The sequence below is a fragment of the Sphingomonas sp. Leaf28 genome (assembly GCF_001421685.1).
GTDB classification, from domain to species: Bacteria; Pseudomonadota; Alphaproteobacteria; order Sphingomonadales; family Sphingomonadaceae; genus Sphingomonas; species Sphingomonas aurantiaca.
The window spans coordinates 115,344-171,103 of record NZ_LMKX01000009.1 but is presented as its reverse complement, the minus strand read 5'-3'; the positions used below and the strand labels follow the sequence as shown (position 1 = coordinate 171,103).

Genomic DNA, 55,760 nt, shown 5'->3' with positions numbered 1-55,760 from the left:
GGCATCCACGCCTATCACCACGCCGTCGTCGCGCGCGTCGCGCAGGGGCCTGGCGTGACGGCGGTGCGGATCGCGACCGGCGCGCACTGGCAGGAGATCGACCGGCCCGAGGATATCGCGCTGTGGGAACGCGATCACCGGCCATGACCAGCGCCCCTCCCAGAGGCAAGGTCGCGTTCCTGTTTCTCGGCGAGACGCTGCTGATCCCGCATCTCTATCCGATCGTCGAGGCGCTCGCCGCCACCTCAGACGTGCCGATCGACCTGTGGGTGAGCACCTCGGTCCATGAGAGCCTCCTGACCCGGTGGACGGCCCCCTTTTCCAGCGTGCGTATCCGCCGCGTGCCGGGCTTCCGCCGCGTCGCCGACGACGGCACGGGGCGCAATCCCGTGCTGCCGGCCAAGATCCCGATGCTGGTACGGTTGCTCCCCTATCTCCGCAGCGCACGCGTCGTGGTGTGCGCCGAACAGACGAGCCTGTGGCTTCCGAGGCTGTTTCCGATGCGCGCCAAGTTCGTCAAGACCTCCCACGGCGTCGGCTCGATGAGCGCGCGCGACGACCCGCGCCGGCGCGCGGCGGCGTTGACGCTGGTGCCGAGCCAGCGGGAACGCCAGACTTATCTCGATCGCGGATTCGCCCCCGACCGGTTCGTCGCGACCGGCTATGTGAAGGCGGATTTCACGCATTGGACGCACGCCGCGCCGCCGTTCGCGGATACGCGGCCGGTGGTGCTGTACACGCCGCACTGGCAACAGCATCGCTCGTCCTGGTGGCGCTGGGGGGCGGAGGTCGTGCGGCGGATCGTCGCGGACGGGCGCTACAATCTGATCTTCGCGCCGCATCAGCGCCTGGTCGAGAAGGCGCCCGAGGTAGCGGACCTGATGCGCGAGATCGGCGGCTTGCCGCACGTGCACTGCGACATTGACGGCTTCGCGATGGTCGACGGGAGTTATACCGGCGTCGCGGACGTCTATCTCGGCGACACGTCGAGCCAGGTGATCGAGTTCCTGATGCGGCCGCGGCCTTGCGTGTTTCTCAACGCAGGCGGGGCGGCGTGGAAGGGCGATCCGAACTACGCGATGTGGGCGTGCGGCGAGGTGGTCGATGACGTCGCGGACGTCGTGGGAGCTCTCGATCGCGCCGCGTTGCTGCACGCGGAGTATGCGGCGGTTCAGGCGGCGTTCGCCGGTGAGTCACTCGGCGCGGTGGAGGGCGGCGCGGCGCGGGCAGCGGCGGAAATCGTTCGCGTGTTGGAAACCACGCCCTCTCGATAGACCGCCACCACCCCGGCGAAGGCCGGGGCCCAGTTGGAACGTCCTGAGTAACGGCGCGTCGTCCATCGTTAGCAACGTTCCCCAACTGGACCCCGGCATTCGCCGGGGTGGTGCCCTGGGGAAACCCCGTTCTACCCCTCCCCTCTCGCTTTCACGACCAGATCGGCTAACGGGTGCCGCATGGTAGATTCTACAGCCCCCACGCCAGCGCTCCGCACCGTCCGGGCGAACGACACGCTGCTCTGGGGCATGACCAATGCCGAGCGGATCCGTCGGATCGGCGTCTCGCAGGGGTTGGCAACCGACGATGCGGGCGACACGGGCCCCGTCATCCTCGCCAACCTCGCTTATGCGTTCGACCCGGTATGGATCGCGCATCTGAAGACCCGGCCCGGCACGGTCGTCACGCGCACCGGCGTCCCCGTTCTCGCGCATGTCCGCGACGCCGACGAGCGCGCGCGGATGACCGCGGCGATGCTCGGCGAGGCGCCGCTGGTGAGCGGCCTCACGGTGATCGCAGCCGAGGCCGAGGAGGGCATCCTCAACGAGGCGCTGCGCAAGCGCGAGCGGCCGTTCGCCGAACTGCTCACCCCCGCCGCGGTGCCCGCGATCGAGCGCGCGAGCTATGTCGGTGCCTATAAGGGCGTCACCGACCTGCTGACCAAATATCTGTGGCCCGAATGGGCGCTGGCGATCACGCGCGTCTGCGCGCGCGCCGGGATCACGCCGAACCAGGTGACCGCGCTCGGGTCGGTGCTGTGCATCGTCGCGACCGTGGCGTTCTGGTATGGCTGGTTCTGGACAGGGCTCGCGACGGGACTGTTCTTCATGGTGCTCGACACCGTCGACGGGAAGCTCGCGCGGTGCACGATCACCTCGTCCAAGCTCGGCAATGCGTGGGATCACGGCGTCGACCTGGTCCATCCGCCGTTCTGGTGGTGGGCGTGGGCGGCGGGATGCGCGCCGTACGGTCGGCCGCTCGAGGACGGCGTGTTCTGGGCGGTGATCGGGACGATGCTGTTCGGCTATGTCGCGCAACGGCTGATCGAGGGGGCGTTCATCGTCCGGTTCGGGATGCACATCCATGTGTGGGAGCGGTTCGACAGCTGGTTCCGGCTGATCACCGCGCGGCGCAACCCGAACATGGTGATCCTGTTCGCGGGGTTGCTGGTGATGCGGCCCGACTGGGGGATCATCGGCGTGGCGGCGTGGACCGCGATCTCGCTCGTGGTGCATATGGTGCGGCTGGTGCAGGCGATGCTGCGGAAAGCCAAGGGCGAGACGCTGGTGAGTTGGCTGGCTTGAGCTAACCCCCGTCCGTTCGTCCTGAGTAGCTGTCGAGTAGTCGCCGAAGGCGGCGTATCGAGACGGCGTATCGAAGGACAGGCTGGCGGGCGGAACCCATGCTTCGATACGAGCCCTCGACATGCTCCTTACGGAGCTACTCGGTCTCTACTCAGCACGAACGGAAAGGGGGATAGGCCGGCCGATCCACCACAGGCAGTAGATCGCCAGCGCATACAGGAACCGGCTGTAGTCACGCTTCCCCGCGCGGTGATCCGCGAACACCTTGTCGACCGCGCCCGCGCGCCACATCCCCTGCTCGCGCACACCGCTCTCGCGCCAGAGCTGTTCGGCATAGGCGCCGAAATCGCCCGCGAACCACGCGGCGAGCGGCATCTGGAAGCCCTGCTTGCGCCGATCGAGGATCCCCCCGGGCAGCCACGGCGCGATCGCCTGACGGATCACGTATTTACCGATCTTGCCGTGCAGCTTCATGTCCGCGGGCATCGACAGCGCGAGGTCGACCATCCCCTGCCCCAGCATCGGCACGCGCACCTCGAGCGAATGCGCCATGCTGGCACGGTCGACCTTGGTCAGCATCGCGCCGGGCAGGTTGAGCGCGAGATCCGCCAGCCCGAACTGCTCGAGCGTGTCGGTCGAGATCGCGGCGGGATCGGGGAAATATTCCGCGACCAGCGCGGCGATCCCGCCCTCTTCCTCGGCGAGGAAGTCGGCCGAGAAGATCTCGCGGCGGAAGGCTTCGTTGGTGATCTGCGTCTTGGCGAAGAACCGCGCGACGCCGTTCGGGAGTGCGGCGCTGCCCGTCGTCTTGCGCCAGCGCTGCAACACCGCATTCGCATGCCGCGACGGCAAGGTCGGCACCGCATCGAGCGCGCGCGCAAGTTTGCGCAAAGGTGCGGGCAACGCCCCGATCCGGCGTTCGGTCGCATGCCGCTTGTAGCCGAAGAACAGCTCGTCACCGCCATCGCCCGACAGCGCGACCTTCACCTCCTGCGCGGCGATCTGGCTGACATACCAGGTCGGCACCGCGGACGGATCGGCGAACGGCTCGTCATAGCAATGCTGGACTTCGGGCAGCATCGCCTGCGCCTCCGCCAGTTCGAGCGTCCGCGTGACATGGTTGCAGCCAAGATGCCGCGCGATCGCCTCGGCATGCGGCGATTCGTCGAAGCGCGGATCGGGAAAGCCGATCGTGAACGTGCGCACCGGGCGATCCGACACCTGCGCCATCGCCGCGACCACCGCGGAGGAATCGACGCCGCCCGACAGGAACGCGCCGACATCGACGTCCGCAACCATTTGCTTGCCGATCGTGTCGAGCCATTGATCGCGGAACTGCTCGATCCACTGCGCCTCGGACCGCGGCTCGGCCGGATGATAGGCGGCCGTCCAATAGGCGCGCATCGTCGGCGTGCCGCTCGCCTCGACGGTCATCACATGCCCCGGCGGCAGCGTGCGGACCTGCGCGTAGATCGAGCGCGGCGTGCGAACATGGCCGAAGCTGAAATAATCGTGGAGCGCGCGGGCGTCGACGTCGAACGCCATCCCCGGGAGCAAGGTCAGCGTCTTGAGTTCGGAACCGAACGCGAACCCGGCGGCCTGATCGGTATAATAAAGCGGCTTGATCCCGACGGGATCGCGCGCCAGCGTGAGCCGACGCGCATGCGTATCCCAAACCGCGACCGCGAACATGCCGTCGAGCTTCGCCCAGACGTCGTCGCCCCAGCGTTCGTACCCGGCGAGGATGACCTCGGTATCGCCCGCGCTCTCGAACACCCGCCCCAGCGCCTGCAGCTCGCGCCGCAGTTCGCGGAAATTGTAGATTTCACCGTTGAAGACAAGCGCATAGCGGCCGTCGGGCGAGTGGAACGGCTGGTGCCCGCCTTCGATGTCGATGATGCTCAGCCGGCGCATCCCGAAGCCGAAGTCGCCATCGGTCATCACGCCCTGATCGTCGGGACCGCGGTGCAGGATCGCGTCGCACTGCGCGGTGATCAGGGGCGCGGTGACGAGGCGGGGCGAAACGGCACCGCCACCCCGCGCATAAAGGCCGGCAATTCCGCAGATGACGAACGATCCCTCGCATGACGGCGGCGCTGCCGCCCGATCGCGCGCGGTCTAGGAGCCGCCTGCCCTTTTGTCACCTCCGCGCACCCCGCCCGCCCTGCGCAACCTTGCCGCACTCGCTGTCGCGCTCTAGGGGCCGGTCGCAGATGGTTCAGGACCCCGCTCCTTCTCCGGCTCCGGCGGATGCACCGGCACGCGCGGGCACGACCGGGATTTTCCGGGCGGCGGCGCGCAACCTCGGCTGGCTGCTCGCCAGTCGCAGCGTGCTGGCGGTCCTGTCGCTCTTCTACCTTGGCTTTGCGACGCGCACGCTGGGCGTGGTCGATTTCGGCCGGTTCGCGCTGATCAGCGGCGCGGCGCAGGCGCTGGCGACCTTCGTCGGCTTCCAGACCTGGCAGATCATCGTCCAATATGGCGTCGAGCCGATTCAGCATGGCGACACGCCCCGGCTCGCGCGATTGCTCCGGCTCTCGGCCGTGCTCGACCTGTGCAGCGCGCTGGTTGGGGCAGCGCTCAGCGTCGTCATCCTGTGGGTATGGAGCGACCGCTTCGGCATCCCGCCCGACCTGATGCGCGACACGCTGATGTTCACCGTGGTCCAGCTCGTCACGATCCGCTCGACCCCGCTCGGCATCCTGCGCCTGCGCGACAAATTCTCGCTGTCCGCGCTGGCCGACAGCATGACGCCGATCATGCGGTTCGTCGGCGCGGGCGCGGCGATGCTGTTTGCGCCGACCATCCGCGGCTTCATGCTGGCGTGGGCGATCGCCGAGATCGTGACCGCGGCGACCTATTGGATCATGGTCGCACGCAGCGGCGACCTCGGCCTGCTCGCGCGTGGCCGCGGCGCGTGGCGACAGCTGCGCGACGAAAATCCCGGCATCGTCCGCTTCTCGCTCAGCACCAACGCCAGCGCGACGCTCGGGCTGTCGAGCAAGCAGATCCCGTTGCTGCTGGTCGGTGCATTGATCGGCCCCGCGGCGGCGGGCGCGTTCCGGCTTGCGACGCAGCTGGCGCAGGCGCTCGCCAAATTATCGCAGATGCTGTCGCGCGCCGCCTTCCCCGAGATCGTCCGCGCGGTCCGTACCGCCGAACCCTCGCGGCTGCGGCGCATCCTGATGCGCACCATGCTGGCCAGCACCGCGGCGGCGCTGGTGATCCTGGCGATCGTCGCTTTGGTCGGCGAGCCGATCTTGAAGCTGGTCGGCGGCAAATCGTTCGGCGGCGCGTATCCGGTCCTGTTGTGGCTGGCCGCTGCCGGCTGTTTCGACCTCGCCACCGTCAGCCTCGATACCGTGATGACCGCGCTCCACCGCGCTGGCACGGTGTTCGCGATTCGCGCGGTCGGCGTGGTCCTGCTGTTCGTCACTGCGTTCATGCTCATGCCCACCTATGATTCGACCGGCGTCGCGGTGGCGGTCGCGGTCGGGTCGGTGGCGGTCGCGATCCTGCTGGGATTTGCCGCCGCGCGCATAACGCGCGTACCCCGCGAGACCTGACCCGGCCGCGACACCGCGAGCGTGGGGGCTGCGATAAACGCCTCGTTCACGTCGCAAATGTCATCTGCGCGCCGCTCTATCGCCACTATTTTCGGGTCTTGGTCTGCCGATGAACTACGGATTCCTTATCGCGCTCGGCGCTGTGGCGGCCATCGCGCCGACCCATGCCCGCGCTGCCGAGACGTGCGAGGGCACACCGGGGAACGGTGCCGCAAAGCTGATCCTGGAGGCAACGACGCTGCGCAATAGCCAGGGCGAGGTCGCTTTCGCGATCTATCCCGATGACAAGTCCCGGTTTTTGGCAAAGGGCGCCAAGGTGGGGCGTGCGCGCGTCTCGGCGGCCAAACCGCGCGCCTGCTTCTGGCTGAAGCCCGGACACTATGCGGTCGCGCAATATCACGACGAGAATGGCGACCATAAGTTCAACCGGACGCTGTTCGTGCCCAAGGAGGGCTTCGGCTTCTCGAACGACGCGCCGACCTCGGTCGGGCTGCCGTCGTTCGACGCGGTCCGCACCGCCCTGCCCGCGTCCGGCGCAGTCATACGGATGAAGATGCGGTATCGCGGCTAATGTTCGCCCGGACCGCGATCGACGCGGAACGGAAATCTTATTGACACAAAATTGTAGCGGTTCTTTACCGTGACGGGTATCTCTATAACGTGGCTGATGCTGTTTCGAACTTTGATGCCTTTGGCAGGCAATCGCTTACCCCTCCCGCGGCACCCGCGTGGTTGCCCGAGGGCATGTTCGATTCGGCGGCAACCGAACGGGCCAGCGTGAACCCGCGCGAGGCCGCCGCGAAGATCCGCACCGGAATCATCTGCAACCCCAAGAGCCACCGCAACCGCAGCAGCGTCGAGGCGACCAAGCCGTTCCTGTCGGGCACGGTGCTCGCCGTCACCCCGCGGACGCAGGACGAGCTGGCCGAGGTGCTCACCGACTTTGCGCGGCACGGCATCGAACTGCTCGTGATCGACGGCGGCGACGGCACGATCCGCGACGTGATGACCGCCGCCGCGCGCGTCTGGACGGGGGCTGCTCCCCGCGTGGCGATCGTCCCCTCGGGCAAGACCAACGCGCTCGCGCTCGATCTCGGCATCCCCGACAGCTGGACGCTCGACCAAGCGCTGACCGCGGCCCGCCACGGCCGGGTCAAGTTGCGCAGCCCGGTCGAGGTGATCCGCAAGGACAGCGGCGCGAAGCTCTGTGGCTTCCTGTTCGGGGCAGGCGCGTTCGTCGACGCCACCGCGCTCGCCCAGCGCACGCACCGCGCAGGCGCCTTCAACGGCGTCGCGGTCGGGCTCGCTTTGTGCTGGGCGATCCTGCAGACGCTGTTCGGCGGCGCGAACAGCGCGTGGCGCGCGGGCAACCGCATGCGGATCCGCTTCCAGTCCCGCGGCGACGAGGGCGTGCATGCCGCCGGCAAGAATGCCGAAACCGATCGCGCCCGCTACATCCTCCTTGCCTCGACGCTGAAGCGCATGCCGATCGGGATCCGTCCCTTCGGCGTGCCGCGGGGCGGGCTGAAGACTCTGCTGGTCGATGCGCCACCGCGCTGGCTTGCCGCCGCGACGCCGTTGATCGTGGCTGGCTCGCCCGCCGCATGGCTCGATCGCGCCGGCTATCACCGGATCGATTCGCCAAGCTTCGACCTGTCGATCGACTCGGGCTTCATCCTCGACGGCGAAGTCTATGCCGGCGGGGACCTGATCGTCCGCGAAGCGCGCGCGCTCAGCTTCGTCGTCCCGTGATCACGCTTGGCGACGTTGTCCGCCGCCAGTTGCACGTTCCCACCATCGCCGCAGTCCGAGACGTCGCCTCGGTGCTGGCGGCGGGGTCGGCCGACACGCTGGCGGTGCTGTTCTATGGCTCGAACCTGCGCACGGGCCTCATCGAGGGCGTGCTCGATTTCTACGTCCTTACCGCAGGCCCACCCGAGCGGGGCATGTGGCCGACCGTCAGCTACCGCGAATTCACACACAACGGCGAGACGGTGCGCGCGAAGATCGCGACGATGCGGCTGGCGACCTTCGCCAAGGCCGCGGCCGCGCGGACGCTCGACACCACGATCTGGACCCGGTTCGTGCAGCCCTCCGCACTCGTCTGGGTCCGCGACTCCGCCATCGCGACCCAGGTGGCGGCGGCGATCGGTGATGCGGCGCGGTCCGCCGCGCGGTTCGCCGCAGCGCTCGGCCCCGCGAGCGGTACCGCCGACACCTATTGGCGCGCGCTGTTCCGCCAGACCTACGCCGCCGAACTCCGCGTCGAACGCAAGGGGCGCGAGGGGCAGATCCTCGGCTTCGATCCGGCACGCTACGACGAACTCCTGCCGCTCGCCTGGACCGCCGACGGCATCGCGTTTCGCGACGAGGCCGGCGTGCTGCGACCCTATCTGCCGCCAGCCAGGCGCGCCGCGCTGCAGCAGGCCTGGGCGCGCCGACGTCGCGCCGGCAAACCGCTCAATATCGCCCGCCTGGTGCGCGCCGCCTTCACCTTCGAGGGCGCCGCACGCTACGGCCTATGGAAGGTCGAACGGCACACCGGCGTCGCCGTGCCGCTGACCCCGTGGCGTGAGAAGCATCCCATCCTCGCGGCGCCCGGCGTGTTCTGGCGCGTCTGGCGCGCGCGGTCGCAGACAGGCACCACGACGCCATGACCAAGCCCATCAACGCGCTGATCCTCGCCGGCTCGCGCGGCGGCGTCGATCCGGTCGCGGCCTATGCCGGCGTCGCGCACAAGGCGCTGATCCTGCTCGACGGCCAGACGCTGCTCGCCCGTGTCGCGCAGGCACTGCGCGATGCAGGCGCGACGCACATCGCGGTCTCGGTGTCCGAAGACACCGTCCGCGCGGCGGCGAGCGCGCTCGGCCTCACCGTCCTGACCGCCGCGTCGGGCCCCAGCCGCAGCGTGCGCGACGGTATCGAGGCACTCGGCACGCCGCTGGTGGTCACGACGGCGGATCATGCGCTGCTCCAGCCCGAATGGATCACGCGCTTTCTCGCCGACGCGCCCGCGGACGCCGACGTCGCGGCGCTGCTCGCACGCCAGGACGTGATCGAATCTGCGGCTCCCGGCACGCGCCGCACCTATCTCCGCTTCGCCGACGGCGCCTGGTCGGGGTGCAACCTGTTCCACTTCGCCACGCCGCGCGCCGTCGCAGCGCTCGATCTGTGGGCGCAGGTCGAGGCAGATCGTAAGCGCCCGTGGCGGATCGTCCGCCGGCTCGGGCTCGGCACGCTACTCCGCTACATGTCGGGACGCCTGACGCTGGTGGCCGCGATCGCGCATCTGGGGCGCCTCGCCGGGTTGAACGCGGCGGCGGTCTCGACCCCGTTCGGTCTGGCGGCGGTCGATGTCGACAAACCCGCCGACCTGGACCTCGTCCGGGACCTGATCGCGCGTCGCTGACGCCAGTCCGGCCCGCAGATCGGGCCGCTGGCCCTGCCATCATTCGCGGAGAAATTGCCTCGGGCTGCCGCTGCCCCCTGTCCCCAAACCGCCACTTGGTGCAAAGCGCGGGCATGCAGACGCACGCGCCCCAACTCGCCCCGCCCCCCAGCGGAACGACCTCGATCGGCATCTACGGCAGCGCCGGACGCATGGGCCGCGCGATCGTCGACGCGATCGAAGCCGCGGGCGCCTCGCTCGCGGGCGGCGTCGATGCCGGCGACGATCCGACCCCGCTCGCCCGCAGCGCCGACGTTCTCGTCGATTTCTCGACGGCCTCCGCAATCGAGGCGCATCTTGCCGCCGCGCGCGCCGCTGGTACCGCTATCGTCATCGGCACGACCGGCCTGTCACCACAACACCAGTCGATGATCGACGCCGCCGCCGCCGACATCGCCATCCTCCAGACCGGCAACACCTCGCTCGGCGTCACCTTGCTCGGCATCCTGGTCCGCGAGGCCGCGGCGCGGCTCGGCGCGGACTGGGACGTCGAGATCGTCGAGATGCACCACCGGCACAAGGTCGACGCGCCGTCCGGCACCGCGCTGCTGCTCGGCGACGCCGCCGCCAAGGGCCGTGGATCGTCGCTCGCCGAACTGCGCGTCGACAGCCGCGCAGGCCTGCACGGCGCCCGGACCGAGGGCACGATCGGCTTCGCGTCGCTACGCGGCGGGTCGGTGATCGGCGACCACAGCGTGATCTTCGCCGGCGAAGGCGAGCGGATCGAACTCAACCACCGCGGCGACGATCGCTCGATCTTCGCGCGCGGGGCGGTCCGCGCGGCGATCTGGCTCGCCGGCCAACCCGCCGGGCGCTACCGGATGGGCGACGTGCTCGGGCTGTGAAAAAGGCGGACGTCATCGCGTTCTACGCGCGTCTGGCCGAGGCCGATCCGCACCCGGAGACCGAGCTCGAATTCGTCAATCCGTACACGCTCGTCGTGGCGGTCGCCTTGTCCGCGCAGGCGACCGACATCGGCGTCAACAAGGCCACGCGCGCGCTCTTCCGCGAGGTTGATACGCCCGCCAAGATGGTCGCGCTCGGCCTCGACGAACTCAAGCGCCACATCAAGACGATCGGCCTGTTCAACACCAAGGCGAAGAACGTCATCGCGCTCTCGCAGATGCTGATCGACGACTATGGCGGCGAGGTCCCGAACGATCGCGACGCGCTCGAACGCCTGCCCGGCGTCGGGCGCAAGACCGCCAACGTCGTCCTGAACGTCGCGTTCGGCGCGGAGACCTTCGCGGTCGACACGCACATCTTCCGCGTCGGCAACCGCACCGGCCTCGCGCGCGGCAAGACCCCGCTCGCGGTCGAACTGAAACTCGACAAGGCGACGCCGCACCCCTTCCGCCTCCACGCGCATCACTGGCTAATCCTGCATGGCCGCTATGTCTGCAAGGCACGGACGCCCGAATGCTGGCGGTGCATCGTCAGCGATCTCTGCGCCTTCAAACCCAAGACGCCCCCGCCAAAGGGGAAAGCCGTCCCAGGCGTCCCGCAGACGAAGTGACGCCCCCGCATCAAAACGGCTAGCGCCCCGCCCCGGCCTTTGCTAGGCGCATGTCACCGGCACCCGTAGCTCAGCTGGATAGAGCGCTGCCCTCCGAAGGCAGAGGCCACTGGTTCGAATCCAGTCGGGTGCACCAAACATCATTTATTTTCCTGTATTTTCAGTGCCTTAGCGGAATCTTTGGCTAACCTTTCCGCAAGGTTAGCCAAAAGCTTTTCGGCAGCGGTGTCGGAAAGCGTGCGCTGGTCGGCCGCTGCCGTGTACCGGGAGACCTCGCTGTCGGTCGTGTGACCGGTCCACGCCTTGATCTCTTGATTGGAGCAGCCCGCCTCCGCGAAGCGCCGCGCGGCGGCCTTGCGCAGCCCGTGTGCCGAGCAATTCGGCAAGCCGGCCTCGTCGCACCACTGGCGAAATTTGTTGCCGAAGCCCTTTACCGAGAATTGCTTGCCGAACTCGGTGACGACGAAGAACGCGCCGACCGTCGGCGTCGCGAGAATCGATTCCGCCAGGCCAGGCATAATCGGCAGCGACACGAAGACCTTCGTCTTTTCCTGCGTCAGTTCGAGCCGGGTGTCGCGGACGCTGGCGGGCCCCATCTTCCGGGCATCGCCGCCGCGCTGGCCCGTCCAGATCATCAGATCGAACGCCAGGCGCGCGACCGTACCGATCGCGTGACGCCGTTCGTAGGCGGCAATCTCTTCCTCGGTCCAGCTATGGAACCCGCCCCCGCTGACCTTGAAGGGTCGTGTGACGATGACCGGGTTCGATCCGGCCATGCCGATGCGCATGGCGAACTTCATCAGCGCCGACAGCCGCTTGCGCAGCATGTTCGCTGACGTCCGATGCGGCAGCAGTTCCGCGAGCATCGCCTCGACGTGGCGGGGCTGCAACTCGCGCACCATGATCTCGCCGTATCGCCGCCCCTTGCGGCTGCGTGCCCGCCAGCGCTCCAGCGTGCCGCGATAGACGACGCGCGTGCGCTCGCCTGGATCGAGGAAGTCGGGGGAACGGTAGTAACGGGAGAGCAGGTCGTCGAACGTGCCGACGGCGGCGCGGTTGGCGCCGGCTTCGATCTCCGGGGCGCTGACGCCGTCGTTGCACGCGCGCAGTTCCGCCAGAAACGCGTCGGTCCCCGGCTCGTTCTTGAAATAATAGGTGACGAAGCCCGTGCGGCGATACCGGTAATGGGCCTTCCCATGCCGGTCGCGGAACGTGCTGACATGCTTCGGTAGCCAACGCCGCTTCACGCGAACATCTCGTCCAGGCTGTTCGCACCGGCAGGCATGACCCCTGCCCCGGTCGTGACGACAATGCGGCCGGGCTCGATCTCGACACGTACGGGGATGCCGACCTTCGCAGCCACGCGAAGAATCCGCGTAAGGTCCGCCTGGCGCACAAGCGCTCTCGCACTCATCGCCGCGCGACCTGGTTATCGGCCAGCACCGCACGCAGCTTTGCGGCATGCTCCAGCATTTTCGTGCCGCGTGTTTCGAGCGTCTTGGCGGTGACGAACAGGTCGAGGTTCGACACACCACGGTCGGCGTTGAGCTTGTGGTTCAGGCTTCGGACGCAGACGCCGAGGGCATCCGCCAGCGCCTTCTTTCCCCCGAGAATTTCGTAGGCGGTCTGAAGACCCATCATCCGCGGCATTTCGATCGGCAAGCCGCGCTGTTCCCGCTTTTGGGAACGGTTGCTCGGTTGTGATCGCGGCGCAGACTGGTCAGCTTCGGAGGCAGCGGCGCTGATCATCATACTAAACCTCCTGCTGCGGGTCGATCGAGCGGGCGCGCCAGCGTCCGCTCTTGTAGAAAGCGTTTCGCCAAGAGCGGTGTGCTGCTCGGTGCAACCTCGCCGAGCGCTAGGCGGCAGATGCGCTGCCACTGCGGCGCAATCGATGCGACGATGACGCCGAGCGCAATCGCGCCCCCGCTGATGAACAGTCCGATGCCGAAGCCGTGGAGGATGTGCTGCACCATCAGCCGCGCCGATCCGCCATGCCGGCGGCCAGCATGACGATCGCGACCGGAACCCAGATCACGGCCAACGCAATCGCGACGACGACCTTCGCCAGGCGGCGCTGGCGCATACGGCGCTCGAGGCGCGCGCGGCTCGGGGCAGCGGCGGCGATCACTGGAACACCACGGAAGCAGGGGTGACGACGCATCGCGAACAGGTTGCAGGCGCGTGCCAGGCGCACGCGCGGCGCGACCAGCGCGACCTGGTTGTAATCCATCCGCACCAGTCCGCCGAGATTGGCGCCGCGCAGCGCGCCGCCCATCGGCTTTCGCACATGGATCAGCGTGCCGGCCGGCAGCACGACCTTGTCGGCCACGACAATATCGTATTCGAGCGTGACGTCGCCGGGGACGGCGTGTGCGGAGTTTGGCGTGTCGTTCTGGTCGTTCATCTTGTCAGTCCTTGGGTTCGGTTCGCGGCGGGGCGGCGTTGGTGGTGCGGGGCCTAAAGACCGAGCGCCGTGCGGTGCGCGGCCATCAGGTCGACGCCGCCCACGACCTCGATCATGCCGAGCACATCGATCTCGACCTCGACGACGTCGTTCCACGTCAGCTTGAAATAGCTGAGCTGGCTTTTGACCTTGAACTCGGTGTCCTCGCTGGGCTTCCATTCGCCCATGTCGATCTCTTCGTGGCGGCCACGGGTGACGATCTCGACCACGTCGACCGCACCGGTGTCGTCGTTCTGGAACGAGCCGACAAAGCGCTGCTGGACGCCCGAGATATTGAGCATACCATGCTGGCGCAGGATCTGGCGCATGGGGCCGCCATAGGTCGCCTCCATTTCCAGCGCCTCCCCGCCCATGTCGACCTTGACCGCGCGGCCCATGCCGCCCGCGCGATAGTCCTCGAACTTGCGGACGAGTTTGGGCGGCGTGATCGAAACGGTTTCGCCGACAAAGGCCTCGCCGTCGTTGAACATCATCGTCTGTTTGAGCTTGCTGGGGAACGCCATCGCGTCAGCCTTTCGTTCGGGGGATCAGGGGGAGCGGGTCAGTTGCCGCCCGCGAGGCTGGCGAAGTCGGCGAAGAACTCGTCGGAGATCTCCTGCTCGAGCCCGAGCGCCTCCAGGGGCGGCACGAAGGTGTAGCGGTAGCCGATCAGCAGCTTGCCGGCCTTCAGCTGCTCGACGGGGTTCTTGGCCCCGTCGAACACGGCGACGGCACCGAGGATGCGGCCGGCGCGCGTCTCGGTCCGGAACTTCTCGTTGATCTGCTCGACGATATCCTTGGCCAGGCTGGGCAGCAGCGGCTTGTCCATCGCCCACACCAGCCCGAGGCCGACGACGCCGATCAGCGTCTTGCGGGCCGTGCGCGCCGGTGAGGCGGTGCCGGGGTTCGGCATCACTTTTTCTCCTTCTTGGTGGGGAGCAAGCCGATCAGGCGGTCGCGGACGATACCGGGCAGCTCGCCGGCCGCGGTCGCGCAGCCGGCGACGAAAGCGGGCGCGGTCTTGAAGGCGACCATCCCGAACATGAAGCCGAGCGCCTGCAGGACGAAGGGGTGGAACGGGTAGACCGCGCCGGCCGCCCGCTGGACGAAATAGCTAACGACGACGCCGACCCAAAGCTGGGTCGCGCGCTGCGCCCAGGTCAGATCCGGATCATACAGCATGCTGACGATCGACCCGAGCGCGGGCGGGACGAGCGACCCGAGAAAGGCGATCAGCCCTTCGGCCAGGTCATGAAGGAGCTTGTGCATCGTCAGTCCCACAGGTTGACGACATCGGTGCGCACGGCGACGGCCGGCGCGGCGATGGCGGGGAGGTTTATGGACAGGCCTTTGGGCAGGATCGGACCGAGCGCCGCGATGCCCGGATTGGCAGCAAGCACCGCCGGCAGATCGGCAGGACCGAGCCCGCGTTCGCGCCAGATCAGTGCATCGAGCGTGTCGCCGTCGCGCGCGCGAACGGTGTCGAGCGTCGTCATCAGATCAGCTCGACACAGGTGCGCGTCACCGCGAGCATGTCGCGAATGGCGTGCAGGGAATCGCGGCGCAGCTCGGCGACGCTGGGGTCGAGATCCTCCGCCTTCCGCTGCCCGGCGCCGGTCAGATCCACGTCGCGATACCGCTCGACGACTTCGGCCTTGGCGGCGGTGAACACGGCACGGCGATAGAGCAGCACCAGCGTGCTGATGCCGTCGATCGTCGGCGCGGGCACACCATTCAACCGAACGATCCCCGCCGCGCGTTGTCCGGCCGACCAGTCCGCAAGGTCCCGCCCGACCGTCAGGATACCCGCGATCAGCGCCTCGCGCGCCCGCGCTGCCGTAACCGCGTCGCGGATTCGGTGCTGCTCGCGGAACATGGCTGGGTCGATGTCGGGGAAGAAACCGTCGTTGACGATTAGCGCCGGGGCTGGCGTATCCTCGTCAGGCAGGACGGTCGCGATGATGGTCATGGGGACGGTCCTCAATTTCACGGGGGTGGGGATCAGGTCGAGCGACGGCCCTGCGGCCCGAAGGCCTCCCGTCTCGCGTGATCCGTCCCCGAGCGCCGGGGGCGAGCTTGGTTCAGCCGGCGATGTCGCCGGCCTCAGATTTCGTGGCGGCGATCTTCGCCTTTTCGAGACCGCGCAGCATCGCCTTCACGCCGACCCGGTCATGCAGATCCTGCGCGCGCGTCAGCATTGCCGTCGCGCGCTCAATCGTCGGTACGATCGCGTCACCGGTGGACGCGCCCGCCGCGCGGATCAGCTCGGCGCCGATCGCCTTGAACAGCTTGGCGCGCGGCTGGTCGTGCATATCGATGCCGTCGGTCAGCAGTTCGACGACTTCCAGAACGTCGATCGGGAAAGCTTCGCCCCTTACCTGCGTCTTGAGCGCGGCGTCGGCGATGACCTCAAGCACCAGAGTGGCGGCGTCGCGCTCGTACCGCTTGGGCATCGAGATCGAGAAGCGCAGCACGAAGCCTGCGAGTGTCAGCGCGCGCGACCAGTCGCCGACGTCCATGCACCAGACCATGATGGTCGGCAGCACGTCATCCGCGCCGGTCGGCTCCAGCGCGCCGGGCTCGGCTCCGCGGCCGGCATCGAGCAGTCCGTCGCACCATGCGCGATAGTCGGGCAGCATCTCGCGCTTGGCCGCGACCTTGCGGTCGATCGATTTGATCTGTTTCAGCCGCTGCATGTCATGCCGCAGCCGCATGGATATCGTGGCCGCGGCGCGCGCGGCCGGCGTGTTGCCGGCGGGCACAAGCGGTTGGTCCGCCGCGGCCGGTTTGGCGACCGCGGCGGTACGGATGTGCCCGCCCCCGGAGGCAGGAGCAGACGCCGCTTTCATGGCTAGGATTTGTTCCTGGCGTCGAGCGAAGCTCATGGCGTGTCCTGTGGGGGCGGGAACGGGGGGAAAGGGTTAGCCGCCGGCCGGCGCGGGCGCGGCGGGCGACTTGCCCATGACGATGTTCTCGATCAGCGCGGCCTTGCCCATGTCCTCGACGACATAGGCATGGTTTACGCTCTCGTAGTTCTCGATCTGGTCGCGCTTGGCGTTGTCCTCGATCTTGCGCCGCTCGGTGCCGATCTGTTCGTAGACCGACAGGTTCGCGAGCGTGGTGATGAGGATGGCGCTCTTCGGAAATTTCGGCACGCGCACCGCGGTGAGCCCACCGATCTTCTTGTCCGAGAGCAGCACGTCGCGCGCCAGCTGTTCGGTCGCGCGGTCGCCCGATGCGTTGACGATCGAGAAATACTTGTCGTTGACCAGCTCGCGGCCGACGATCGCGACCAGATCGGTATCCTCACGGTAATTCTCGTGCAGCAGCTCGATGCCGGCGAACACCAGCGCGTCGATGTTGACGTAGTCGACCTCGGTGCCGACCTCGCCCGCGCCGACATAGATCGCGCCGGCTGCGGTCACGACGCCGTCCGCATCGCGCGTCTCCGCCTTCAGCTCGCCGCCCGCGGCGTGGCGCTCGGGCGCATCCTCGCGGATATGCTGGAGCCACCCCTTGTTGAGGTCCTGGAGGAGCGGATAGGCGACCGGATCGGTATCCCGCGCCACGAACAGCCCGTTGAAGCCGATCGTGATGATGTCGACCGCCTTGGCGCTGACGATCGCGTCGCGCAGCAGCGTCTGGAAATTGGGCTGATGCGCCCACGCGTCGAGCGTTTCGTAGCGGATGAGCGTATCGAAGTCGGTCTTCTCGCACCGGTAGCGCGTCTCGTCGAGATCGCCGGGATAGCGGGGGCTGCGATCCTTGCTGCGCGTGTCGGTGCGGCTGGCGATCGTGCCCTTCACGCCGACGCCGACCTTGTCGCCCTCCTGCGCCACGACCGGGATGATGTTGATCTTTGACAGGAAGTCGCTCGATCCTTTCAGCTTTGCGCGGAGCGTCTGCGCGATCGCGGGCAGCACCTCGAACGAGCGGCTTGGGTCGGCGACGTTGTTCAGCTTGCCGATCTGCTGGGTATAGGCGTCGTACTTGTTGCGGGTAGCGTTGAGCATCGGGGCGGTTCCTGTGGAGCGGGCGGTCTGGCGGGGCGGTCGGGGCGCGGCGGATCAGCAGTCGGTGACGGCGCCGTCCCCTGCCCCCGATGCCGGCGCGCGCGAGAAGCCCGGCTGCTCGGTCGCCGCGAGCTTCGTCTTCAGCGTCGCGAACTCGCGTTGCAGCGACGCATGGGCCTCGGTGACCGGCTTCAGCGCCGCGGCCAGTGAGCCGCTGAACGCCGTCCGCATGTCGCTCGCAAACGCGGCGGGGTCGAAATTGTCGTTGGCAGGCGTAGGCGTAACCGGCTCGGCCGGTTTGAACTTGGCAGCAACCGCCGCGAACAGGCGGTCCACAATGCCGTCGACCTTCTCATGTTCGGCCTGCTTCGCTTCGAACTCTATAGCGACGGCGTCGGTGCCCGAGGCAAAGACGCTGCCAGGCGCGCGGTGCGAGAATTGCAGGCGCTCAGTGCCGATCGATGCGGGCGTGTCGGTGAAGGCCAGGCCGATGATGCCGAACTTTCCGCTGCCAGCATAATTGGGGGTCAGCTCGACCGAGGGGAACGGCTTCTGGTCGGCCCGGGCGAGCGCGACCAGCTGGTCGTTGCCCTCGACGGTCGCGTAGAGCGCGCGGCGCTTCTCACTCTTGCCCGCGATGATGATGTCGTCGGTCTTGGCTTCGAGCGCGACGACGTCGCCATAGCCGTTGAAGGGCGGCTCGGGACTGTATCCCGAGACATGCTCGAGGTTGATCCGCGGCGAATAGGTCGCAGGCGCGAAGGTCGCGACGCATTCGTCGATCATCTCGGGCGTGACCTTGCGCCCATCGCTGATGGTCTCGCCTTCGACGAAGGCGCGGAACGGCTTGCTCTTAGTGCCCATGGTGGCAAATCCTCGGTTCGATTGCGACGCGCCGGGCGCCGGTTGATGGATCGAACAGGGACTAAGACAGCCGCAGTCTCAAGCGGCCGGTCTTGTAGAATGGCTTTCTACAAGAGACGAGAGCGTTAGCCGGCAATCACACGGTGGTTATGCATCGGAGACAGCAAGGCTTGGTGCGAAATTTTGATTTTCGCACCAGGAATGTCCGGGATGGGAGGGAAACGGCCCGGCCGCTTCGAAGCGGAGAGGCGCGTTTTCGGCCGTTCGTTCACCGATCCCCAAGTCAGCTATGCATCATTCGCGGTGTTTCGACTTCACTCAGCGCTATCTAGAAAACTGCCCTTCATTTGTACCGCCATGGAACGATAGGTATCGTAGCGGGTAGCGCGGGCTTGAATGTGTCGCGACTTTAACGGCAGATGAGCCCTCTGAAAAAGGGAGTGTGCTAGCTGTGATAATCTGCGGGGTAGATATAAAAGCTAAGGACGCAATCCTTGCGATCGTTAAATCAGACACCGACGATAATATCGAGCATCTGAACTGCACTACAAAGAGGATCACGCTTAATGATCACGAAGACGTCGCGTCTCTTCACGCTTTTATGAAAGCAATCAACGCCTTCGCTAACGAGAATAGGGTTGAAGGTTTTGTTATAAAGACCCGGCAGGCCACTGGCCAACTAGCCGCAGGTGGCATTACTTTCAAAATTGAAACGCTATTCCAGCTTTCTAACGTCGAAGTGAGTTTTGTAAGCCCCCCAACACTGTCAGCGTTTCAGAAAAAGAGCAACGTCGCGACACCGCCTCAGTCCATTAAAAAATTTCAGGCGGATGCTTATCGCGCAGCCGCTTGGAAAGTGGCAAAGATCTGAGTTAAACTAATGCCTATAGACAAGAGCGTGTTAACGCCAAGCGTGGCTGCAGTGGTCGATCAGTTGGAAGCTAAGATCCACTTTGATAGTATCAACGTCAAAGGCGGCAATGGCTTTGTGCTGATTGGAACCAACATAATTCTCGGCCGAAGGGTTGTCGTTAAGTTTTACTATTGGGGGGACGGCGTTCACGCTGAGCCCACAATGCTAAGCAATCTCGCGCATCCACATGTCCTTGCGGTACATGATGCTGCGCCAATTGACACAGACGATGCCTATTTCATCACGCCCTTCTGTGAAAACGGAGATCTTGACGACGTATTGTCCGCTGAGCGGCCCGGCATAAAACGAGTCGTTGATATCATGTTGGACATTGCTAGCGGCGTAAGCTTTATTCATAGTGAAGGCTACATTCATCGGGATCTAAAGCCTTCCAATTTATTTTCCGATGCAGATGGTCGCTTTGTTATTGGTGATTTTGGCTCGGTCGTGAGAGTTGGCGAGAATGGTTACGCCGATACAGGCTCGCGTCACTCGTTGCTCTATCGCACCCCCGAAGAAGTAAATTCGAGCCGCGCTTATCAGCGAGGTGACATTTATCAACTTGGCCTCGTGCTCTATCAGCTTTTAGGTGGGCACCTACCCTACAACGAGACTGAATGGCTGTCGGAAAAAGAGAAGCTCGAATATTTGGGCCTGAAAGCCCCGGACAATCAACTTTTTGCTACATCTATCATTGAGGGCAAAATCAAAAATGGCAAACTAATTCAATTGAAAAGCCTTCCCCCTTGGTGTCCAGCCGCGTTGACATCCGTCGTAAGGAAGTGCTGCCATATTAGCCGCGACGATCGATTTGAATCGGTCGCCGCTCTCATAGCTAAACTCAATAATCTTAGAAAATCGCTTCCCGATTGGCGGCTTGAACCTGATCCCGTGCTTTACCGTGCCAAGGCAAAGTACCGTGTGATCAAAAAGCAGGAACTTTATCAAGTCGAGAAGATGGTATCCGGTGCATTTGCTTGGCGAAGAGAGCGGGCATTGATAACAGACTCACTGGCCGAAGCTGTTAGAATGGCAGAATCATTATAATATCTGTCAAAGAATTATTAATTATTGCACGCGGCCGATCTTCGTAAATTATTTGGTGGACCGCCGTCGTTAAACTTTCGCTTCAACACTCCGCTTAACCAAAGTCAGGTCCTGAAAAATCCGTTAAGCATTAGTGAACTGCCCGATTGTAGGCGGAAGCGGAAGGCAGCTTTCCGGCCTTGATTGCAACGCTGCTTCGACGGACGGTATCCTCAATGCGGCGCTCTTGTAGAAAGATATTCTACAAGAGCCGGGGGAAGCGGTCGGCTAAAGGGCGCGGCTAGGCTCGCCGACGATGTCGATCCTTGCCGACCCTCTCACCCTGCCCCTCGAAGAACGGGTGCGCCCGGCGCGCAGCCTGTACTGGCGCGGCTGGAGCCTCGCGCAGATCGCCGAAGAACTCGCGGTCAAATACGACACCGTCAAAAGCTGGGCGCGGCGTCATGCCTGGGACGATGCGCCGTCGATCCGCAAGCTTGAGGACTGCCTTGAAACGCGCCTGATGGTGCTGATCTGCAAGGAGAAGAAGACCGGCGCCGATTATACCGAGCTGGACGCGCTGCGTCGTCAGGTCGAGAGCCTCGCCAAGGTCCGCCGCTACGAGGCGCCCGGCGGGCATTCCGGCGATCTGAACGACAAGGTCGCCAACCGTAACGCGGGCGAAAAGAAGAAGGCAAAGAAGAACCACTTCACCGCCAACCAGGCGGCCGAGCTGAAGGCGATCTTCCTTGACCAGCTCTATGGCTATCAGGAGGCGTGGTTCGCGGCGCTGACGTTTCGCACGCGGATGATCCTAAAATCACGGCAGATCGGCGCGACCTATTATTTCGCGTTCGAGGCGCTGATCGACGCGATCGAGACCGGCCGAAACCAGATCTTCCTGTCGGCGTCGAAGGCGCAGGCGCACCAGTTCCGCAGCTACATCGTCAGCTTCGCCAAGCTGGTCGGCGTGTCGCTTGCCGGCGACCCGATGCCGATCACCAGCGAGCTGCGCCCGGCCGAGGAGGCCGCGGCCGAGCTGCATTTCCTCGGGACCAACTTTCGCACCGCGCAGGGGCGGCACGGCAACTTCTATTTCGACGAATTCTTCTGGGTCCACAGCTTCGAGGAGCTGAACAAGGTCGCCTCGGGCATGGCGACGCACAAGAAATGGCGAAAGGCCTATTTCTCGACGCCGTCGACGATCGCGCATCCAGCCTATCCGTACTGGACCGGCGAGCGCCGCAACAAGCGCCGTCGCAAGGAAAACCGAGTCGAGATCGACGTCAGCCACGGCGCGCTGAAGGATGGCGCGCAAGGTCCTGACCGCGTCTGGCGGCATATCGTCAACATCCGTGATGCGGAGGAGGCCGGGTGCGACCTGTTCGATATCGAGGAGCTGGAGGACGAATACGCGCCCGACGAATTCGCAAACCTGTTCCTGTGCGATTTCGTCGACGACAGCCTGTCCGCGTTCCGGTTCAACGACCTGGTCAAATGCGGCGTCGATACCGTCGAGGAGTGGACCGATTACAATCCGGACGCCGAGCACCCGTTCGGCAACGGCATCGTCTGGGCGAGCTATGATCCGCAGAACAGCGTCGACGGTGACAATGCCGCGCTGGTGATCGCCGCGCCGCCTGCTGAGCAGGGCGCGCCGTTCCGGCTGCTGGAAAAACATCAGCTGCGCGGCCTCGATTTCGAGGAGCAGGCGACCTTCATCAAGGGCGTGCTGTCGCGGTACAACTGCACGTTCCTCGCGATCGACGCGACCGGCGTCGGCGCTGGCGTCTACCAGCTGCTCGCCAAACCCGAGGCCGGGCTGCGCGGCGTCACCAAGGTCGAATATTCGCTCGAGGTGAAGGCGCAGATGATCATGAAGGCGCAGCACGTCATTGCGCGCGGCCGCATGCTGTTCGATGCCGGCTGGCTCGACGTCGTGTCCTCGTTCGTCTCGATCAAGAAGACGCTGACCACCTCGGGCCGCAACGTCACCTTCAAGGCGGGGCGCGGTGGTGACGAGGGTCACGCCGATCTCGCCTGGGCGACGATGCAGCTGCTCAACAACGAACCGCTCGACGGCAAGGAAAGGCCGAAGGCCACCATGGAGATCCTGTAATGGGCAAGGGACGCGCGCGCCGCATGGGCCGCCACGAGATCGGCCGCGCTGGTGCGATCGGCATGGCGCAAACTCCGTCAACCTCCGTCGAGGCGTTCACCTTCGGCGATCCCGAACCAGTCAACAGCCGGCGCGAGGTGCTCGATCTGCTCCAGTGCTGGCATAATGGCCGCTGGTACGAACCGCCGATCAGCGTCGAGGGGCTGGCGCGATCGTTCCGCGCGAGCCCGCATCACAGCTCGGCAATCCTGCTGAAGCGCAACCTGCTGGTGCGGTCGTTCGTGCCGACCGCCTGGCTGTCGCGCGCGACGTTCGAGAAACTGGTGCAGGATTATCTGATCTTCGGCTTCGGCTTTGTCGAGCAGCGCCGCAGCGTGCTGGGCGATCTGCTCCGCCTCGACCATGCGCTCGCCAAGTTCACGCGCCGCGGCGTCGAGGAAGGCCGCTATTTCTTCGCACCAGGCGGCGCGATCGAGACCGAGTTTCGCCCGAACAGCGTCATTCAGATCATGCAGCCCGACATCAACCAGGAGCTGTACGGCGTGCCCGAATATCTCTCGGCATTGCAGTCCGCGCTGCTGAACGAGGCGGCGACGCTGTTCCGCCGCAAATATTACCTCAACGGCAGCCATGCGGGCTTCATCCTGCACGCGACCGGAGAATTCTCCGACGGCGACGTGCAGGCGATCCGCACCGCGCTGAAGCAGTCGAAAGGGCCGGGCAATTTCAAGAACCTGTTCGTGCATCAGCCGGGCGGCAAGGATGGCGGGATCAAGATCCTGCCGATCGCGCAGGTCGGCGCTAATGACGAGTTCACCGGCATCAAGAACGCGACGCGCGACGACGTGCTGGCGGCGCACCGCGTGCCGCCCGCGCTGCTCGGGATCGTGCCGGCGCAAGGCTCCAGCCTCGGCAAACCTAGCGAGGCGGTCGATATGTTCTTCGAGCTCGAGATCGAACCGATCCAGGCGCGGCTGCTCGACATGAACGCGCAGATCGGCGTCGAGGCGGTCGCCTTCGCACCAAGGCAGGCCCACGCGGCCAGAGATTAATTCGGTTTTCAGTCTGAGATTTAAAAGGCGCTATTTGCAGTTTTTTACCATCTTCGGTTAGAGAAGGCGAAGATCGATGGTCCACACCGCTACCCGGCTATCGGGTTTATTGGAGCGTGGGCAATATGAAATTTGCAGATCTACTACGAAAAAATCGCAAGGATGTTGCACTTATCATCGGAAACGGCATTCACCAGTTTTCTGATAGCAAAAATAACTCTTGGGACTCGTTACTAGCCACCCTATCAAATCGAAATGGCCTCTCATTTGATAAAGTTCCCAAGGGCGCTTCTGCGACGGAATTCTTTGACGTTCTCGCCTTGAAATCAACCGGTTCAAATGATTCCCTAGCTCGGGCATTTTGCGACCTCATGGGTAGCTGGAAGGCACTAAGCCATCACAAAAAAATTGTGTCATGGGCAATTCGCAACAGAGTCCCAATACTTACGACAAATTTTGATGAGGTTCTAGGCAACGCTGCGGGTATCAAATTGATGCGACCCAAGGGAAAAGGATTTACCGACTACTATCCTTGGGATTCACGTTTCGCCCTTGAACTCAACGAAGACCCGACAAAGGGTTTCGGCATATGGCATATCAATGGAATGGCCCGCTACGCCCGTAGCATTCGCCTCGGCCTCACTCATTACATGGGTTCAGCGCAACGCGTGAGGGGCTGGCTCCATATCGGAGATGGCAGACTATTTGCCACGAAGGATGACGTAAACTGGCCCGGCTCTCGTACTTGGCTCCATATAATATTCAACAAGCCGCTTATCATATTCGGCTTGGGCCTCGGAGAGAATGAAGTATTTTTGCGATGGCTGCTTATCGAGCGAGCCCGGTATTTTGCGAAATTTCCAGACCGGCGGCAATCCGCGTGGTTTATTCAGCGCGACAAACCCGATGACGATACCGCGGCCGGTCGGCGTTTCTTTCTCGAAGGTGTCGGCATTGAATGCATTGATGTCACAACGCATTCGGACATCTACGAGAGTCCGGCATGGGATGACTGACCCATCGCGATGACTGCGATGTCGGAACGTACATGATGGGCGCGGGAGCGAGGTCAGAGCCTTCGGACATCGCTTCACCATTGGAACATAGCAAGAACACTTTATAAGGCTTGGTGTTGGATCAGACGAGGATTCGCCAGCATGCAAACCGAAGATCAATATGTTGAAACGCGCCCCGCATTCGGGGCCTGGCTGCTCAAGCAGCGCGATCGGGGCGACTGGGTGGAGGGTATTGCCGACGCCGCGCGCGCCGATCGCACCTTCCCGCGCGACGGCGATACAGAAGCGGTGCGAAAGCGACTGCGCGAGATGGGGGCGGATGGCGATGCGTTCGCCGCACTCGAGGACGCTGAACTCGACTGGATGAGTTACTGATGGGCGCGCGGCTTCACCTCGCGCTGTCGCCGGCAGATCCCCGCGTCGCGCTTCGCGAGGCGGCGGCGCGGCGTGGTGATAGCTTGGCGGCTCTGTCACGGATGATTGACCGGCCACCTGGCTATCTGGCGCGCTTCGTCAATGAAGGCCGCCCGGCCGCGCTGAGCGAAGACCAGCACAGGCGACTCAGCGACCATCTCGACGCGGGCGAGCTGGGCCTGGGCATCCGCGACATATGGGTGCGTCATGGGTAATCGCTGCCGCGTGTGCACCTCGAACGATCGCGAGGCATTGATTGAACAGGTCGCGGGCGACCTCTGGGAAAGCCGGCGTCCTGGCACGCTCGACGATTACCCGTGGGAGAAGGCCGGAGGATATTGGCGGCGCATCTATCTCGAGCTGGGAGAGACGGCCGTGGATTCGCTTACGGGCGCCCTGCCCGGCCACACCTGATGTCTGGCCGGGCGCCGCGATCGACGCGCGAGCATCTGATCTTCAAGGCGCTGTGCGTACTCGACGACGCGATCGACTCGTGCTCGCCTATACCGGTGAAGCCGAATGTCGGACTGCGACTGGCGCTCGCGCTGCTGTTCGTGTTCAGCGACGGGGATCGCCAGATGTTCGACGAGTTCTGGCGCACCGTCATCGCAGACGACCGCGCGCTCATCCGCGATGACAAAGGCGACGCTCGTACGAGCTATGCGAGGACGTACCTCACCGCCATCTGCCACAACGTCGGCATGCCGCTGAGCGTAGACCTCATGATCGAGCTGCGGCGGGCGCGGGGCTTGGAGACGTACGCCACCGAGCGACGGCGGTTCGACCACGCCCTCGCATCGCAGCAGGACCGGCCGGACACCCTGCCCGACCAGGTCCAAACCCGCGACCCCATTTAACGCGCTGATCCCCCCGCCTCGCCCGCGGTCTTTTCGTGTCGCAAAAGGTGCGGTCGAAAACGAGTTGAGAAAAGGCCTCGATCCTAGACGGGCTAGCTAACTAAGAGGGTTTCGCAACGGTGCAGTTGGGTGCAGTTTCACGGGGGTCTTAATCAGGCTCGCTATCGTGCAAACAGCGCAAGCCCCCCGCCTCGCCTGCACGCTTTTTCGGTGGCCTTTGATGCAATGAGCAGCGTCGATGCACCAGCCTCGAAAGCCCTTTCTGGTGAGCCTTGGTCGCGCTGCAACAACATGCCGATTGATACGGGATGACCGGATTTTTCGTTCGGTGTTTCGAGGCGGGACAAACGGAATGAGACAGATTATTCATTTGGGATGTTCAGGCAAAATACGACATTCATCATCGGTGCGGGTGCTAGTTGCGAAGTTGGTTTGCCATCCGGTGACGCACTGAAGGGACAGATTCTCACCCTTTTGCAGCCGTCGCGTGAAAACGCCTACGGCTTTGCCGATAATACGATGATCGAGATCGCTAAGAAAATAGGCGGCCCCAACCCTTGGGAGTATCAACATAAATTAGCGCCAGTTCGAGATGCGGCCGACCACATCAGGAGAGGTTTGCCTTTAGCTCTATCTATAGATAATTTCTTACACAGCCATCAGGGCGATGTGGAAGTCGAAAGTCTAGGAAAACTGGCCATCGCCATTTGCATACTGAGGGCGGAGGCGCAGTCTTACCTTTTTAAAAGGGGTATTAATGTAGCTGAATTTGAAAGCGGCAATAAAATAAAGCGGCCATCCGTTGATAACGAGGCATTGGCGAGGAGCTGGTATCCCGCATTTGCTAGGCAACTAATGTCTGGCATTCACCGTAGAGAAATTTCCAAGGCGTTTGAAAATTTGAGATTCATAGTATTCAATTATGATAGATGCCTTGAGCAATACATTTGGATGGCGCTTCAAGAATATTTTGACATCGACGAGGACGAGGCTTCGCACGTACTAGAGGACGTTAGCTTCATACATCCGTATGGCGACCTCGGCCCGTTGCCCTGGGGGAGTGCCGAAGATCCTGTGGCGCTGGGATCGGCAGCGACATTTGAATTATCCCGCGTGGCTGCCCGGATCCGGACATTTACCGAAAGCGTGGGCAGCGATTTAGGTGGCACTGTAAAAGACGCTGTTGAGTGGGCTGAGACACTAGTTATACTTGGGTTCGGCTATCTCGATCAAAATATCCAGCTACTTTCACGACGTTTAGACACTGGCGGGACCAGGGTCTTTAGCACGGCTTACGGCGTCTCTCAGCCGGATCAGCTTGTAATGAAAGATGCAATGATAGCCTTAGGTGGCGTGACAGCGAACGCGGCTATGATTGAGCCTGGTTCATGCCGAGACCTATTCGAAAACTACCGGCTACACATCAGTCTGCGCTAGATCTTAACCCGTTACGAAAGGTGGGGGGCTGAATTTCATCAAAGCAGGCCAGCTCGGCCGCTGCTCTCGAGGCCACTGAAAATCTCCACGTTCGCTTTGCTGCTTAGCCCCAAAGGCGGATCGACGTTCTCGACCACTATGAACTGACCGTTCGCCGACGCTGATCCGAGGTGAGCGAAGAAATGCTCCTTCAAACTGGAAGAGGCGATCGCGGCGTCCTCCGCCGCCCTTCTCTCCCCAGCGATGGGGTCGCGGTATGTCAGCAGCGGCGAGTCGAGAACGACGAATCCTGGGTGCGGAAGACTGCGTTCCCGGCAGAAAAGCAGCAGTGCAACCTTGAAAGCCGCATGGGTAATGGCACGTACGCCTTTGCCGTTATGGCTCCGCAGTTTGCCATCGATCCGCAGATCGTAACTCACCTCGTCGAAGGCGACGTGACACGGTCCCGGGAACCGCCACGCTTTCAGGACCTCGCTGACGGTCTGGGCAAAATCATGAGCCGTCGGCCCGTCTACGCCGATGCGGGGCTTGTCCGCCTTGGCCGCCGGTCGCCGGGCCGCAACGTCGTCCCGCCGCTCTCGCAGCGACCGCAGTTGCTCCAAAAGCGACAGGCCCCGCCGGACCTGATCCCGGACTTCCATGATGTCCTGCACTGCCCGTCGCGCATCGGTCGCCGACGGCGTCCGCAGCCCTAACTCCTGCTCGACGTCGGCAAGTTCAGTCCCGAGATCTGGCAGTCGCCCCCTTAGGCGACCGCGCTCCATCTCGATCTGCTGGACCGTAGTCCGCAGGTCTTCGCGCTGACGGGCGATCTTCGCTGCTTCAGCATCGGCCGCCGCCCGGACTCGCTCCACATCGCCGATTTCGTCCTGATGGCGCTGTGCGTTCGGCTCCGCACCGCAAAGGGGACAATCACGCCCGCCCCCAAGCGCGATTAGGAAGCCGGCCTCGTCCAGCGCTTCCAGACGCTCAATATCCGACCGATAGACCGCGTCGAGCTGTTCGAACCGGGCAAGGCTGAGGTCGAGGTCATCCAGTCGGGAGGCGGCAATGGAAACCTGACGACCCAATTCGCGCTTTCGGACCAAAAGATCGCCGATTGATGCCTGCGCCGCGTCGAGATCTGCCTGAGCAGCCGCGAAAGTGGCGTCGAGACGAATAGCCTGTTCCGCCAAACCATCGACATCGGGGATCTCACCGGCGACCTCGGTCTCTACCGCGACGATCATGTCGTCGAGCATCTCAAGCTGAGCCGCGTTCGCGGACTTGAACGTGCGACCGTCAGCTACCTCCACGATCGCACTGTCATCGATGCCCGTGAGAAGCAGCTTGAATGTGCTGCGCTCCTTAGTGCGGGACGTCGGCACGCCGCTCTCGACGGGCGAATGCTCGGCTTGAATCGTCGTCTCGTCCACAATGCAGAAGCGGGCAACGTCGCGGAAGCTTAGAGAGTTTTTCTTGCCGTTAGCATCAACCGCCACCCTCAGCCCCTGAAGGCCCAAATGAGACAGCAAGAATTGAGATACGTTTCCGTCGCCACCTGCATCATGCCGCGCCCCCAGGATCCTCCTATCGGCGCCTTCCGGTGCGGACGTGACCAGACCCTGATCCAACATGAAGTTCCCACTCGCCAGCGCGCGCGATAGCGTGACGTCGCTGGGCGGGATGCTTAGGCCGAGCCATGCCCGATCATAAGGACGCCGCTCTACGATCTCCGGCAACCCCTTGGAACCGCCTAGGAGATAGTCGATCGTTTTGACTGCAAACGACTTGCCCGTGTTCGAGGCACCGTAGACCAGGTTCAGTCCCTCGTCGAAATTGACTCGGGCCGCAGCTTCGTTCGGACCCGTAAAAACAAGGTGCCGGAGTACGATCCTCATGCTCCTGCCCCCGATGGACCCTCGGCCCCGTCCCTAAATTCGATAGCCCACCTGTTAAGCCTATTCTCAATGCGTCCCGCCATCTCCTCGGCGGTCAGGTCCGCAAACTCGGCGATGAGCCAAGCCGCGCACTTCTTAAGCGCCATCGCATACGTCGTACGCATCAGGCCAACGAAGGCAGGGGCCTCTTCTGCCGCGCGGAAAGCGATCCCATCCCCGTCCGCCACCGCGTCCACCAAGTGCAGCCGCCGCATCAACGTGACGCTTTCCTCCACGAGCCGGCGCCGCACTAAAAGCTCACCGGTCCGCTCCGGTAACGACGGATGAAGGCTGTCCGGGCCGCCCGCGTCAGCGGTGTGCACCACGAGATGGTCAAACCAAGTAAGCCGCCTCAGGTCCAACGCCCGCGGATACGCCGCCTCGAGCACGACCACCGCCCTCGTGCCCGTCTCCAGCGGGCTGTTGAACAATGTCACGCCACTGGGCCGCTTGCTCACCGCTTCCACACAAACCTACCGTCATTTGCAAAATGATGACAGAAGCCCTGACGTACCGGCACCCGCGCGTGGTTCGCCAACAGTCCGGCAGGCTTCACGGCCGCCGCCTGATTCATCACCGCCTCAACGCGCGCCAGCGAGTCCGAGTACACCCCTCGATACGGCCCAATCACGCCGTGGTAGACCTCATCATGCAACGCTTCGAGATCCTCCTCCAACGTGTTGTCTCGGTAGAACCGATCAAACGCATCAGCCTCGAAGAAGCGCTTCCGCTGATCGAGAAGATGTGGACCGTGCTCGGCATCCGCTGCAACCGCCGCGTGGTCAGCGAACACGCTACCCGCCCGCTCACCGTAAGCGTCGATCAATTGCGATAGGTAGGCCTGCTCGCGAACGTCTACATCGCTCGGAACTGTCCCGCGAGGCGGCGCACCAGGATCCGCACCGAACCACTTCGCCAAGACCGGTTTCGCGTTCTTGTCCCCGAGAATCCCGTCCACGGTGACGCGTGTCACTTTAGAGAAATCAAACGCATCGATTGTTGCCTGGAGCTTCGGCGTCAACAGGATCGTCTGTCCTCGTGCAATCTTCTTCGCGCAGGCGGTATCCCAACGCGAGATCAGTTCAGCCTTCAATTGCGTTGGATTGAATACAAGCTTTTCCAGCTCGCGACCCATCCCGCGAGGAACGACGAAGTGGTATGCGGCCGGGAGCGAGAACTCCCCCTCGTTCACAAAATGAAGGATTTTACCGAGTTCGACCAAAGCCTCGCCGGTCTGCAGGCTTCGGCCATACTGCTTGCATTGGTAGTTTTCCCAAGCGCCTTCGTGCCGCCTGCCGGTGCGAAACCCCACAACGTCGCGGCCCAGGTCCCCCGCACCCGCGAAGCGCTCGACCTCCACAAAGTCGGAAGTCTTTAAGGCGATCCAATCCCGAACAAAGCGTTCGAGACTCTCATCGTCCAATGCCAATACCTCGCGGTGATACCTCATCGAGCTGTCATAGCCACGCTGCGATCGCCAAGACAAGCGACCTCCGCGCGCGGACGAACACGTAGCTCCGTCTCGCATGATCGACCGTAGGCGCCCGATCGCACGCCATCCTGGTCGACCAAAAGCGATTGAGCCAACCAGCACATCTGTCTTAATGAACAAGTGTAATATCTCACCGTCTGAGCGCCCTAAAACGGCGGGACCGCGCCCACCTAATTTTGCCAGTTCACTGGACGTCGTATTTCGCGCACCGCCGCGCTTCCACGCACGGCACGCTGATGTGCATACGGACCCGAATTCGCGCATCCCTCCCTGGATGCACGTGACGGCGTAAGCCGGCACACTCACCGCGGTCGCTGGATGCTGAAGTAGTTGGGCTCGGTCCCTTGAGGGCTTGGTGGTTCTTCAAACCTGCGCACGCCAACGGCGTTCCTGTCATATTTAACCTTGTAGGGTCGGGTTCTGACCACCCGGTGAAATCGCGTTACAGAGGTCCACGCGCCGCCCGAGCGACGCCAGAGCTTTGGCGAGAGGCGACTCGTTGCCGGCACGGAACTCGGCTAGGTCTTCGGCGGAAACCGTCGACAGCATCGCAGCCGTCTGCTCTTCCTCGGATCTCCTCCGAGCAACCTCGTCGTCGGGCATAGGCCCTTTCCCCATCATGCGGCGAACCATGTCGGCCGCCTCTTTGGGCAAACCGAACCAGTAGGCGTTCGTCACCTGCTTCACCTGGGGACCGAAGGCGTCCGGGTCCTCGATCGGCTCAAACCGCCGGATCCAGTTCAGGAAGCCGTGATCCTTCAGCCGCGCAAGCGCGCTGACGATCGCGCCGCGCGAACGCCGCAGCCGTTCGGCCAGCGTCGCAATGGCTGGCTCAAGGCGTCCGGTCTTGAAGTCGATCATGCGCATCAGCTCGCGCAGCACGTCAACGCCGATCGCGCCGAGCGGCCCGTTACGCTTGCCGGCGATCTTGTGCTTGCGGTCGTACACCTCGGCCGCGCGCATTCGTGCATTGCGCTCTGCCTTGTTAAACGGGCGCCAATAACGCTTCTCGCGCTCGCCCGCGCGATAGCTACTGCGACGCACTGGCTGACCCGTCCGATGCCCCCTCTTCGCCTTGCCGCCAGCGATCTGAAACAGCGAACGCGCGCTCACGAGCGGTTAGCCAGTTTGTCGGAGAGCCGCAGGATTCCGCGACCGGCGCGTTGCCGGTTAGCCAAGCCAACGCATTGAGTCGAAACGATTAACGGAGACCAGTCGGGTGCACCAAGGCTTTCCGCCATTTCCTAGCATAGTCGAAATTCCTTGGTCCGGTGATGTCCCGGCGACGTCGGCATTTCGGCCTTCGTAAAGTCTCATATCGCGGGCGCTGATAGGCCACTTCACACCGGCGCACAGACGCGCCACGAGCCGACTACCGACCAGCGAACCGGGCAGGAGCGGCCATCCTACCCTCCAGTCGCTGCGCGCAGGAAAGCATCGGATCGCTCCAGTATCTGCGCACGTGCGGCAGAGTCGTAGATTTGGTGATCCAGCCCATCGAACGTGATCAGTTCGGCGGATTTCCCCGCAGATTTCAGCCTGTCGTTCATCAGTTTCGACTGGCTGTACGCGACGTTACTGTCCAGCGTTCCATGGAACAGAAGCACCGGCGCAGCGATCTGCCCAGCATTTTTTGCAGGGGACGCACCCGCTTCGAGCGTGCCGATATAGTCTTTGTTCACGCGGTAATTCGCATAGTCGCGTAACTGGTCGGCCAGGCTCGCCGGGTCGGTAACCGGTGCGATCGCGACGATGGCTTTGAACAATTGCGGATCGAGCACGCCTGCCTCCAACGCGGCGTACCCCCCATAGGACCAGCCAACGATCGCCAGCTTGCCAGGGTCGGCGATGCCCTGCTTCACGAGCCAACGCCCGGCGTCGCTCGTGTCGCCAACCGCCGTACGCCAGGCGCGAAATCCATTCTTCATCAGGTAGGCGTCGCCATATCCCGACGAGCCGCGGTAATTGGGTTGGATGACCGCATAGCCACGCGCTGCATAGAATTGCGCGAGCCAGTCGAAACCCCATTCGTCCCGCGCGCTAGGGCCGCCATGCGGCATGACAATCGCGCGAAGCCCCTGTGTCGCCCCGGTCGTCGGCATCGTCAGATACGCCGGAATCATCGTGCCGTCCTGCGCGGGGTATGTGATGGCCTGGACGCTGGCGAGTTTGCGTCCGTCAAGCTGAGGACGATCCTGCATCAAGACCTTCAGCGTCTTCGTAGCCTTGTCGAAGAGATAGTAGCGGCCGGGATCGGTATCCGCGGCGGCGTGAACCAGAAGTTGCTTCCCGTCGCTGCTGGCATCGACAATATCGATGATCGGCAGCGCAGGCAGCGCCCGGTGCAGCGACGCAAGATCGGCTTTTACTGCAGGGTCGAAATAGACCGCGGTTCGCTTGTCGGTGACGTAGGTTGCGCCAACGATATGCCGGTCTCGGCCAATGCGGATCAATCCATCGATGTCGACATCAGGGCGCGCAAGAACCAGAACCTCGGTGTCGCTGCCGTCCAGCGCGCGGGTGAACAGCGCCTGCCGCCCGTCCTTCTTCCGCAGGCCATAGACGATGTTGGCGACCGGATCGATTCCGTACGGATTGAACCCCTCCTCCTTGATGCTGTCGTAGACGCCCATCTCCAGCCAGTCGTTCGATCCGGCCTTGCGATAGCGATAGCTGATCCGTCCATCGACCTGCCCGGTACCGGCTACCAACTGGTAGCCGGCAATGCGGATCGTCCCGCGCCCGTCCGAGATATAGTCGACGGCATTGGGTCGGGGCGCCTCGACGGTGCGATGCTGCCCCGTACGGGTGTCGACCCGATCAACCCCGGTGCCCGAGCGGGTCGTGCCGATGTTGGTGTCGATCGTGTCCGTGCGACTATACTCGCGGTCCATCAGCACCTGCCCGTCCTCGCCCGGCAGCCAGTCGCGCACCGCACCGCCATAGAAGGTCGCGGTACGTTGGTTGACCTGCCGGCCGGTCAACATCTTCTGGTTCCCGCCGGCTTCGTCCGTCGCGACGATTCGGGAATAGCTCATCGGCCGGGTGTACCCCGGCGCGTTGAACGAGCCCCAGATCGTGCAAACGAGTCGCGAGCCAGACACGAACCGACACCAGGACAGACGGTCCGGTGCGCCACTTACGGCAAGCGCGCCCTTCGGATCCGCCCCGTCGCCGATCGCGACCGTGTACAAGGTAGAGGATAGACCGCTACCCGGCGCGACGAATGCGATCCGCTTCCCGTCGGGCGAGAGGCTGATGTCTTCGATAGCAGGACGCGCGCCAAACGCCCGCGCATCGTCTGCCACGCTTTGCGCGTTCGCGGCCACCGATGTCAGCAACGCGATCGTCGTTATGCCCCGTTTCATCCTGCCATCCCCCATCGGCGCCAAATTGGTCGAGTCTTGACTGCCGCACCAAACTGTATCGCTGGGCCGACTTTACGCAACTGGCCCTTTCGCCTCGACCACTGCTGCCGAGACAGACGCGAGCGGTTCAACGACAGCCCGCCGCGTCGCTTGAAGCGCCGATTTTTTGCAAACGACTGTGTCTTTTTATTGTAATGAATCGCACGGCCGCTATCGTTCCAGAACGATCGACAACAGTCGACGGTTGAGAGGATGATGGCATGTCTCTGATGATTATCGCTTTGGGATGGCTTGGTGGGTCGCTCGCTGCAACGGCCATCTTTTGCACGGTTGGGTCGCGGGTGAAGGTGCTTCCCTTCTAGCGCTTGGGCCGTGCTCTTTTGGATATGTGTCGCCCTTGGTGTCATCTGGGGCGGCACGTTTATCGCGGTGGTTTTGGCCGCCGTGGGATCGCATTACAGCCAGCGTATCCGTCGCATCTTTTACGATGACTAAACTCAAGCCGGCGCATCGCCCAGGCTGATCATCGGCATACGTCCAATCGGCAGGTAGGCGACCGCACTGGATTGTTGCCGCTCAATGTCCGGATCGCACAAGCGCGGAAGATCTCGCTCGCTTTCATAGTCCCCGCGTCGCTCGCCGGAATGCATGGGGTCGGCACACGTGACGATGTCGGATTAGGAGTTGCTGGCAGCGCGTATGTCGGGCCGGTTGGGGAGCAACTTGCACCCCTGAGACCGGCGAAAATGGTTCGTCCGTCAAACTACGCTTGGCGTGACCATCGCGTTAAAGCTCTGCGCACCGGCAGGGTGCGCGCCCTCCCCCGCGGGCCTGCCGCGCGAGAGAAGAAAAAGCCCCTTAGCCCAGGCAGAGACCGGATTACTCGGGACAAACGCTATTCAGAATGGTTTTATCAACCGCAGCATAAGCCACGCCTCGTCGATCACCGTTTATCCACCCAATTACTATATTATTCATCTAATCCATATACTATATATTAATTGGTCTATTGCCGCTGAATTGGATCTTTACTGTTACTTTCCATTCCAAATGAACATCCCTCATGGTATTTTACGATCTCACAAGTAAGTGTCGAGTCGCGTCCTTCTTTGCGTGAAAGCTGATGTCGCCTGCTCCGCTTATGCTGATCCGGTCTGAGGGGCCGTGCAGTCGGAGTGTGTCTGAACGCCTTCCAACCGCTTTAGGGAGCCTGCAGCCATGACCGAAATCATCGACAACACTGTTCTGCCCGCAGCGTTCGTGCCCACGCCGACGCGCGAATTCAATGCCGCCTCCGTCAATCGCGGCGCCGCGCGTCCGCCCAGCCGACCCGCGCTCGAGCTGGTCCGCTCGACCGACGATCAAGCCGCCGCCGGCCCGGTGATCACGATCCCGATCCCGCCGCTGCCGATCTCGTTTGCATCGCGCGTCTTGATCTACAAGCAGGATCCGAGCGTCGCCGAGATCGGGTTGCGCCGGATCCTGCTGCGCGGCCTGTTCGGGACCGGCCCAAGCAACAACCGGATCCATCTTTCGGGTGTGCCGCCGGTCGCTCCGAACAGCATGAACGATTTTATCCAGACGCCCGACACGGCGACCTTCGACGCGGTCCATACCTTCTCTGTCGTCCATCTCACGCTGGCGATGTGCCAGCGCGCAGTCGGCGCGGCGATCAAATGGCAATGGAATAGTGGTTCCAACACCGATCCGATCACGGTGTTCCCGCACGCCGGCGTGACGATGAACGCGTTCTACAGCCGCGGCGAAAAGGCGCTGAAATTCTTCTACTTCAACAAGCCGGGCGCGCCTGCGCCCGCACCGGTGATCTACACCTGTCGCTCGCTCGACATCGTCGCGCACGAATGCGGCCACGCCGTACTCGATTCGCTGAAGCCGGGCTGGCTCAGTGCGAGCGCCAATCCGCAGACCGGCGCGCTGCACGAAGCGTTCGGCGATCTCGTCGCGGTGTTCCTGTCGCTTTCGCAGCTCGACCAGGCCGAGGCGCTCATCGTCCAGACCAAGGGCAATTTGCACAACAAGAATTTCCTCTCGGACGTGGCCGAGCAGTTCGGGCTGGCGCTCGGGCGCGATAATGGGCTGCGCAACGCCGACAATGACAAGAAACTGAGCCAGGTGACGAGCGAGGTCCACGATCTGAGTCAGGTATTTACCGGCGGCGTTTACGACATACTCGCGGACATCTTTCTACTGGAGCGCAATCTTGGCGTTGCTGGCGAGGATGAAGCGCTCACGCTGGTGAACTGCGCCCAATATGTATTCCGCCTCCTCCTCCGGGCGATCCAGGCGGCGCCGGCGACGAACGCGACCTTCGCCGATGTCGTCAACAAGATGCTCGCGATCGCCGCCGCGGATGGGAAACCGGTCGCCTATCGCAATGCAATCCGCAACCAGTTTACCGCGCGCGAGGTGGTAGTCTCCCCGACCCCGCTCACACAGGACATGGCCAGCGACGATGTCCTCGAGGCGGTCGACCATCCGTTCCTGAGGGTCAAAGAAAATGGTCTCCAAGACCGATCGGGGTGCTGCGGGACGATGCGACTGCGCGAACATCAGCTGGACGAACGCTACCTCGAGGACGAGCTGCGGCAGCTGCAAGGCGGGATCGGCGGGGAAGAGGATCCGCATGAGTGGCCCAAGGCAGCTGAATGATTGGCCGGGCGTGCACGGCACCCGCACAGGCGACCGTGCATGCTTCGAATCCGGGTAATCGGAGCATGGGCTGGACGCGTGGTGGCCGAGCGCCCCCGCGCGTCCTGTGCTATCACGGTTCGGCAGCAAGTGAGGATGACATGACCGAGGGATGCAGCAGACTGACGGTGACACAGGTCGGCGGCTTTGCCGGCAACATCGCCCTACCGCCGCTGGTCGATCTCGACCGCGCACGACTCGACGAAGCGGGCCGCGCGGCGATGGACGATGCCTGCCGACAGCTGAGCGCGGCGGCGCAGTTCACGGCGGCCGAGCCGATGATCGGCGCCGATCTTGCCGGCTACCGGGTCGAGATCGTCGGCGCGGGCGACGAAACCCGAAGCTTCTCGTTACCCGGGTCGGGGGCGACAACCAACCTGACCGGGCAGACCGACGTGCCACAGCTGCTCTCGCCGTTGCTGGCACTGTCGGGCGGCAGCAGCTGACACGAGGCTCCAATGACGATCGCGGCCAAGGTCATCTTCTTCGACATCGGCGCCACGCTGGCCACCGTCATTCCGGGCGATACGCCAGGTTCGATCAAGGGGTTCGCGCTGCTCGACTGGACGCTCGCGATGCTGGACGCCGCGCTTCGTAGCGGCGCCCGGCTGGGAATCATCTCGAACACAGGCGATGTTCCGGGTTCGATGATCACCCCGCTACTCGACGAGGCAGGGATAAAGGGATTCTTCGAACCCGATTTGCTGATTTACAGCAAGGATGTTGGACACACCAAGGATACGCCCACGATCTTCTGGCTGGCGGCAGCGCGCGCGGGCTGTGCCGATGACGAACACGCATGCCTGTTCGTCGGCGAAGACGGTGCCGAGCGGCAGACTGCGGCGGCGGCCGGCCTGCGATCGCTAGGACCGCCAGTGTTCGATTTCTCGGAGCCGGGCTAAATCGATCCCCTGCGGCCGATTGCCCGCGATCATCGCGCGAGCATTACGGCACCGCAGGCCGCATCCCTGGCGAACACTATCGGACTCACCAGCAGGCGTGGCGCGTAAAGATCGCTTCGGTACCAAAGTTGCGTGGACCGATGGTACGATCGACCACTCAGACTATCACGCCTTTTCATCGCCGGACGTTCGCGTGCCCGGTCCCGTTTCGCACGAGCGCGAAATGGCCCCGAAGGCGACGCCCGCGACGCTGCCGTCACGAACGATGTCCCACCGTACGTTTCTCAGTCCCTGCGCTCGCTGCCATCGTTATCCCCGGGCAATGACCTATGGGTCCTAGCCCGCGTAAAAGCGTCGTGGCTTGGGCGCTGCCCGATGATCGCCCTGCACGATTGTCGCGCCTGCGTCGACGGAGCCACCGTCGACGGGCTTGACGATCCGTCCGCAAAGCTAAAATTAACCGTGCCCTGCCAGAGGCTTGGCATGAGCAGCCGACAAACGCCGAACGATAGGACGCCTCGACTGCTAAAGCTTCTGGTTGGGCTCGGGGTGTTTGTCGCGGTGCTTACCGGCTGGAATTACCTTCGCCCATGGGTCGTCAATCATATCCCACTCCCCGATTCCGTCGCCGCGTCCGACGCACGCCGATGCGGAATATGGTTCATCGGCAGTTCGTCGATCGCAAAATGGCGCACATTGGACCGCGATTTTCCCGATTGGCAGGTGCACAGACGAGGGATCGACGGCGCCCGGATCAGTCAGATTGCAGCACGGGCGCTGCGGACCAACAGTGAAGTCGCTCCGGCAGCACTGCTATTCTATGTCGGCGAAAACGATATCGCGTTCGGCGCATCGGGAATCGCCACAGCACAAAAGGTAGCCCGCCTGGTCGGCGAGATGCGCGTAAAATGGCCGTCAGCCCCCATCTTCGTCATCAGCATGAAACCAAGTCAAGAAAGATGGCCGCAGCGTAGCGAGCAATTGCGGTACGACAATGCCATCGCCCGACTCATTCGAGTCGTGAATAACGCAATATTTATAAATGCAGGAAGATATTTGATCCGAAACGGACGACCAGATAGCGCGCTTTACGCCGATACTATTCACCTCAATACAGAAGGTTACGCATTATGGTCGATCGATATTCGGGAGGCCATCAATCGATCGATGTCGCTTAGACGGATTGCATCATGTCAGAATACGGCTCAACCGTCATGAAATGACCGAAACGACACCACCAGTCGGCTATATTATAGGGCTCGACACGTGGCGCGCGGCGCTAATGCTTGGTGGCGTCGTTTTGCATGGGTCGATTGGTTTGCCCGCACTAGGCCTCTTCGTCGCGATCGACATTATTTCCCAGACATTCCGGATGGGCACGTTTTTCGGTATAGCGGGCATCTTGACGGCTATTGCGCTGGCGAAACGGGCGCCTGGCGAATGGCTACGACGTCGGCTGGTTCGTCTGGGATTTCCACTGGCATTTGGCCTATTTATACTGTCGCCATTCATCTGGCTGATGCGAACGGCCGCGGGCGATATTGCCGCGACAGACACGCTATTCAACTGGTACCATCTGTGGTTCCTTGCAGCACTGATCGCCTATTCGACCATAATTTACGCGTCGATACGGTTACGACTTGATGATGCGTTGGCAACCTATTTTGTCGACCTGATCGCGCGAAAGACCGTGCGATCCTCTACGGTGCTGCTGTTTACCGCGGTAACGTCTGCAACCCTGTTTGGAATTGCCCCGCGCATCATGGCGGCAACGATGTCGGACTCGACTTTCGCCACGTTCCGCATGCTACAGCTCGCCGCCGGCTATCTGCCCATGTTCTTGCTGGGATATCTTGTCGGGCGCGTCCCCGCGCTCAAGTCTTTACTGCTGCATCAAACCGGTACCGCGATGATGATCGCCTTGGCAATTACTTCAAGCTACTTGATCTGGTTTGGATTGATTGCCCCCTATGCAAACCCAGCCGTCGTTGCATCGGGGACAGCGGACCTACGCTTCGTAGCAGCAGCGATCGGTCCACCCGCAGCATTTGTTCTCATACTGCGCTCAGCTCTCCGCGTTCGATCGGTTCCTTCCCTAGTACAGCGCGTATCTGCCGCATCTTACACGATCTATGTATTACACTTGCCTCTTGTCGTGGCGATCAATCTTGCCCTTCGCGACTCTATGGTGAATATCTACTTTATCTATGTTATTTCGGTTATTATCTCAGCCTCCATCGCCTTCGCATTCCATGAGGCGATTGTTTCAAGATCATTGATACTTCTTCTTGTCTTAAACGGTAATGTGAAGCGTCACATGGCAAAGAATGCCAGGATCGGGGCCAGCATTTCACACCAGAACGAAGACGCCGAGATACGCTTTATTCCCGGTGTCACTGCGACGCCGGGCTTACAGGCGCCAGAACATGACCTCGATTTCGCACAACGTCTGTAGCGGCACGTGCCGTATCCGATCGAGAAAATCCGGGACTTATGACGCAATAATCGACGCTATACTTGGCCAGCCTCCCATCCAAGCACTAGGTCGAAACAACGATCGCCGAACCTGCAACGACGCGCCGTTGCCGGCTCGCCATCAGGCTGGCCCGTGCCGCCCTGCTGATATCCATAGGCGCGACGATGATCGGGCGCAGGCAGTCAGCCACCGCGCGGCCGAACGCGTCCGGCCTACAAGACATCCGGCGCACGCGCTCGCACCGTTGGTTGCCGAGGCAGGACGAAGGCGGTTGAGATTTGCCTGCTCGGCCGATCGCCAGCCAGGAGGCTCTCAATCGGTACGCAGCAGCGTCGCCTTAGCGAGAGACGGAGCCGGTCCTCAATCTCGCCAAGAGTGCCGGCCGGTTGCGCATTCCGGCACCTTGCCCCTACCCCATCCCCCACCTGAATACGTATGTGCGTTGCTTGGCTTCACGGGCGTCGACCGGCACAGCACGCCAAGAACCTGGGTCGGCGGAAGATCGGCCATGCGATGATGGAGAAGATTTGCATGTCGACGCGCGCTACGAAATTCACGGTCGCGCTGGCGATGGCACTCGCCGCGCCGCACGCGCTGGCAAACCCCGTCCAGTCGTCCCCCGCGCAGGCCACGCCCGCGCCAGCCGCGCCCGCGACCCCACTCGATTACCGCGCGCGACTGGCGCAGGACGAGGTGATCTATTTCGTGCTGCCAGACCGGTTCGAGAACGGCGATCCCACCAATGATCGCGGCGGGCTGACGGGTGGCCGGGACAAGACCGGTTTCGATCCCACCGCCAAGGGCTTTTTCCACGGCGGCGATCTCAAGGGGCTGACGCAGCGGCTCGACTATGTCCAGAGCCTCGGTGCGACCGCGATCTGGGTCGGCCCGGTGTTCAAGAACAAGCCCGTACAAGGCGCCCCCGGCCACCAGTCGGCCGGCTATCACGGCTATTGGATCACCGACTTCACGCAGGTCGATCCGCATCTCGGCACCAATGCCGACTTCGCAGCACTGGTGAGCGCCGCGCATGGCCGCGGGATGAAGGTCTATATGGACATCATCATCAACCACACCGCCGACGTGATCCAGTACCGCGAATGCGTCGGCCAGCGCGCCTGCCCCTATCGCAGCCGGGCGGACTATCCGTACCAGCGTCGGCTCGGGCCGAATGGCGCGGCGATCAATCCGGACTTTGCCGGCGACGACGTCCGCACCGCCGACAACTTCGCCAAGCTCGTCCGCAACGACTATGCCTACACGCCGTTCGTGCCCGCCGCCGAGCGCCGCGTGAAGGTGCCCGCATGGCTCAACGACATGCGCTATTATCATAATCGCGGCGACACGACCTATCGCAACGAGAGTTCGACGATGGGCGACTTCGTCGGCCTCGACGATCTGATGACCGAGAATCCGCGCGTCGTGTCGGGCATGATCGACATCTTCGGCGACTGGATCGATCGCTACGGCATCGATGGCTTCCGGATCGATACCGCGCGCCACGTGAACCCCGAATTCTGGGCCGCCTTCGTCCCCGCAATGCAGGCGCGCGCGGCGGCAAAGGGCATCCCCAACTTCCACATCTTCGGCGAGGTGTCGGACCATGAGGTTCGCCCTGCCGTGCTCGCACAGCACACGATCGTCGACAAACTGCCCGCCGTCCTCGATTTCTCGTTCCGCCAGGCGGTGGTCGACACCGTCGCGGGCACCCGCGGAACCGATGCGTTCGAGGCGCTGTTCGACGGCGATGCGCTGTACGCCCATGGCTACGACACCGCCGTGACGTTGCCGACCTTCACGGGCAACCATGATGACGGCCGGTTCGCGACGTTCGTCCGCACCGCGTTTCCCAAGGCGGACGACGATGAGGTGCTGGCGCGCGTGATGCTGTCCAACGCGATGCTGCTGACGCTGCGCGGCGTGCCGACGATCTATTCGGGCGACGAGCAAGGCTTTGCGAGCGACGGCAACGATCAGGACGCGCGCGAGGACATGTTCGCCAGCAAGGTCGCGGTGTACAATGACAACCGCTTGCTCGGCACCGCGAGCACGACCGCGACTGCGCATTTCGGCCGCGACAACGCGCTGTTCCGCCAGACCGCCACGCTGGCCCGGCTGCGCACCGTCACACCTGCCCTGACGCGCGGCCGGCAGACGCTGCGCGCGCGCGAGGAAACGCCCGGGCTGCTGGCGATCTCGCGCTTCGATCCGGTCACGAACGCGGAGGTCCTGCTGGCGTTCAACACCTCGACGACCGCATTGACGCGCCAGGTCGAGATCGGCGTCGATGCGACCGCCGCCCGGACGCTCGCGGGGGCGGGATGCGGTACGGTCGCTGCGCCCGGAAGCCTCACCGTCACGCTCCCGCCGCTCGGCTTTGCGGTCTGCGCGCTGACCAGCCCGCGCTGACCGATCGGCGGGCGCGGCCCTGCCCCCGTTCGACCGACGCCGACCTACCGGGCAACGCCGCCAGCGCGGCCGCGCCGCCGGTCAAGCACGGCGGCCCATGACGGCCGCCCCCTGCTCGATTGCCCTGGAGCCAAGCCGTCAAGGCCAGGTCAAGCCGACAATCCGGCGGGCGCAGTCCTGCCCCGTCCGACCGGCGCCGACCTGCCGGGCAATGCCGCCATCGCGGCCGCCCCGCTGTCCAGCGCAGCGTCCCATGACAGCCCCCTGCTCGATTGCCGTGACGCCAAGCCGTCAAGGCCAGGTCAAACAGACGATCCGGCGGGGGACGATGATATCGACACCGGCCTGGATCGTGTCCGGTTGCGCGAGATCAACTTTGCGCAAAGATGACGCGACGCCCCGTGCAACCGCTGTTGTCGCGCAACAGCGGAGCGTTCATGGCCCGCGCGTCTGGTGGTCACGGAGAGCGTCATGAGAATTGCGATCGTAGGTGCCGGCATCGCCGGTCTGTCCTGCGCGCTGCGGCTGCAGGACGCGGAGCATGACGTCACGCTGTTCGACAAGGGTCGCGGCGCCGGTGGGCGGATGTCGACGCGGCGGGTCGAGACGTCCGCGGGCAACGCGGCGTTAGATCACGGCGCGCAATATCTGACCGCGCGCGATCCCGCCTTCGTCGCCGCGATCGACGCATGGGCGGCGGCCGGCGTGGTCGCGCGCTGGCCTGCTGCGGGGGACGATGCCTGGATCGGCACGCCCGGCATGAACGCGATCGTCAAGCATCTCGTGGATCAGACACAGGTCCACTGGCAGCACCAGGTCACCGCGCTCCGCCGCAGCGACGCCGGCTGGCATGTCGAGCTGCTCGCGCCGACTCCCCTCGCGTCCGCCGCGGCGGTCGACGCGCCATTCGACACCGTGGTCATCGCCGTTCCCGCCGAACAGGCCGCGGCGCTCTTGGCCGATCATGATCCGGCCATGGCGGCCCAAGCCAAGGCCTGCCGGTCCTCGCCAAGCTGGACCGCGATGTTAGCCTTCGCCGAACCCGTCCCGATCACCGGGGACATCGTCCGCCACGCCGGAATCATCGGTTGGGCGGCGCGCAACAGCGCAAAGCCGGGGCGCAGCGGCCCGGAGGCCTGGGTGATCCAGGCCACGCCGGACTGGTCGACGACGCACCTCGAAGACTCGATCGACAGCGTCGCCGAGCGACTGCACGCCGCGCTGGCAGACCAGGCTGACCGCCCGCTTCCCACGCCAATTTATCGCACCGCGCATCGCTGGCGCTACGCCCGCGCGACCGCGACCGATCGCGGTGCGCTGTGGAATGCCGGGATGCGGCTCGGCGCCGCCGGCGACTGGCTGCTGGCACCACGGATCGAAAGCGCCTGGCTCTCCGGCCGCCTCCTCGCGGACCAAATGTTAGCGGGATAGTCCGGGTCGCTGAGCGGCGTAGACGCGCGACCGGCTCACAAGTGCGCCGCCGCCTGTGCCTTCGCCTTGCCCCCGCTGGCGAGACCAATCGCAGTGCATTGTAGAACGCGGGAGGCCCCCCGGCGGATCGGCTGCTGGCACCACGGATCGCAAGCAGCTGGCTGTCGCCACCTCGCGGTTCAGATGCGGGCGGGCTCGGCGAGGTTGCCGATTGCCGTAGGCGCGCGCGACCGTTCCGCAACTGCACCCGCCCCTCGCCCACGAGCCAGCCCTCACCCGCGCTGTGCCAACGCCAACGCCAACGCCAACGCCAACGTGACCGATTGCGGTGCACTGTCGAACGCTAGGAGGCGGCTCGGCGCGGCCACCGACTGGATATTGGTACCACGGATCGAAAGCGCGTGGCTGTCCTGCCGCCGCCTCGTGGAGCGGATGCTAGAGAGTGAGACCAGGTCGTCGATTTCCGTCAACACGCGCACGACTCTCCCTCAATCGCGCGTTTGCCCTCGCCATCGCGGTCCGGTCTCAAGGCCGCATCGCCACAAACCCGTGGTCTACCACATTGGCCTCTCGGTCCACACAAGACCCCGCTGCATGCACCGGCATGTTATGGCGTAGAGTGCAGCGTCACGGATCCGTTCCCCGCACACAAAACTCGTTGCCTGGACCGGATACCGCAGGATCCAGGCGCCGCTCGAGCCAGCGCGATAGGAGCAGGTGCGGCAGGGCGACGGCGGCGAGTAGCTGAAAGGCCTGTGCCGTCATGTCGGCGGGCAACGCCTCGATACGCCACGCGAAGAGCCACCACCCCCCGATTGCGAGCGCGCTCATCGCCGCGCCCGTCGTCAGCCATTTCGCACGCGGCATATCGTCGAGCAGCGCGCGCGCCGCGCTCAGGTGGCGGGGCGAGTGCAGGAACACGAAGAACAGCGCGAAGCCCGCGACCGGGGGCAGGAGGATGAGCGCGACGATCGCGACCGCGGTCGCCGCCGCCCATTCGCGCGCGCCTTCGCGCCACGCAACCCAGATCCCAACACTCGTTACGAGCAACGCAACGGGCGCCACGGCGATCGCCGCGCGCGCGATGACCGCGCCGCCCGGACCGCCTGCCATGGTGACGAACAGCGCGGCGACCTGCGCCGGGTGGCCGATCGCCGCCGCCGCGATGATCGCGGTGCCCGCCGCCATCTTGAGCAGCGGCTCGTCGAGCATCGTCCAGTCCTCGCCGAAATGGATCGCCGCGACCATCAGGAACAGGATCAGCCCGCCCGCCGGCACGACAACCCACAGCACTGCCATGCCGATCGCGATGCCGACATACCCCGCCACCGCCAGCCACAGCCAGCCGTGGCGCAGGCGCGTCGCGCGCGTGAGCAGCGCGATGTCATAGGCGCCATGCGGCATGCCCCCCACGACGAAAACCAAGGTCGCGAGTCCCGTCGCGGTTCGCCCATCGAGCGAAATCCCCGCGGCGAGCGCAGTCGCGAGATACATTCCCACGATCCAGAACGCGACAGGCACGACACCGCCGCGCCCGATCCGGGTGCGGCGGTGGTTGAGGCTGTCAGCGGCCATCATGCGCCGCCGGGTCGTCGGTCACGCGGCATGGACCCCCGCGACATGCCCTTCGGCCTGCGACTTGCGCGACGAGATCATGAAGATCAGCACGCCCACGCCGGCCTTCGCGACGATGTCCGCGATCGTGTAGCCGAGCTGGATGACAGTCGTCACATTGGCCCCGGTCAGGCCGGCATAGGGGGCCATGTAGACGATCGGGTAGAAGCCCCACGATGCGAAGGTCAGCAGCCGTGCGCGCCGCACGAGATCGCGTGCGGCCGCCGGCTGCTGTTCGATCGATTCGCCAAGCCCGCGGAACAATTCCCAGACGATGTAGACGAACGGGATCGACGACAGCGTGCCCCACAGCGCGCGGGTCGGGATATCGATCGCGATTTCGCCGGGATAGCCCAGCACGATCATCAGCGCCGCCGCAAAGCCGAGACGGACCGTCTTGGACGATGTCTGTTCGGGCGACAGCCGCATCACCAGGACAAGCTCGATCAGCAGCAGCGGCACGGTCAGCAGCCAGTCGACATAGCGATAGGCGTCGTTGAACGCGAAGCCGGTGGCGGTGATCACGCCGCCCTTGAGGACATAGGCGGCGTTCCAGCTCTCGAAGATGCGGAAATAATGATAAGCCGCGATTGCAGTCACCAGCCCCGAGATCGTCACCGCCGTCCGATACGCCGGCGCGACCTGCGACCGGCTGAGCCAGAGAAACGCGGTCGCCGCGGCCATCGCCGCGAAGGTGAACGAGAACGCGTTATACACAAGCGAGAACTGGAACGGGGTTACGATATCCATCAGGATCTCCATCACCTTGCTGCGCGGGGCCCACTGCGGTGGCGGACCGGGCTAGTTGCAGGCACCCCGAGCCATGACGAGACCGGCTCGGTTACACCCGATAGTGGCGCCACAGCGGCCTTTAAGGGCAACAGAGGGAGTTCCACCCAGAACACGCGACGTGGCTGAAACACCGCGAGTCCCGGCCGCTGTGACGGCCTGTTTGAGACTACGCCTCAACCCATCGGGCTGCGATATGGAACATGGTCCATATCGGTCGTTATGCCGGTCGCCCGATACGCCGCAACGCGCGCACTCGGCCGCCGTTCGACACGCGACCCCTTGCCTGAGTCACCGCTCTTGGGCAGTGCCTGTCCTTTTCCAGGAGACCCACGCCATGCCCAGCCGTATCACCGTCGACCAAGCTAGCCTTACCGACAACGACATCGCACAGCAGATCGAGTTCACCGCCGAAATCGACGGCGACGAGCGCGACTTTGCCGTCAAATATGCCGTTCTCCAGGAACTGAGCGGCGACGAGCCCGACAACGACGCGCTCGAACTGTTCGAGCGGTTCAGCGACGAGATCCTCGACGTCTGCGCCGATGTCGCCGACCAGCGCCCGAACGCCAACGTCGTGGTCATCGACGACGACGATCTCGAATAAGCCGTTTCCCACCCGCCGCCCGCAACGGCCGGGCAGCCGATCGACATCCCGCGCGTTCACGCCGTCCACCACGGAGAGAAAACCGATGAAGCTCTATTATGCGCCCGGCGCCTGCAGCCTGGCAGACCATATCGCGCTGCATGAAGCGGGATTGTCGTTCGAACATGAAAAGGTCGATCTGAAGGCCAAGCGGACCGAGAGCGGTGCCGATTACACCGCGATCAATCCCAAGGGCTATGTGCCGGCACTGACGCTCGATTCGGGCGAGACGCTCAGCGAGAACATCGCCATCCTCGACTGGATCGCGCACCAGGATACCGCTCTCAAGCCCGCGGGCGCGATGGGCCATACGCACCTGCTTGAAGCGCTCGCGTTCATCTCGACCGAGATCCACAAGAGCTTCAAGCCGTTCTTCTCGGGCGCCGGCGACGATGAAAAGGCCAAGGCGTCTGACATGATCGTCAAGCGGATGACGTATCTGGCGGATACGATGCAGGGCGATTTCCTGCTCGGCGCGGACGTCAGCGTGGCGGATTTCTACCTGTTCGTCATGCTGCTCTGGGCGAAGAAGAACGCGATCGAGGTTCCCGCCAAGCTCGCCGCGTTCCGCGACCGGCTGATGACTCGCCCCTCGGTACAGACCGCGATGCAGCATGAAGGGCTGATCTGACCCGGCGATCGCCGGCACGGACTAAACACCGCAGGACGGTGCATGTGCGACGACCGCGCATGCGCCGTCGCTGTGGTGTCCTAAGTAACAGAGCCACGCCCGCGCACGCCGCAAGGCCGTGTCGGCACGCTACCCTTCGCGGGATCGGACGGCAGACTGCATGCGTTTGAACGTCTGGGGTACGGCATCAGGCCCTTTCCCGCTTCTCCTGTGCGATGCCCGATCAATGTCGATGTTTCGAGCCCGGCTCGCCTTGGCCCTTTCCCTGCTGATCGCGCTCCAGCCACCGGTCATGGCGCAGACTCCGACGGCGCCCGTCCCGCGCGTCCAGATGCCCATCGATGCGCTGATGCAGGATGCGGGCGAATATGCGCGCGCGTTCGGCGTGACGCTGGACGAGGCGATGCACCGGCTGCGCGCGCAGACCGACAGCGTCGCCGTGACCGACCGCCTGCGCGAGACCTATCGTGATCGCTGGGCGGGGATCGTGATCGAGCATCGCCCGAGCTACCGGATCGTCATCCTGCTGACCGGCACGGACCCAGTCGCGGATCAGTCGATCGTCGCCGGTGGCATCGACGTCCCGATCGTGTTCTGCACCGGGGCCGCGATGAACCGAACGGGGATGCTCGCGGTCATCGCGGCGCATCAGGCACAGATCCGAGCGGCGCTGCCGCATCCGCCGGGGCTCGGGATCGATCCGCGCACGGGTGCGCTGGTCGTGATGATCAGCGGCCGCGATGCCGAGCGCGATCGCGACGGCGCCGTCCAGGCGCAGATCGCGGCGATGACGGGCGTTCCTGTCCAGATCGAGGCGATCGACCGCACCACCAGCGATCTCGCCCCCTCGCCCCAGACTACATCCGGCGACGCGGCCCCTGCGGCGATCACACCGACGCCCTCAGTCGAGGGCGGCGCGCGGGTCGTCGGGACGGTCGATGGCAAGCGCTATGCCTGCACCACCGGCTTCGTTGTCACCGACGGATCGCGCTCGGGCATCGCGACCGCGGCGCATTGCCCCGACACGCTCACCTATGTCGACTCGCGCCAAGGCAGCGTGCCGCTCGAATTCGTCGGGCAATGGGGCTGGGGCTATCAGGATGTCCAGATCAACACCGTCGCCACGGCCGCGCCGCTGCCCCCCTCCTTCCCCGCAACCTTCTACGCCAACACAGCAAAGACGCTCACGCGCCCCGTCTCGACCTGGCGAAACCGCGAGAGCACGCGTGCGGGCGATTTCGTCTGCCATCGCGGCGAGCGGACCGGCTATAGCTGCGCGCTGGTCGCGATGGTCGATTTCGCGCCCGCCGGCGATCTGTGCGGCGGCGCCTGCCTGCCCACCTGGGTCGCGGTCGAGGGCCCGACTTGCAAGGGCGGCGACAGCGGCGCGCCAGTGTTCGACGGCACGGTCGCACTCGGCCTCGTCAAGGGCGGTACCTACCGGCGCGACGGGACGTGCCTGTTCTATTACTACATGTCGACCGACTATCTGCCGGCGGGCTGGTCGCTGTCCTATGCCGCGCCAAGGGCGGCGCCAGAGGCGGTAATGGCCGCACCCCTGACGCAGGCCCCGCGTTGAGATCGTTGGACGTTTTGCCCACGCTACCCGATCGCGGGGTGGCGCGTTACACCGCGACATGACCGATAGTCCGCCCCTCACGCCAGCAATCCCCGCCGCGACGCTCGTGCTGTTCCGCGATGCCGCCGCCGGACCGCCCGAGCTGCTGTTCGTCGAGCGGGCAAAGGCGATGATGTTCGCCGGCGGCGCACTGGTGTTTCCCGGCGGTCGGATCGATCCGGGCGACCATGTCCTGGCCGCCGCGTCGGGCCACCCCGATACCAATGCCGCCGCGCGCGTCGCCGCGATCCGCGAGACGATCGAGGAGGTCGGGCTGCCGATCGGCCTCTCGCCGACGCCCTCCCCCGCGGTCTTCGAGCGGTTGCGCGCGATGCTTCACGCCGGAACCATGTTGGGCGAGGCGCTGGCGGAGGCGGGTGCCAGCCTCGATCTCGACTCGCTCGAATATTTCGCACGCTGGCGGCCCGCGCACGCGCATACCCGGATCTTCGACACGCATTTTTATCTGGCGCGGCTGCCGGGGGACGCGCCCGAGGCGCGGGTCGATGCGACGGAGAATGTCCGGCTGTTCTGGGCGACCGCTGCCGACGTGCTCGCGCAGGCGGACGCGGGCCGCGCGACGATCATCTTCCCGACGCGGCGCAATCTCGAGCGCCTCGCGCAGTTCGCCGATTTCGACGCGGCGGTCGCGGATGCGCGCGCACACCCGGTGCGGACCGTCACGCCCTGGACGGAAATGCGGCCGAGCGACACGCACGGCGAGGTCGAGCATCTCTGCATCCCGCCCGACCTCGGCTATCCGGTAACGTCGGAGCCGATGTCCGACGCGGTACGCGGCTGAGATGCGCGCGGTGCGGCGGATCCTGGGCTGGCTCGTCGGGCTGGCGGTCTTCGCGACGCTGGCACTGATGCTCTGGGCAATGACGCGCAGCCGGCCGCAGGACCTGCCCTGGGCGCCGCTCGATCTCGGCCAGCCGATCGGGATGTTCACCGGACGCAAGCTGGCCGCGCTGACCAGCGACTTCCCGCAATGCCGCGCGCTGCTGGACCGCGCCGGGGTCCGCTACACCGTCTTGCCACCCCGCAAGGGCGAGGGGCAATGCGGCTATTCGGACGGCGTCAGGCTGACCGGCGGCGCACGCAAGATCGCGTTCGTTCCGCCCGGGCTCGGCGTCGCCTGCCCGGTCGCGGCGGCGCTGTCGGTGTGGGAATGGAACATCGTCCAGCCCGCGGCCGAGCGTCATTTCGGGGCGCGGGTCGCGAGTATCGATCATTTCGGCAGCTATAGCTGCCGGCGGATCTACGGGCGCGATGCGGGCAACTGGAGCGAGCACTCCACCGCCGATGCGGTCGACATTGCCGGCTTCCGCCTCACCGACGGCACCCGCATCACCGTCGTGCGCGACTGGAAACGCGGCGATGCCAAGTCGGCGTTCCTGCGCGAAGTCCGCGACGGCGCCTGCACGCTGTTCGCGACGACCTTGTCCCCCGACTATAACGCCGCGCACGCCGATCACCTGCATCTCGACCAGGCCGATCGCGGATCGATGGGCTGGCGCGCCTGCCGATAGCGCTGTGCGATCAGCTTGCCAGCGTCGTCCCCGAATCCACCTTTTCGACCCAATAGGGGAAGAAGGCCGGCTGCCGGTTCGACCAGCCCGACGCGGTCGCCGCCGCCTCGCTGATCGACTGGAGCAGCTTGCGCCGCAATTCGGGATGCAGATGCGGCAGCGCCGCCGCCGCACAAAAGGCCGATGGCAGCCACGGCCGCACCTCGGCACCGATCAACCGCTCATATAGAAAGCGCAGCGCCGAGAAGCTCGTCAGCCGCCCCTGCCCCAGGTCGAACGCGACGAGCGTCATCAGCGGCGCGAGGAACGGTTCGATCGAGTCAAGCCCGCTGTCGTCGGGCACCAGCGCGCGCAGATCGGGTAGCGAGTTGTACAGCCGCGCCTGCGCCCGGATGGACGCCGCCTCGACGACGTCGCGCGACCAGCGGAGCATCGCGTCCTCGCGATCCAGCCCGACATCGAGCGACCGGCGGATATAGCGCTGCGTGGCGCCGGGAAAGCCCGCGAATTCCTTCATCTCGGCCAGCGTCGTCGAGCCCTGTGCCGGTGTCATTCTGGAAGCCATGTCGTCACCCCGCTCTCGTCAAGGAACCTGCAGACTATGCGCTCGGATGGTTAACAACGACCGAAATGCGCGTCATCGTTCCGTAAAGCCAAGCGACCATGAAAGCTGTTGCGCTGCAACAAGAGTGCGATGAACCGAACCAAATCGAGCGATTCGATTACGTTGCGCGACGTCCGGGCAACAAAAAGGCGCCGGTCGTTTCCGACCGGCGCCCATTCGTCAGGCAATCATGGTGCGTTATGCCTGCTTTTCGCGCAGCGCCCGCTCGGCATCCTCGTCATAGCCCGACGACTTGGCCGGCTCGTTGCCCGACCCCGGCTGAGTCGCAGAGATCGGATCGCTGCCGTCCATCGACTCGTCCAGCCCGTTGTCGAGGCGGGCGTCGGCACTGTCGGGGTTCTTCTGCAGGCGCTTGGCGATCGACTTGTCCTGGCCAGCTTCCTGGCGCGGATCGCGGCCTGAGGTCTTGCCCTCGGCGTCCTTGTCGTCGGGTGCGACCGAAAGGCTGTCGAGTGAGCTCTTGTCTATGTCGGTCATCGCGATTGTCCCTCTTTGAAAACTTTGCGACGACCAACGGTCCAGCGGCAAGAGCGTTCCTGCCCCGCCCCCAAACGTCAGGATAACGGACGGATCTTCAGTCGAGCGGCGTGACCGTGACCCGCTGCTCCCACAGATACGCCTGCCCGAACACCGTCATGAACGCGATATCGGTCGCATCGCGGCCCACGCACACGCGCGCGATATCGCTGCACGTCGCCATCCTAGTTGCATCGATCAGCCGCCAGTCGCCCGCCAGCCACAGCTCCGCCACCGCATGGAAATCGGGCGGATCGACGCCGGGGGCATAGGCCGACACGCACCGCGCCGGAATCCCGCCCGCGCGCGCCAGCGACACCAGCAGATGCGAATAATCGCGACACACCCCCGATCGCGACGCGAACGTGTCAAGCGCGGTCGTCTCCCCGCTGCTCGATCCGCAGCGATAGTCGAGCGACTGGTATACCCATTCGGTCAGCGCAGCGGCCAACGGCCCACCTTCCAGCCCTGCGAACTCGCGCCCGACAAAACCCTCGAAGCGGTCCGACGGGCAATAGCGGCTCGGCATCAGATACGGCGTCAGCTCGCCGTCGAGCATCCGCGGCGGAGTCGCCGGATACAGCTCGAGCTGCACCCGCTCGCGCGATACCGCGACGATCGATTTATACTCGGCGGTGAACCGGCCATGCCCACGCGACCAGCAGCGCTGGCCGATCCCGTCCTCACCGCGGACCGCACGGATCGGACTGTCGGACCAGATCGTCAGCGACTCCGACTCGATCTTCTGGTCGGCCATCGCCGCGGCTTCGATCTGGAGCAGCACATCGGCGTCTCCGCTGATCCCGTAATCCAGACGCACGTCGATCGAGAGCCGCATCGCGCGTCCCATTCCTGTCCTGAAGCCAAAAGAAAAGGGCCCGGCGGTGTCCCGCCGAGCCCTGCGTTCGTCACACCCTTAGCGGGACTTAGTTGCGGCTGCTACCAAACAGACGCAGCACGAACATGAACATGTTGATAAAGTCGAGATACAGGCTGAGTGCCGACATGATCACGACCTTGCCGACCATGTCAGTGCCCGCGACCTGCGCATACAGGCTCTTGGTACGCTGCGTGTCATAGGCGGTGAGGCCTGCGAACAGCAGCACGCCGACGCCGCTAATGACCAACTGCATGACGCCCGACTGCAAGAACATATTGATCAGGCTGGCGACCAGCAGGCCGACCACGCCGATGATCAGGAACGTCCCGAATGCCGACAGGTCACGCTTCGTCGTGTAGCCGTACAGGCTCAGCCCGGCGAAACCGGCGGCGGTCGCGAAGAACGCACCCGCGATCGACGTGCCGCTATAGACCAGGAAGATGGTCGACATCGACAGGCCCATCAGGACCGCAAAGCCCCAGAACAGCATCTGCATCGTGCCGGTGCTCATCCGGTTCTGGCCGAAGCTCATGCCGAACACGATCGCCAGCGGCGAGAACATGATGACGTACTTCAGGATGCCGCCGCTCATGAACACCTGTGCGGCAGGCGATTCCGCCCCGCCCCAGGCGAACAGCATCGCGACGATGCCGGTCAGCAGCACCGCCGAGCCCATATAGTTGTAGACGGACAGCATGTACGACCGGAGACCAGCGTCATAGGCCTCGGTACGCTGCCCCGTGGCCGTCGTTCCGAACGACGTGGCGCGGGGCCGGGGGTCAGACCAATTAGCCATGGTGAAATCAGCTCCTTTGTCCGGCATCGTGCCGGTTACGGTGAATATCGTCTCTTGCACGACGCTTTTCAAGCAGAGTGGTTGCATCGCAGGCCATAGTGACGGTTAACCTGCCGCAATCCATGATCCGTCTCTTTATCGCCCTCCGGCCCCCGCCGCCTATCCGTCAGAGCTTGCTCGACATAATGGAGGGCGTCCCCGCCGCGCGCTGGCAGGACGACGAGCAGTTGCATATCACGCTACGCTTCATCGGCGCGGTCGAGCGGCCGATCGCCGAAGATATCGCGGTCGCGCTCAGCCATGTCGTCGCACCCGCGCCGGTCGTCGCACTCGCTGGAGTCGGTCGCTTCGAGAAACGCGGGCGGACCGATACGCTCTGGGTCGGCGTGACGCCGCACGATGCGCTCGCTTCGCTCCACCGCAAGGTCGATCAGGCGTGCGTCCGCGCGGGTCTCGAGCCAGAACGCCGCGCCTATCTCCCGCATCTGACGGTCGCGCGGCTCGCGCGTTCGGCCGGCGTCGGGTTCGCGGTCGATCCGTGGCTGGCGGTACATGCCGGGCTCGCCAGTGCACCCTTCCTGCTCCCCCATCTCGTGCTGTACCAAAGCCATCTCGGGCGCGATGGCGCGACCTACGAACCCGTCGCGCGATGGGCGCTCGATACGCCGCGGGGAACCTGAGCCACGGCGAAGGGTTCGCAAGAAAGATCAACAGGGAGAGACGATATGCGGATTGCGACACTGGCACTGATCGGCGCGGCAACGATGGGCCTTAGCGCCTGCGCCAAGACCGGAATGGACACCGGAACCCCGATGGCAGGCGGCCAGCGCGCCACCGCGACGCTCATGACCGCCACTGGCATCGACGTCGGCCGCGCCACCGCGACCGAGGTCGCAGGCGGCGTCCGCTTCACGCTCGACGCCAAGGCGATGCCCCCCGGCACGCACGGTGCGCACATCCACACCGTCGGCCGCTGCGACGCACCCGACTTCACGACTGCGGGCGGCCATTGGAACCCGACGGGCATGAAGCACGGCAGCATGAACCCGCAAGGCCCGCACGAAGGCGACATGCCCAACCTCGTCATCGGCACTGACGGCCGCGGCACGATCGGCATGACGATCCCCGGCGCAACGATGGCCGGGCTCCTCGACGCGGACGGCGCTGCGTTCGTGGTGCATGCGGGGCCCGACGACCTGATGACCGACCCGGCCGGCAACAGCGGCGGCCGCATCGCCTGCGGCGTGTTCCAGGCAAGCTAAGTAACAGCGCCCCTCGCCAGCCGCGAGGGGCGCCCCCTTTCCGTTCGCCCCCCCTTTTTCCGCTCATACCCTTTTCCGTTCGCCCCTTATTCCGTTCGCCCTGAGCGAAGTCGAAGGGTGTGCCCCGAACGGAGGTGCTCGACTTCGCTCAGCAAGAACGGATGGTAGGGACGCACGAATGGATGTGAGGTACGCCGAACGTAAAACGGCAGCCCCCTAAACCGCCTCCCCCGCCGCCCTCGCCCGCATCTCCCGCGTAGCCTCCGCACGCGGTGCCAGCCGGTACGCCGCCACCGCACACGCCAGCGTGATCGGCGTCACCACCAGCAACGACAGCATGCCGATCGACAGGCTCCCCGTCAGCGTCGACACCCGCCCCGCCATATACGGCCCGAGCGCCAGCCCGATCAGCGTCGTGCCGATGAAGAAAGTCGCGGTCGCCGTCCCGCGCATCCGCGGCAGCACCATGTCCTGCGTCGTCGCCGCCGCAGCACCCAGCGCGCACGACGCGGTCAGCTGCGCGAGGAAGATCCCGGTATAGAAGGCGGTCGGCGCACTGGCGGTGAAGGCCAGCACCAGGAACGGCACCGGCACGATCGCGCCGAAGATCACCACCCACAACCGCCCGGCGGGATTACCGCGCCGCAATCGGTCCGACACCACGCCGCCGATCGTCAGCCCGAGAAAGCCCGCGGTCGCACCAAGGCTGCCGATCATGAACCCCGCCGACGACGGCGTCACGCCAAGCTCGCGCAACGCATAGGGTGCCGCCCAGAAACTCGCGGCGTAGCTCAGAAACGCGTTCAGCCCATACGCCACGACGGTGCACAGGAACGCCGGCGTCCCCACGATCAGCGCGAAGGTCGGCGGATCGCGGCG

General features: G+C 64.3%; 60 protein-coding genes and 1 tRNA gene (2 of these 61 cut by a window edge). 35 read left to right on the top strand and 26 right to left on the bottom strand.

Annotated elements, in window-relative coordinates; translation table 11 throughout:
* From ASE79_RS13910 to ASE79_RS13900, 3 genes are all read left to right on the top strand, one after another.
* A protein-coding gene (locus ASE79_RS13910) for an NTP transferase domain-containing protein (RefSeq protein ID WP_056417740.1) crosses the window boundary here: on the top strand, positions 1-147 show its end. 570 nt of this gene lie to the left of the window's left edge; only the last 147 of its 717 coding nucleotides appear in the window; the start codon falls outside the window, past its left edge; the stop codon is at positions 145-147.
* On the top strand, positions 144-1,274 hold the full coding sequence (locus tag ASE79_RS13905; protein WP_056417737.1) for a hypothetical protein: 1,131 nt from the start codon (positions 144-146) through the stop codon (positions 1,272-1,274). The genes ASE79_RS13910 and ASE79_RS13905 overlap by 4 nt, the downstream gene beginning before the upstream one ends.
* A gap of 180 nt (positions 1,275-1,454) precedes the next feature.
* On the top strand, positions 1,455-2,579 hold the full coding sequence (locus ASE79_RS13900; protein ID WP_056417734.1) for a CDP-alcohol phosphatidyltransferase family protein: 1,125 nt from the start codon (positions 1,455-1,457) through the stop codon (positions 2,577-2,579).
* A gap of 147 nt (positions 2,580-2,726) precedes the next feature.
* Here ASE79_RS13900 and asnB read toward each other — a convergent pair whose 3' ends face one another.
* Positions 2,727-4,637: an asparagine synthase (glutamine-hydrolyzing) gene (gene asnB, locus ASE79_RS13895; protein ID WP_156359698.1), complete on the bottom strand. Its 1,911-nt coding sequence runs from the start codon at positions 4,635-4,637 to the stop codon at positions 2,727-2,729.
* A gap of 155 nt (positions 4,638-4,792) precedes the next feature.
* On the opposite strand from asnB, the gene ASE79_RS13890 reads away from it, so the two are divergent.
* The 8 genes from ASE79_RS13890 (at position 4,793) to ASE79_RS13855 (ending at position 11,245) form a co-directional block, all read left to right on the top strand.
* On the top strand, positions 4,793-6,145 hold the full coding sequence (locus ASE79_RS13890; protein WP_082445316.1) for a lipopolysaccharide biosynthesis protein: 1,353 nt from the start codon (positions 4,793-4,795) through the stop codon (positions 6,143-6,145).
* 109 nt (positions 6,146-6,254) lie between these two features.
* The gene (locus tag ASE79_RS13885) at positions 6,255-6,716 is read left to right on the top strand and encodes a DUF2141 domain-containing protein (RefSeq protein WP_056417730.1); all 462 of its coding nucleotides are present in this window, start codon (positions 6,255-6,257) and stop codon (positions 6,714-6,716) included.
* A 173-nt stretch (positions 6,717-6,889) separates the two neighbouring features.
* Positions 6,890-7,897 carry a diacylglycerol/lipid kinase family protein gene (locus ASE79_RS13880; RefSeq protein ID WP_107957380.1) on the top strand — a complete coding sequence of 336 codons (1,008 nt, stop codon included), beginning with the start codon at positions 6,890-6,892 and terminating at the stop codon, positions 7,895-7,897.
* Entirely contained in the window at positions 7,894-8,802 is a 909-nt protein-coding gene (locus ASE79_RS13875) for a hypothetical protein (protein ID WP_156359697.1), read from the top strand. The genes ASE79_RS13880 and ASE79_RS13875 overlap by 4 nt, the downstream gene beginning before the upstream one ends.
* On the top strand, positions 8,799-9,554 hold the full coding sequence (locus tag ASE79_RS13870; protein WP_056417724.1) for a nucleotidyltransferase family protein: 756 nt from the start codon (positions 8,799-8,801) through the stop codon (positions 9,552-9,554). Before ASE79_RS13875 ends, ASE79_RS13870 begins: the two co-directional genes overlap by 4 nt.
* Before the next feature lie 113 nt (positions 9,555-9,667).
* Complete coding sequence (gene dapB, locus ASE79_RS13865; protein ID WP_056417719.1) at positions 9,668-10,438, top strand: 4-hydroxy-tetrahydrodipicolinate reductase; 771 nt, start codon at positions 9,668-9,670, stop codon at positions 10,436-10,438.
* Positions 10,435-11,109, top strand: coding sequence for an endonuclease III (gene nth / locus ASE79_RS13860; protein ID WP_056417716.1), 675 nt, complete (start codon positions 10,435-10,437; stop codon positions 11,107-11,109). Before dapB ends, nth begins: the two co-directional genes overlap by 4 nt.
* A 59-nt stretch (positions 11,110-11,168) precedes the next feature.
* Positions 11,169-11,245, top strand: a tRNA-Arg gene (locus ASE79_RS13855).
* Positions 11,246-11,249: 4 nt separating this feature from the next.
* Here the strand turns inward: ASE79_RS13855 and ASE79_RS13850 are convergent.
* The 13 genes from ASE79_RS13850 to ASE79_RS13795 all read right to left on the bottom strand — a co-directional run bounded on the left by ASE79_RS13850 (position 11,250) and on the right by ASE79_RS13795 (position 18,432).
* Positions 11,250-12,356: a site-specific integrase gene (locus ASE79_RS13850; RefSeq protein WP_056417712.1), complete on the bottom strand. Its 1,107-nt coding sequence runs from the start codon at positions 12,354-12,356 to the stop codon at positions 11,250-11,252.
* Entirely contained in the window at positions 12,353-12,472 is a 120-nt protein-coding gene (locus ASE79_RS21730) for a type I toxin-antitoxin system SymE family toxin (protein ID WP_162237045.1), read from the bottom strand. Before ASE79_RS21730 ends, ASE79_RS13850 begins: the two co-directional genes overlap by 4 nt.
* Positions 12,473-12,519: 47 nt before the next feature.
* Positions 12,520-12,861: a hypothetical protein gene (locus ASE79_RS13845; RefSeq protein ID WP_156359696.1), complete on the bottom strand. Its 342-nt coding sequence runs from the start codon at positions 12,859-12,861 to the stop codon at positions 12,520-12,522.
* Positions 12,858-13,085 carry a hypothetical protein gene (locus tag ASE79_RS13840; RefSeq protein ID WP_056417706.1) on the bottom strand — a complete coding sequence of 76 codons (228 nt, stop codon included), beginning with the start codon at positions 13,083-13,085 and terminating at the stop codon, positions 12,858-12,860. Before ASE79_RS13840 ends, ASE79_RS13845 begins: the two co-directional genes overlap by 4 nt.
* Positions 13,085-13,516: a hypothetical protein gene (locus tag ASE79_RS21725; RefSeq protein WP_235516940.1), complete on the bottom strand. Its 432-nt coding sequence runs from the start codon at positions 13,514-13,516 to the stop codon at positions 13,085-13,087. The genes ASE79_RS13840 and ASE79_RS21725 overlap by 1 nt, the downstream gene beginning before the upstream one ends.
* A 53-nt stretch (positions 13,517-13,569) precedes the next feature.
* Complete coding sequence (locus tag ASE79_RS13830; RefSeq protein ID WP_056417703.1) at positions 13,570-14,079, bottom strand: phage major tail tube protein; 510 nt, start codon at positions 14,077-14,079, stop codon at positions 13,570-13,572.
* Between the two features lie 38 nt (positions 14,080-14,117).
* Positions 14,118-14,468, bottom strand: coding sequence for a hypothetical protein (locus tag ASE79_RS13825; protein WP_056417701.1), 351 nt, complete (start codon positions 14,466-14,468; stop codon positions 14,118-14,120).
* The gene (locus ASE79_RS13820) at positions 14,468-14,824 is read right to left on the bottom strand and encodes a hypothetical protein (RefSeq protein WP_056417698.1); all 357 of its coding nucleotides are present in this window, start codon (positions 14,822-14,824) and stop codon (positions 14,468-14,470) included. Before ASE79_RS13820 ends, ASE79_RS13825 begins: the two co-directional genes overlap by 1 nt.
* A gap of 2 nt (positions 14,825-14,826) precedes the next feature.
* The gene (locus tag ASE79_RS13815) at positions 14,827-15,051 is read right to left on the bottom strand and encodes a tail protein X (RefSeq protein ID WP_056417695.1); all 225 of its coding nucleotides are present in this window, start codon (positions 15,049-15,051) and stop codon (positions 14,827-14,829) included.
* Positions 15,051-15,524, bottom strand: a complete 474-nt coding sequence (locus tag ASE79_RS13810; RefSeq protein WP_056417692.1) for a head completion/stabilization protein — start codon at positions 15,522-15,524, stop codon at positions 15,051-15,053. Before ASE79_RS13810 ends, ASE79_RS13815 begins: the two co-directional genes overlap by 1 nt.
* A 112-nt stretch (positions 15,525-15,636) precedes the next feature.
* On the bottom strand, positions 15,637-16,404 hold the full coding sequence (gene gpM, locus ASE79_RS13805) for a phage terminase small subunit (protein WP_082445315.1): 768 nt from the start codon (positions 16,402-16,404) through the stop codon (positions 15,637-15,639).
* Positions 16,405-16,476: 72 nt separating this feature from the next.
* Positions 16,477-17,568: a phage major capsid protein, P2 family gene (locus ASE79_RS13800; protein ID WP_056417685.1), complete on the bottom strand. Its 1,092-nt coding sequence runs from the start codon at positions 17,566-17,568 to the stop codon at positions 16,477-16,479.
* Positions 17,569-17,622: 54 nt separating this feature from the next.
* Positions 17,623-18,432 carry a GPO family capsid scaffolding protein gene (locus ASE79_RS13795; RefSeq protein WP_056417682.1) on the bottom strand — a complete coding sequence of 270 codons (810 nt, stop codon included), beginning with the start codon at positions 18,430-18,432 and terminating at the stop codon, positions 17,623-17,625.
* Between the two features lie 442 nt (positions 18,433-18,874).
* Between ASE79_RS13795 and ASE79_RS20425 the strand changes: the two genes are divergently transcribed.
* The 10 genes from ASE79_RS20425 to ASE79_RS21010 all read left to right on the top strand — a co-directional run bounded on the left by ASE79_RS20425 (position 18,875) and on the right by ASE79_RS21010 (position 27,266).
* Positions 18,875-19,303, top strand: coding sequence for a DUF3010 family protein (locus tag ASE79_RS20425; protein ID WP_082445314.1), 429 nt, complete (start codon positions 18,875-18,877; stop codon positions 19,301-19,303).
* A 42-nt stretch (positions 19,304-19,345) separates the two neighbouring features.
* Complete coding sequence (locus tag ASE79_RS20420; protein WP_162237044.1) at positions 19,346-20,392, top strand: serine/threonine protein kinase; 1,047 nt, start codon at positions 19,346-19,348, stop codon at positions 20,390-20,392.
* A gap of 340 nt (positions 20,393-20,732) precedes the next feature.
* Positions 20,733-22,490 (top strand): terminase large subunit domain-containing protein, encoded by a 1,758-nt coding sequence (locus ASE79_RS13785; RefSeq protein ID WP_321163337.1) that lies wholly within the window; start codon positions 20,733-20,735, stop codon positions 22,488-22,490.
* Entirely contained in the window at positions 22,490-23,542 is a 1,053-nt protein-coding gene (locus tag ASE79_RS13780; RefSeq protein WP_156359695.1) for a phage portal protein, read from the top strand. Before ASE79_RS13785 ends, ASE79_RS13780 begins: the two co-directional genes overlap by 1 nt.
* Before the next feature lie 125 nt (positions 23,543-23,667).
* Positions 23,668-24,558, top strand: a complete 891-nt coding sequence (locus tag ASE79_RS21015) for a hypothetical protein (protein ID WP_156359694.1) — start codon at positions 23,668-23,670, stop codon at positions 24,556-24,558.
* 141 nt (positions 24,559-24,699) lie between these two features.
* Positions 24,700-24,933: a hypothetical protein gene (locus tag ASE79_RS13770; RefSeq protein WP_056417672.1), complete on the top strand. Its 234-nt coding sequence runs from the start codon at positions 24,700-24,702 to the stop codon at positions 24,931-24,933.
* On the top strand, positions 24,933-25,187 hold the full coding sequence (locus ASE79_RS13765; protein WP_056417670.1) for a hypothetical protein: 255 nt from the start codon (positions 24,933-24,935) through the stop codon (positions 25,185-25,187). The genes ASE79_RS13770 and ASE79_RS13765 overlap by 1 nt, the downstream gene beginning before the upstream one ends.
* Positions 25,180-25,386, top strand: a complete 207-nt coding sequence (locus tag ASE79_RS13760) for a hypothetical protein (RefSeq protein WP_056417667.1) — start codon at positions 25,180-25,182, stop codon at positions 25,384-25,386. Before ASE79_RS13765 ends, ASE79_RS13760 begins: the two co-directional genes overlap by 8 nt.
* The gene (locus tag ASE79_RS13755; RefSeq protein WP_056417665.1) at positions 25,386-25,829 is read left to right on the top strand and encodes a hypothetical protein; all 444 of its coding nucleotides are present in this window, start codon (positions 25,386-25,388) and stop codon (positions 25,827-25,829) included. Before ASE79_RS13760 ends, ASE79_RS13755 begins: the two co-directional genes overlap by 1 nt.
* Positions 25,830-26,204: 375 nt before the next feature.
* Positions 26,205-27,266, top strand: coding sequence for a hypothetical protein (locus tag ASE79_RS21010; protein WP_156359693.1), 1,062 nt, complete (start codon positions 26,205-26,207; stop codon positions 27,264-27,266).
* 38 nt (positions 27,267-27,304) lie between these two features.
* Here ASE79_RS21010 and ASE79_RS13745 read toward each other — a convergent pair whose 3' ends face one another.
* The 5 genes from ASE79_RS13745 to ASE79_RS13725 all read right to left on the bottom strand — a co-directional run bounded on the left by ASE79_RS13745 (position 27,305) and on the right by ASE79_RS13725 (position 34,045).
* A complete protein-coding gene (locus tag ASE79_RS13745) occupies positions 27,305-29,146 on the bottom strand; it encodes a hypothetical protein (RefSeq protein ID WP_056417660.1) in 1,842 nt (613 codons plus the stop codon).
* Entirely contained in the window at positions 29,143-29,643 is a 501-nt protein-coding gene (locus tag ASE79_RS13740; RefSeq protein WP_056418488.1) for an ABC-three component system middle component 2, read from the bottom strand. Before ASE79_RS13740 ends, ASE79_RS13745 begins: the two co-directional genes overlap by 4 nt.
* Complete coding sequence (locus tag ASE79_RS13735; RefSeq protein WP_056417659.1) at positions 29,640-30,635, bottom strand: ABC-three component system protein; 996 nt, start codon at positions 30,633-30,635, stop codon at positions 29,640-29,642. The genes ASE79_RS13740 and ASE79_RS13735 overlap by 4 nt, the downstream gene beginning before the upstream one ends.
* Before the next feature lie 441 nt (positions 30,636-31,076).
* Positions 31,077-31,790: a hypothetical protein gene (locus tag ASE79_RS13730; protein ID WP_056417656.1), complete on the bottom strand. Its 714-nt coding sequence runs from the start codon at positions 31,788-31,790 to the stop codon at positions 31,077-31,079.
* A gap of 293 nt (positions 31,791-32,083) precedes the next feature.
* Complete coding sequence (locus ASE79_RS13725) at positions 32,084-34,045, bottom strand: alpha/beta hydrolase family protein (RefSeq protein ID WP_056417654.1); 1,962 nt, start codon at positions 34,043-34,045, stop codon at positions 32,084-32,086.
* 1,218 nt (positions 34,046-35,263) lie between these two features.
* Here ASE79_RS13725 and ASE79_RS13720 point away from each other — a divergent pair.
* The 7 genes from ASE79_RS13720 (at position 35,264) to ASE79_RS13695 (ending at position 43,972) form a co-directional block, all read left to right on the top strand.
* Entirely contained in the window at positions 35,264-36,715 is a 1,452-nt protein-coding gene (locus ASE79_RS13720) for a hypothetical protein (protein ID WP_056417651.1), read from the top strand.
* A 140-nt stretch (positions 36,716-36,855) separates the two neighbouring features.
* Positions 36,856-37,200, top strand: a complete 345-nt coding sequence (locus ASE79_RS13715) for a hypothetical protein (RefSeq protein ID WP_056417648.1) — start codon at positions 36,856-36,858, stop codon at positions 37,198-37,200.
* Between the two features lie 12 nt (positions 37,201-37,212).
* A complete protein-coding gene (locus ASE79_RS13710) occupies positions 37,213-37,656 on the top strand; it encodes an HAD family hydrolase (RefSeq protein WP_056417645.1) in 444 nt (147 codons plus the stop codon).
* A gap of 375 nt (positions 37,657-38,031) precedes the next feature.
* Positions 38,032-38,874: a GDSL-type esterase/lipase family protein gene (locus tag ASE79_RS20415; RefSeq protein ID WP_082445312.1), complete on the top strand. Its 843-nt coding sequence runs from the start codon at positions 38,032-38,034 to the stop codon at positions 38,872-38,874.
* A gap of 1 nt (position 38,875) precedes the next feature.
* On the top strand, positions 38,876-40,111 hold the full coding sequence (locus ASE79_RS13705) for an acyltransferase family protein (RefSeq protein ID WP_056417643.1): 1,236 nt from the start codon (positions 38,876-38,878) through the stop codon (positions 40,109-40,111).
* 591 nt (positions 40,112-40,702) lie between these two features.
* Positions 40,703-42,541, top strand: coding sequence for an alpha-amylase family glycosyl hydrolase (locus ASE79_RS13700; RefSeq protein WP_416354515.1), 1,839 nt, complete (start codon positions 40,703-40,705; stop codon positions 42,539-42,541).
* A gap of 471 nt (positions 42,542-43,012) precedes the next feature.
* Complete coding sequence (locus ASE79_RS13695; protein ID WP_056417640.1) at positions 43,013-43,972, top strand: NAD(P)/FAD-dependent oxidoreductase; 960 nt, start codon at positions 43,013-43,015, stop codon at positions 43,970-43,972.
* A gap of 627 nt (positions 43,973-44,599) precedes the next feature.
* Here the strand turns inward: ASE79_RS13695 and ASE79_RS13685 are convergent.
* Together ASE79_RS13685 and ASE79_RS13680 are read right to left on the bottom strand one after the other, a co-directional pair.
* Positions 44,600-45,547, bottom strand: coding sequence for a Brp/Blh family beta-carotene 15,15'-dioxygenase (locus ASE79_RS13685; protein ID WP_056418482.1), 948 nt, complete (start codon positions 45,545-45,547; stop codon positions 44,600-44,602).
* 21 nt (positions 45,548-45,568) lie between these two features.
* Entirely contained in the window at positions 45,569-46,336 is a 768-nt protein-coding gene (locus ASE79_RS13680) for a bacteriorhodopsin-like (protein WP_056417634.1), read from the bottom strand.
* 376 nt (positions 46,337-46,712) lie between these two features.
* On the opposite strand from ASE79_RS13680, the gene ASE79_RS21300 reads away from it, so the two are divergent.
* The 5 genes from ASE79_RS21300 (at position 46,713) to ASE79_RS13655 (ending at position 50,802) form a co-directional block, all read left to right on the top strand.
* Positions 46,713-46,982 carry a DUF1488 family protein gene (locus ASE79_RS21300; protein ID WP_056417631.1) on the top strand — a complete coding sequence of 90 codons (270 nt, stop codon included), beginning with the start codon at positions 46,713-46,715 and terminating at the stop codon, positions 46,980-46,982.
* Positions 46,983-47,067: 85 nt separating this feature from the next.
* On the top strand, positions 47,068-47,652 hold the full coding sequence (locus tag ASE79_RS13670) for a glutathione S-transferase N-terminal domain-containing protein (protein WP_056417628.1): 585 nt from the start codon (positions 47,068-47,070) through the stop codon (positions 47,650-47,652).
* 253 nt (positions 47,653-47,905) lie between these two features.
* Complete coding sequence (locus ASE79_RS13665; protein WP_162237043.1) at positions 47,906-49,231, top strand: hypothetical protein; 1,326 nt, start codon at positions 47,906-47,908, stop codon at positions 49,229-49,231.
* A 58-nt stretch (positions 49,232-49,289) separates the two neighbouring features.
* Positions 49,290-50,072, top strand: coding sequence for an NUDIX hydrolase (locus tag ASE79_RS13660; protein WP_056417625.1), 783 nt, complete (start codon positions 49,290-49,292; stop codon positions 50,070-50,072).
* A 1-nt stretch (position 50,073) separates the two neighbouring features.
* Positions 50,074-50,802, top strand: coding sequence for an extensin family protein (locus tag ASE79_RS13655; RefSeq protein WP_056417622.1), 729 nt, complete (start codon positions 50,074-50,076; stop codon positions 50,800-50,802).
* Positions 50,803-50,812: 10 nt separating this feature from the next.
* On the opposite strand, the gene ASE79_RS13650 is transcribed toward ASE79_RS13655, so the two are convergent.
* The 4 genes from ASE79_RS13650 to ASE79_RS13635 all read right to left on the bottom strand — a co-directional run bounded on the left by ASE79_RS13650 (position 50,813) and on the right by ASE79_RS13635 (position 53,619).
* On the bottom strand, positions 50,813-51,367 hold the full coding sequence (locus tag ASE79_RS13650) for a hypothetical protein (protein ID WP_056417619.1): 555 nt from the start codon (positions 51,365-51,367) through the stop codon (positions 50,813-50,815).
* 237 nt (positions 51,368-51,604) lie between these two features.
* A complete protein-coding gene (locus ASE79_RS13645) occupies positions 51,605-51,904 on the bottom strand; it encodes a hypothetical protein (protein WP_056417616.1) in 300 nt (99 codons plus the stop codon).
* Positions 51,905-52,001: 97 nt separating this feature from the next.
* On the bottom strand, positions 52,002-52,781 hold the full coding sequence (locus tag ASE79_RS13640; protein ID WP_056418479.1) for a transglutaminase-like domain-containing protein: 780 nt from the start codon (positions 52,779-52,781) through the stop codon (positions 52,002-52,004).
* An 88-nt stretch (positions 52,782-52,869) separates the two neighbouring features.
* Entirely contained in the window at positions 52,870-53,619 is a 750-nt protein-coding gene (locus tag ASE79_RS13635) for a Bax inhibitor-1/YccA family protein (RefSeq protein WP_056417614.1), read from the bottom strand.
* A gap of 122 nt (positions 53,620-53,741) precedes the next feature.
* Between ASE79_RS13635 and thpR the strand changes: the two genes are divergently transcribed.
* Together thpR and ASE79_RS13625 are read left to right on the top strand one after the other, a co-directional pair.
* Positions 53,742-54,299, top strand: coding sequence for an RNA 2',3'-cyclic phosphodiesterase (gene thpR, locus ASE79_RS13630; RefSeq protein ID WP_056417613.1), 558 nt, complete (start codon positions 53,742-53,744; stop codon positions 54,297-54,299).
* Between the two features lie 45 nt (positions 54,300-54,344).
* Positions 54,345-54,881 (top strand): superoxide dismutase family protein, encoded by a 537-nt coding sequence (locus ASE79_RS13625; protein ID WP_056417610.1) that lies wholly within the window; start codon positions 54,345-54,347, stop codon positions 54,879-54,881.
* Positions 54,882-55,097: 216 nt separating this feature from the next.
* On the opposite strand, the gene ASE79_RS13620 is transcribed toward ASE79_RS13625, so the two are convergent.
* Positions 55,098-55,760 carry the 3' end of a spinster family MFS transporter gene (locus ASE79_RS13620; protein WP_082445310.1) on the bottom strand. 936 nt of this gene lie beyond the right edge of the window, so 663 of the gene's 1,599 nt are visible here — the last part of the coding sequence; its start codon lies beyond the right edge, outside the window — the gene reads right to left on this strand; it ends in the stop codon at positions 55,098-55,100.

What these genes read in the sequence shown, in the direction of transcription:
- ASE79_RS13905 (WP_056417737.1), top strand. Translation starts at nt 144, where the DNA reads ATGACCAGCGCCCCTCCCAGAGGCAAGGTCGCGTTCCTGTTTCTCGGC.
- ASE79_RS13900 (WP_056417734.1), top strand. Translation starts at nt 1,455, where the DNA reads ATGGTAGATTCTACAGCCCCCACGCCAGCGCTCCGCACCGTCCGGGCG.
- ASE79_RS13890 (WP_082445316.1), top strand. Translation starts at nt 4,793, where the DNA reads ATGGTTCAGGACCCCGCTCCTTCTCCGGCTCCGGCGGATGCACCGGCA.
- ASE79_RS13885 (WP_056417730.1), top strand. Translation starts at nt 6,255, where the DNA reads ATGAACTACGGATTCCTTATCGCGCTCGGCGCTGTGGCGGCCATCGCG.
- ASE79_RS13880 (WP_107957380.1), top strand. Translation starts at nt 6,890, where the DNA reads ATGTTCGATTCGGCGGCAACCGAACGGGCCAGCGTGAACCCGCGCGAG.
- ASE79_RS13870 (WP_056417724.1), top strand. Translation starts at nt 8,799, where the DNA reads ATGACCAAGCCCATCAACGCGCTGATCCTCGCCGGCTCGCGCGGCGGC.
- dapB (WP_056417719.1), top strand. Translation starts at nt 9,668, where the DNA reads ATGCAGACGCACGCGCCCCAACTCGCCCCGCCCCCCAGCGGAACGACC.
- ASE79_RS13845 (WP_156359696.1), bottom strand. Translation starts at nt 12,861, where the DNA reads ATGATGATCAGCGCCGCTGCCTCCGAAGCTGACCAGTCTGCGCCGCGA.
- ASE79_RS13840 (WP_056417706.1), bottom strand. Translation starts at nt 13,085, where the DNA reads ATGGTGCAGCACATCCTCCACGGCTTCGGCATCGGACTGTTCATCAGC.
- ASE79_RS21725 (WP_235516940.1), bottom strand. Translation starts at nt 13,516, where the DNA reads ATGAACGACCAGAACGACACGCCAAACTCCGCACACGCCGTCCCCGGC.
- ASE79_RS13830 (WP_056417703.1), bottom strand. Translation starts at nt 14,079, where the DNA reads ATGGCGTTCCCCAGCAAGCTCAAACAGACGATGATGTTCAACGACGGC.
- ASE79_RS13825 (WP_056417701.1), bottom strand. Translation starts at nt 14,468, where the DNA reads ATGCCGAACCCCGGCACCGCCTCACCGGCGCGCACGGCCCGCAAGACG.
- ASE79_RS13820 (WP_056417698.1), bottom strand. Translation starts at nt 14,824, where the DNA reads ATGCACAAGCTCCTTCATGACCTGGCCGAAGGGCTGATCGCCTTTCTC.
- ASE79_RS13815 (WP_056417695.1), bottom strand. Translation starts at nt 15,051, where the DNA reads ATGACGACGCTCGACACCGTTCGCGCGCGCGACGGCGACACGCTCGAT.
- ASE79_RS13810 (WP_056417692.1), bottom strand. Translation starts at nt 15,524, where the DNA reads ATGACCATCATCGCGACCGTCCTGCCTGACGAGGATACGCCAGCCCCG.
- gpM (WP_082445315.1), bottom strand. Translation starts at nt 16,404, where the DNA reads ATGAAAGCGGCGTCTGCTCCTGCCTCCGGGGGCGGGCACATCCGTACC.
- ASE79_RS13800 (WP_056417685.1), bottom strand. Translation starts at nt 17,568, where the DNA reads ATGCTCAACGCTACCCGCAACAAGTACGACGCCTATACCCAGCAGATC.
- ASE79_RS13795 (WP_056417682.1), bottom strand. Translation starts at nt 18,432, where the DNA reads ATGGGCACTAAGAGCAAGCCGTTCCGCGCCTTCGTCGAAGGCGAGACC.
- ASE79_RS13780 (WP_156359695.1), top strand. Translation starts at nt 22,490, where the DNA reads ATGGGCAAGGGACGCGCGCGCCGCATGGGCCGCCACGAGATCGGCCGC.
- ASE79_RS21015 (WP_156359694.1), top strand. Translation starts at nt 23,668, where the DNA reads ATGAAATTTGCAGATCTACTACGAAAAAATCGCAAGGATGTTGCACTT.
- ASE79_RS13770 (WP_056417672.1), top strand. Translation starts at nt 24,700, where the DNA reads ATGCAAACCGAAGATCAATATGTTGAAACGCGCCCCGCATTCGGGGCC.
- ASE79_RS13765 (WP_056417670.1), top strand. Translation starts at nt 24,933, where the DNA reads ATGGGCGCGCGGCTTCACCTCGCGCTGTCGCCGGCAGATCCCCGCGTC.
- ASE79_RS13760 (WP_056417667.1), top strand. Translation starts at nt 25,180, where the DNA reads ATGGGTAATCGCTGCCGCGTGTGCACCTCGAACGATCGCGAGGCATTG.
- ASE79_RS13755 (WP_056417665.1), top strand. Translation starts at nt 25,386, where the DNA reads ATGTCTGGCCGGGCGCCGCGATCGACGCGCGAGCATCTGATCTTCAAG.
- ASE79_RS21010 (WP_156359693.1), top strand. Translation starts at nt 26,205, where the DNA reads ATGTTCAGGCAAAATACGACATTCATCATCGGTGCGGGTGCTAGTTGC.
- ASE79_RS13745 (WP_056417660.1), bottom strand. Translation starts at nt 29,146, where the DNA reads ATGAGGATCGTACTCCGGCACCTTGTTTTTACGGGTCCGAACGAAGCT.
- ASE79_RS13735 (WP_056417659.1), bottom strand. Translation starts at nt 30,635, where the DNA reads ATGAGGTATCACCGCGAGGTATTGGCATTGGACGATGAGAGTCTCGAA.
- ASE79_RS13725 (WP_056417654.1), bottom strand. Translation starts at nt 34,045, where the DNA reads ATGAAACGGGGCATAACGACGATCGCGTTGCTGACATCGGTGGCCGCG.
- ASE79_RS13720 (WP_056417651.1), top strand. Translation starts at nt 35,264, where the DNA reads ATGACCGAAATCATCGACAACACTGTTCTGCCCGCAGCGTTCGTGCCC.
- ASE79_RS13715 (WP_056417648.1), top strand. Translation starts at nt 36,856, where the DNA reads ATGACCGAGGGATGCAGCAGACTGACGGTGACACAGGTCGGCGGCTTT.
- ASE79_RS13710 (WP_056417645.1), top strand. Translation starts at nt 37,213, where the DNA reads ATGACGATCGCGGCCAAGGTCATCTTCTTCGACATCGGCGCCACGCTG.
- ASE79_RS20415 (WP_082445312.1), top strand. Translation starts at nt 38,032, where the DNA reads ATGATCGCCCTGCACGATTGTCGCGCCTGCGTCGACGGAGCCACCGTC.
- ASE79_RS13705 (WP_056417643.1), top strand. Translation starts at nt 38,876, where the DNA reads ATGACCGAAACGACACCACCAGTCGGCTATATTATAGGGCTCGACACG.
- ASE79_RS13700 (WP_416354515.1), top strand. Translation starts at nt 40,703, where the DNA reads ATGGCACTCGCCGCGCCGCACGCGCTGGCAAACCCCGTCCAGTCGTCC.
- ASE79_RS13695 (WP_056417640.1), top strand. Translation starts at nt 43,013, where the DNA reads ATGAGAATTGCGATCGTAGGTGCCGGCATCGCCGGTCTGTCCTGCGCG.
- ASE79_RS13685 (WP_056418482.1), bottom strand. Translation starts at nt 45,547, where the DNA reads ATGGCCGCTGACAGCCTCAACCACCGCCGCACCCGGATCGGGCGCGGC.
- ASE79_RS13680 (WP_056417634.1), bottom strand. Translation starts at nt 46,336, where the DNA reads ATGGATATCGTAACCCCGTTCCAGTTCTCGCTTGTGTATAACGCGTTC.
- ASE79_RS21300 (WP_056417631.1), top strand. Translation starts at nt 46,713, where the DNA reads ATGCCCAGCCGTATCACCGTCGACCAAGCTAGCCTTACCGACAACGAC.
- ASE79_RS13670 (WP_056417628.1), top strand. Translation starts at nt 47,068, where the DNA reads ATGAAGCTCTATTATGCGCCCGGCGCCTGCAGCCTGGCAGACCATATC.
- ASE79_RS13660 (WP_056417625.1), top strand. Translation starts at nt 49,290, where the DNA reads ATGACCGATAGTCCGCCCCTCACGCCAGCAATCCCCGCCGCGACGCTC.
- ASE79_RS13655 (WP_056417622.1), top strand. Translation starts at nt 50,074, where the DNA reads ATGCGCGCGGTGCGGCGGATCCTGGGCTGGCTCGTCGGGCTGGCGGTC.
- ASE79_RS13650 (WP_056417619.1), bottom strand. Translation starts at nt 51,367, where the DNA reads ATGGCTTCCAGAATGACACCGGCACAGGGCTCGACGACGCTGGCCGAG.
- ASE79_RS13645 (WP_056417616.1), bottom strand. Translation starts at nt 51,904, where the DNA reads ATGACCGACATAGACAAGAGCTCACTCGACAGCCTTTCGGTCGCACCC.
- ASE79_RS13640 (WP_056418479.1), bottom strand. Translation starts at nt 52,781, where the DNA reads ATGCGGCTCTCGATCGACGTGCGTCTGGATTACGGGATCAGCGGAGAC.
- ASE79_RS13635 (WP_056417614.1), bottom strand. Translation starts at nt 53,619, where the DNA reads ATGGCTAATTGGTCTGACCCCCGGCCCCGCGCCACGTCGTTCGGAACG.
- thpR (WP_056417613.1), top strand. Translation starts at nt 53,742, where the DNA reads ATGATCCGTCTCTTTATCGCCCTCCGGCCCCCGCCGCCTATCCGTCAG.
- ASE79_RS13625 (WP_056417610.1), top strand. Translation starts at nt 54,345, where the DNA reads ATGCGGATTGCGACACTGGCACTGATCGGCGCGGCAACGATGGGCCTT.